Source organism: Streptomyces sp. NPDC002825 (assembly GCF_040295385.1).
Lineage (GTDB): Bacteria > Actinomycetota > Actinomycetes > Streptomycetales > Streptomycetaceae > Streptomyces.
The window spans coordinates 1-57,671 of the sequence record NZ_JBEOVH010000034.1 but is presented as its reverse complement, the minus strand read 5'-3'; the positions used below and the strand labels follow the sequence as shown (position 1 = coordinate 57,671).

Genomic DNA, 57,671 nt, shown 5'->3' with positions numbered 1-57,671 from the left:
CTCGCACGCCACTGGAACTCCTCGTCCCCCACGGGCCACGACACGACCTCCCGAGTGGCACCCCCACCGTTGCGCCACCGGCCGACGGTCAACTCGTCGACATCGAACGGGCGCATGGAGGCTCCTCAACACAAGGGATATTTCCGCATATTACACCGCCCTCTTCGCGATCTTCCGCCGGGAGTCGCGCGGGCTGAAGCCGCCCCACGCATCCGTGCCGGCCGCCTGGACCACCGCGCCACCGCTCTCAGCTCCGCAGGGCGCGGGCTCTGCGGTACTCGGCGCGTGCGAGCAGCGAGAAGACGATCGTGGCGCAGAGAGCGACGCCCACGATCACCCACTCCAGGGCTCCGCTGCCCTGATCGGGTTCGGCCTCGAAGACCCGCTCGATCCAGTCGGGCCAGATCGCGGTCAGGAGGAACAGCAGTCCGCTGAGGCAGGCCGCGATCGTCTCGATCCGGCCCCTCAGGCGTACGTTGCGCATCATCGTGCTCACCTTCACCCTCGCCGGACCGTCAGACCGCGGACAGGTCGATCCGGAACATGCCTCGGCCGTGGGTCACGCAGACGAGGGTCTCGTCCATCCAGAACAGGTCGTCGACCGAGCAGTTGGTCGGGCCCTCGTTCGTCGGTGACCAGGTCGTCCCGGAGTCCTCGCTGGCGAACAGGCCGACCTCGGTGCCGCAGTACAGGAACGCGTGGCGCCGCGGATGCACGGCGAGCGCACGTACGGGAGCGGCGGGGAGGGTGGGCGAGAGGTCGGTCCAGCGGGCGCCGCCGTCCTTCGTCACCCACAGGTTGCCGGGCTCGAACCCGCCGAAGGCGACGTACGCGGTCCGCACGTCCGTCGGATGGGCGGTGATGCTCGTGCAGTACCGGTGCGGACGCAGCGGGTTCGGGCCGACCACCCCGACGCGGTCCCAGGCCGGCGTCGCGGCCGTGCCGTCGGTGGTGCGGAAGACCATGCCGTTGACGTGGCCCACCCACACCACGTCGGAGTCGGTCGGAGCGACGGCGAGGGCGCTGATCAGCGACCCCGCGCTGGGTTTGATCGCCTGCCAACCGGGGCCCGAGGTCGGCGTGTTCGGCGCCTTCGCGTCGTTCGTCCGCCACAGGGAGATGCCGCCGGCGAGCAGCCGCTGCGGGTTGTCCGGATCCATGACGAACGGCGCGATGAACAGCGCCTGCTGGTTCTTGGCGTCGGGGATACGGAACGGCACCGGCTTCCAGTCCCAGCCGGGGATCGCCGGGTTCCAGAACTGCCCGCTGATGTAGCGGTCCGGGTCGTCGGTGGCGCCGCCGTCGTCGTTGCGGTGGATGTTGAGGAAGACGTACTCGCCGTAGAGGACGTCCGGGTCGGTCGGGTCGCAGGCGCACCAGCCGCCGTCACCGCCCTGGAACTCCGTCCATCCCTCCGTCCCGGTCGCCGGGTCGAAGAGGAGCGTGCCGTTGTCCTGCGCACCGCCGATGATCTTTCCGCTGACGGTGTTCCCGGCACCGCCGAAGAACTGCGTGACGCCGTAGTTGTTGTCCAGCTCCGTCCAGCCGTCGACGAACGGCGCCTTCGGCTCCGACCCCACCACCGCGAGGTCCGCCGCCTTGAACACCCCGCCGTCGTTGCCGAAGAACACGGTCCTGTTGTGCACGCCGTCGTAGGAGGGATGCGCCACGATGGCGTGGTGATCGGCGTGCGCCGAGGCCGGGTCCCACCAGGTGCTGATCTCGGCCAGGTGGTCGCCGCCGTCCGTACTGCGCCACAGGTTGACGCCGCCGGTGACGAGCAGGTCCGCGTCCGTCGGGTCCCCTGCCCAGATCGCGTTGCTGTACCAGCCCTGGTCGGCCAGGTAGTCGGCCACCTTGCCGCTCGGGGCCTTGGTCTTCCTGATCCGATAGGTCTCGCCGCCGTCGGTGGACCGCCAGATGCGGCCGGTCTGCGCCTGCACCGAGGCGTACACGATCTGCGGGTCCTTCACCGCGTAGGCGAGTTCGACCCGGCCCGACCAGGGGCCGTGCGCCGCGGCCTGCCAGGTGAGCCCTCCGTCGGTGCTGAACCAGGCCTCGCCCGCGTCGAGCGCGCCGGCGACCGCCCGGCTGTCGTCGCCCGGATCGAACACGACCTGGCCGAGCGGGATGTCCAGGACCTGGGTCCAGGTCGCCCGGGCCGGATCGGAGCTGCGGAACAGTCCGGTGTCGGTGGACGCGAGGACGACGGCGCCCGTCGAGGAGACCGCGATCCGGGTCACGGCGCGGAAGTCCGGGGTCTGCGTCGCGGGCAGGGGTGCCCAGGTCGTGGCGTCGGTGGTGCGGAAGATGCCGCTGCCGCGGAGGGCGTCGATGTTCGAGAAGCCCTCGCCGGTGCCCACGTAGATCGTCGAGGGGTCCGAGGGGTCCATCGCCATGCACGCGCACGCGAGGTTGCCGAGGAAGTCGTCCACGGGCGCCCACGTCGCTCCGCCGTTGCGGGTGATCCACACACCGCCGCCGGCGCTCGCGGCCCACATCTTGTTCGGGTGTCCGGGGTCGACCACGAGGGCGCGGGTACGCCCGCCGATGTTTCCCGGGCCGAGCCACTCCCACCGGGTGAGCGCCATCCCCGCGGTGGGGGCCGGCCGGCCGGCACGGGCACCGCGGTGGTGCCCGGTCGGCACGCCGGCCGTCTGCGGAGCCGGTGCCGTACTCCGTACGAGCGAACGCGTCCGGGCGCGCGCCGCGCCCTGGGCGTTCGGCGGCACCGTACCGTCGTCGCCGCGCTCCTGCTCGTACCGGAAGAGCAGCCGCGCGTTGGGCAGGTCGGGGTAGTCGAGGCGGCGCAGGGCCCGGCGCACGGCCGTGACGGGGAGTCCGTCCAGCGTCTCGTTCGTGGCACCCCGGCTCCTGCGGAGCAGCCGCACCTGCTCGACGGTGATGTCCTTGGCCTGGGCGAGCTGTTCGTCCGAGATGGTCATGATGCACCTCTGGGAGATGTTTCCCGGCAGGGCTACGGGCGGAGCCTGCGGGGCCGGGTCTCCGCCGTCTCGTCGAGTACCACCTCCCAGACGGCCGCGGCGGTACGGGGGTCCACGGCGCGCAGGACGACGGCGTCCTGGCCGCCGGAGCCGGGGCGGACGGTGAGCTCCAGCCGGAGCGCGCCGACCTGCCCGTAGTCCAGCACGTCGGGGGCGAGGCGCGGGGGCGGGCGCTCGGGGACCTCCGCCTCGGCCACGGTCGCCGTCCCGGCCAGCGGTTCCACCGAGGGAGTCGCCACGCCGACCCGCAGGGCGCCGTGTGCCTCGTGGGACCGGTCTCCCGCCACCGCGGGACCCGGTGGCGCGCCGCCCCGGTACAGGGCCCGGGCGGTCCACCGGATCACGAGCGGATCCTGGTACTCCGCCGTGTCCACGGTGAACTCGGGCGAGTCCTGCAGGGTCGGGTGGGCCCACGGCGGCAGCGCGAGGGTGGGCGACGTCCAGAGTTCCGTTCCCTCGCCCGCGTCGAGGAGTTCGACCTCGAGCTCGGGCGAGGTGCCCATGCGCAGCGCCACCACGTTCCCGCCGACGATCGCGCAGGGGCGCAGCGCGCGGCCGTGGCGCCACAACACCGCGCCGGTTTCCAGGTCCAGCGCGATGAGTGCGCCCTGGCGGTCGTGGACGACGGCCCGTCCGCCCGACGCGTCGGCCACGCCACGTGGGATTCTGGGCATCCGGCCCTCGCTCACCAACTCCTGGTGTGGTGGGACAGTTGCTGCGGACACGCCCCGGTCGCGAGACGTCGCTCACTGACCATTCTCACCGGGCGTCTCGGGGGCGGCAACCGGTGCTCCACGACCTCAGGGCCAAGGGGCGTCCGGGCTCCGGGGGATGGGGCGACGATCCCTTGACTCGGCCCGTCAGGGCCGGGGGTTTCTGCTGAACCAGCCGCTGAAGTCCTGCCGTCCGTCTTCTGGCGCGGCGCCCGGTCCGGGGGCGGCGCCCGGTCCGGGGGCGGCGCCCGGTCCGGGGGCGGCGCCCGGTCCGGGGGCGGGGCGCCTCGCCCTTGCCAGGGCTCGCTCCGCTTCGGCGCGCCACGTCGCCGCGTTCGCGCGGGGCGGGGGCAGGAAGGTGCCTCGGGCCGGTGCGTCGGCGGCCGCGCCGAAGAAGTCGCCGCCCTTGCGTTTCGCGTCGTCCGTGCCCCACGGGCGGCCGGCGTCGCGCGCCGGGACCTTCTGCAGGTGCGGAATGTGCTTGGCGCAGTGGATGTACGCCTCCTCCACCGTGATCACCACCCACACCAGTGCCCGTCGCCCCGGCACCGGGTCGACCGCGAGGGTGCCGTGCTCGCGGCGCATCTCCTCGTCGGCCACGATCCCGGCCCGGCCGTTGACGTGGAGTCCGACGCGGTCGTGCAGGAAGTCCACCATCAGAACGCCGACGTGCGGGTTCTCCTCGATGTTGCCCAGGCTGGCGTGCACGCCGTTGCCCCGGTACTCGGGGTAGGCGAGCGTTCCGTCGTCCAGGACGTGGAGGAACCCGGGCGGGCCCGCCCGGAAGGTGTTGTCGCACTCGCCGTGCCGGTCGGCGGTGGCGAGGAAGAACATCTCCTGCCGGGCCACGAACTCCCGCATCCGCGGATTGAGCCGGTCGAGGACCTGTTCACCGTAGAAGCGGTCGGCCCGCTCCGTACTGCCCATCCGCTGCTGGACCAGGTGCTCGCCGCGACTGCCCGGCCGGCTGATCCGCAGAGGCATCGTCTGTTCGAAAGTGCTCACGCCGTTGCTCCGACCAGTCCCTCGATGGAGTCGTGCCGTATGCGACGGGACGGGACACCCATGCCGAGCAGGGTGTCGACGCCGCGTCGGATCATGCCGGGCGGGCCGGACAGGTACACGTCGTGGGTCTGCCACGAGCCGTACTCGCGCACCGCCCCGGGGAGCCCGCCGGACAGCCCGACGGGACCGTCGTCGACGACCGGCCGGACCGACAGCCAGGAGTGCGACTGCTGCAGCCGCAGCAGGGTGTCGAAGTCGTACAGGTCGTCATTGCGCCGGGCACCGTAGAACACGTCGACGGAACGCCGCCGGCCGTGCCGCACCACGTCCTCCACCAGGGCCTTGATGGGCGCGATTCCGGTCCCGCCGCCGAGGCAGAGCAGCCCGCTGTCGGTGGTGTGGTCGACCGTCATGGAACCGGTGGGGGGACCGAGTCGGATGACGTCACCCCGGCGGGCACGGTGGACCAGCGCGTTGGAGACCCATCCCGCCGGCACCGCCTTGACGTGGAAGGAGAGCAGGCCGTCGGAGCGCGGGGCCGAGGCGAAGGAGTAGTGCCGCCACACCCGCGGCCACCAGGGCGTCTCCAGGGCCGTGTACTGCCCGGCGAGGAAGGGGTACGGCTGGTCGGGCCGCACCGTGACGACCGCGACCTCCTTCGTCCGCATCTCATGGGCGACCACCTCCGCCTGCCACGAGGCCGGCGCCCGCAGCTCGTCCGCGGTCGCCGCGTCGATCATGATCTGGGAGATGGTCGTGTACGCGCCGACCCACGCGGCTTCGGCCCTGGGCCCCCAGGTCGACGGCGCATACCGGGCGAGGGCGCCGATCAGGGCCTCGCCGACGGCCGGATAGTGCTCGGGCCGCGTCCCGTACTTCCGGTGGCCCCGGCCGAGCTCGGTCAGGTACGCGGTCAGGGTGACGGGGTCGTCCGCGTGGGTGGCTGCGGTGAGCAGCGCGGTGAAGAGCCGGTCGCGCTGGGTGTCCATCGCCGCCGGGAAGAGCGCCCGCAGGGCGGGGTGGCGGAGGAAGAGCAGTGCGTAGAAGTACGAGACGACGGTGTCGGCGATCGGCTCGATCTCGGCCATGGTCCGGCGCAGGAGGGCGGCGTCGGAGGTGTCCGTTCCTGCGCCCTCGCCCGCACTCGACGTCCCGCCGCCCGGGCTTCGCGCGAACCACCCCCCGCTGCCCGCGCTTTCCTCGGCCCGGTCCTCGCGGGCGGCCGAAGCGGTGGCCGGAACTTCCATCGGTCTGCCTCGCCTCGAACGTCTACGGTCGGTCTTCGCCCTCCTCGTTCACCCCGTCAGGCGAACGCGGCCGACCATACCCCTGTCGTTCGAACACACCACGGTCCCCGCACCACGCCGGGCAGATCCACGTTTCCACAGGTCAGACTGGTGTTACCGGCTAGTCGGATCGGCGGGACGACCCCATCGACCCCACTCCGCGCGCGATTCACCGACGGAAGACTCACGGACTTCCCCGAGCTCCTCCACATCTCGGCAGCAGGTCTTCACGCAGGAGCCGGCGCCCGTCGGCTCAGGCGTCGAGCGCGTGCCCCGTCGTCGAGTCCACGTGGTCCGGGACCTCGCCGTGGCGATCGCCCACGCTCAGCGTCCCGGTGGGCTCGAACATGAGGATCGCGGCGCCGGACGGGGCGTACGGCTTGTGTTCCGTGCCCCGGGGGACGGTGAAGACCGCGCCCCGCGGGAGCAGGACGGTGCGCTCACCAGCAGGCTCACGCAGGGAGATGTGCAGCTCTCCGTCGAGCACCAGGAAGAACTCGTCGGTGTCGTCGTGGACGTGCCAGATGTGCTCGCCCTCGACCTTCGCGACACGGACGTCGTAGTCGTTGACGCGCGTGACGATCCGGGGGCTCCAGAGGGCGTCGAAGGAGGCCAGGGCCTTGCCGAGGGAGACGGGTTCGTTGCTCATGGGCTCATCGTGGACCGGCTCGCGCCAGCGGCGTGAGTGCTAGGAATCGCACATGACGAAAGAATCCTCGCAGGCGGTGCGCGCGACGGGCGCACACCGGGTCGTCGTGATCGTGGACGAGAACTCGAACCCCTTCGAACTCGGCTGCGCGACGGAGGTCTTCGGCCTGCGCAGACCGGAGATCGGTCGTGACCTCTACGACTTCGGGCTCTGCTCTCCCGAGCCCCGCACCCTGATGCGGGACGGGTTCTTCACGCTCACGGGAGTCGCCGGGCTGGAAGCGGCCGACGCGGCGGACACCCTCATCGTCCCCAACCGCCCGGACGTCGAGGTGCCCCGCCGTCCCGCCGTACTCGATGCCGTCCGGCGGGCGCACGCACGCGGTGCGCGCCTGGTCGGCTTCTGCAGCGGTGCCTTCACCCTGGCCGAGGCCGGGGTCCTCGACGGACGTCGGGCCACCGCGCACTGGCAGTGGGCGGACTCCTTCCGCGCCCGCTTCCCCTCGGTCCACCTCGAATCGGACGTGCTGTTCGTGGACGACGGCGACATCCTCACCGCCGCGGGGAGCGCCGCCGCGCTCGACCTCGGGCTGCACCTGGTCCGCCGCGACCACGGCGCGGAGGTCGCCAACTCCGTGAGCCGCCGGCTGGTCTTCGCCGCCCACCGGGACGGCGGGCAGCGCCAGTTCGTGGAGCGCCCCATGCCCGACCTGCCGGACGAGTCCCTGGCTCCCGTCCTGGCGTGGGCCCAGGAGCGGCTGGACTCACCGCTCACGGTCGCCGACCTCGCCGCACGTGCGAGGGTCAGTCCGGCGACGCTGCATCGCCGCTTCCGCGCACAGCTGGGAACGACACCGCTGACGTGGCTCACGGGGGAACGCCTCTCCCTGGCCTGCCGGTTGATCGAGCGGGGCGAGTACCGCTTCGAGGTCGTCGCGCGGAAGAGCGGCCTCGGCACCGCTGCCAACCTGCGGCTGCTGATGCGCCGCGGGACGGGCATCACTCCGTCCGCGTACAAGGACCGGTTCGGCCCGGAGAGGAAGGGACGGGGGGAACTCTGAGCCCGTGCGGTACGGGGGGTGCTGCCTCACTCGAAAACGCACAGTCCGTGCGGGTCCCGCTCAGTACCGCCCAGGTCCCGCTCGGTCCACGCCGGTCCAGCTCCGTCCCGCCCAGGTCCCGCCCAGGTCCCGCTCCGTCCCGCCCAGGCCCGCTCAGTCCTGAGCCCCCTCCCCCGGCAGCGGGATCCGCCACTCCACCACCGTGCCGCCGCGCGGCTCCGCCCTCGCGTGCACCGAGAACGTGCCGCCCAGCCGCTCGGCCCTTTCGGCGAGGTTCCGCAGTCCGCTGCGCGCGCCGTCCTGCCGGATGCCGGTGCCGTCGTCGCTCACCGTCACCGCCAGCAGGCCCTCCTCTGCGACGACCGCCACCTCCGCCCTGTGGGCCCGCGCGTGGCGGGCCACGTTGGTGAGCGCCTCACCGATCACCGCGATCACCTGCTCGGCCGCGTCATGGGGCACGTCCGTGTCGAGCAGGCCCTCCATCCGCAGAGCCGGCGCGAATCCGAGGGTGGTCGCCGCCTGGTCGACCGCCGTGACCACACGGTTCCTGAGCCTCGGGGCCTCGGAGGGCTCGTGCTCCCGGAGACCGAAGATGGTCGACCTGATGATCTTGATGGTGGCGTCCAGGTCGTCGATCGCCCGACTCAGACGGTCCACGGCCTCCGGGTGCTCGACGAAACGGCGGGCGCTCTGCAGTGTCATGCCCGTGGCGAACAGGCGCTGGATCGCGAGGTCGTGCAGGTCTCGGGCGATCCGGTCGCGGTCCTCCAGGAGGCTCACCTGCTCGGCGTCGCGGCGGCGGTCGGCCAGTTCCAGCGCCAGGGCCGCCTGCCCCGCGAATCCGGGGAGAGCCGTGATCTCCAGCCCGGTGAACCGGGGCCGCCCGCGCTTCCGCGCGAGGATCAGCACCCCGCTCAGTCGCTCCTTGGTGCCGACCGTGACGGCCACCGCGGGACCGAATCCCGCCCAGCGTTCGGGCTGCACCCTGATGCGCGGCTCGTTCTCGACGTCGGCGACGGTGAGCAGGCCCTCCTGGGCGAGGGCGGCCTCGGCCAGGGTTCCTTCGCTGCTCGGCAGGACGACGCCCCGGTGTACTTCGGCGCCCTCTCCGTGGGCGCGCGAGCCCCGCAGTTCGCCGCCGGGGCCGACCAGGTAGAACACCCCCATGTCGGCGGCCGCGATGTCCACGGCCTGCTCCAGCATCCCGTCGAGCACCTCGGTCTCCTCCGCGCCGGACAGGAGGGCGCTGGTGAGGTCGGAGCTGGCGGCGAGCCACCGCTGCCTGAGGCGGCCCTCCTCGTAGAGACGGGCGTTCTCGATGGCGATGCCGGCCGCGACGGCCAGCGTCGTCACGACCGCCTCGTCCTCGGCGTCGAAGTCGCCTCCCCGCTTCTCCGTCAGATAGAGGTTGCCGAACACTTCGTCGCGGACCCGGATGGGCACGCCGAGGAAGGTGCGCATCGGCGGGTGGTGCAGCGGGAACCCGTAGGAGGCGGGGTGCTCGGACAGCTCGGAGAGCCGCAGCGGCTTCGGGTTGCGGATCAGCTCACCGAGCAGTCCGTGCCCGGAGGGCAGGTCGCCGATCTGCGCCCGCAGTTCGTCCCCGATGCCGACGGGGAGGAACTCCGAGAGCCTCTGGTCGTCCCCGATGACGCCCAGGGCGCCGTACTCGGCGTCCACCAGGGTGACGGCCGCCTCCACGATGCCGCGCAGCACCTGGGGAAGGTCGAGCTCGCGGCCCACCGACATGACGGCTTGCAGCAGCCCGTCGAGCCGGTCCCTGGTGCCCCGCATCTCCTCGATGCGCGCCTGGAGCTCGTCGAGCAGCTCGTCGAGTCGCAGCTGCGGATGCCTGCTGTCGGGCACCGGATCGTCGTGTCCCATCACCACCTCCCGGCACGCCGGGCACGGTCTGCGCCTGGCGGGCACATGTTCACAGTAGGTTCCCCGTCCGGTCCGGGCGAGCCGTTCGGTCCACGGTCACCCACGGTGTCCACGCGTACGGGACGACCGACCACGAGCCGTTCGGTCCTCGCTCACGTGCCCTGTCCACACGTACGCCACGACCCACCGGCCCCGGGTCAAGGCGCCCCTTCCCGTGTCAGGACGTGCTCCCGTGGCCCAGCCCTTGCCGGGGAAGGAGCTCCACGGGGCAGTGGGCGTGCTGGACGAGGCTGAGCGTGGTCCGCCCGATGGTCGGTCCGAGGTAGCCGGGCGACCGTCGGCCTCCGACGACGACGAGGGCGGCGTCGCGCGTCGCCTCGACGAGGGCTCCGGGCACGCTGTGACTCTTCTGGCCGTCGGCCTGCACCGTGAGTTCCGGGTACTCCTCCCGGATGCGGTCCGCGACCGAGGACAGCGGGCGCACGTGACCGCGGGCGGCCTCCTCGCCGCCGTCGCGCACCCCCGCCCGTGAGCCGGCGGACAGCCCGACACGCCAGATGTGCAGCAGCCGCAGAGGGACCCCGCGCAGCACGGCCTCGCGGGCCGCCGCACGGGCGCAGCCCACGTCGGCCTCGTCCCGCACCGCCGCCAGGACCACACCCGCCGCGGCGGCCTCGGTGGCCCCGCGCACCACGATCACCGGTGTGGTCGCGGCCGCCACGACCCCGATGCCGACCGATCCGAGCAGCAGGGAGGAGAACCCTCCCAGACCCCGGTGTCCGACGACGATCGTGCCGGTCAGGGCGGCGGCTCTCCGCAGCTGGTCGGGGGCGGGGCCCTCGCCGAGTTCCCCGACGACGGTGAGCCCGGGGTGGCGTGCCGTGATCTCGCGGGCGGTCCGGTCGAGCAGGTCCCGCCCCGCCCGGCGGTTGCCGTCGATCTCCGCCGGGGACAGGAGGAGGGCCGGCGCGTCCGTGTCCGCCGCGTGGACGAGGCAGAGCGGGCTGCCCCGCAGGGCCGCCTCCGCGGCCGCCCACATCGCCGCCGTCCGCGCGGACGGTGATCCGTCCACGCCCACCACGACCCTGCCGAGGCCGGGACGGGCAGCGGTGCCGTCCATGGCTCCTCCTCCCACGCTCCGAGGGCTTTCCCCTCCACCGTCGCAGCCGGTCCCGGACGGCCTGAGGGCCGCTGGGGCCCCTGAAGGGACCAAAGGTCCCCCGTCGGGGGGGCCGGCACGCGGACCGGCGGTGACGAGCCCGTTCGGCCCGGACGGTGGACCGTTCGGCCCTCGCAGGCCCCGAGCGGGCGGTGGAGGGTGGATGACGCGGGTATCCCACCGTCCGAAACCTCGCCCGCCCCGAGCGTGCGGGTGGAAGGTGCACGACGCGGGCACCCACCGTCCGAACCCCGCCCTCGCAGAGGAGGCACGGCGATGAAGCAGACCCGCCACGAGCCGACCGTACGCCACCTCCGCCCGGACGCCGGACGACCACTCCGGACGACCTCTCTCGGTGACTCACCCCCGACAGGACGAACCGTGTCTACCATCGCTCTGACCCGATCACTCGTGACATCGCTGATCGAAGACGCCGTCACCGCTCCCTCGATGCACAACGCACAGCCGTGGCATTTCGTCGCCAGGACGGACGCCGGCGTCATCGGGCTGCACGGCGACCCGCTGCGGGGCATGCCGCGCGAGGACCCCGACCACCGTGCACTGCACCTCGGCTGCGGTGCCGCCCTGTTCGGGCTGCGGGTCTCCGCCGCGTACCGGTCCCTGCATCCGGCGGTGACGCTGCTGCCCTCCCCGGACGATCCCTGGCACCTCGCCGACGTACGGTTCGACGGCTCCGGGGACGTCGAGGGCGACCTGGTCTCGCTCCACGGCGCGCTGGCGCGGCGGCACACCAGCCGTTTCCCCTTCACCGACGAGGTGATCCCCTCCGAACTGATGGACGGCCTGCGTGCCGCGGCCCTGCTCGAAGGCTGCCGGCTGGTCGTACCGGGGGCATGGCACACCGACACCGTCATGGACCTCGTCCACGCCTCCGAACTGTTCGAAGCGGCGGACGAAGCCGTGCGCGCGGAGATCGCCGCCTGGACGCGCACGGGCACGGCCGGTGAGGGCCCCGGCACCGAGGGCATCCCGGCGTACGCCTTCGGCCCGCGGCAGTACGACGTGACCTCCCCGGTCAGGGAGTTCGGTTCTCCCCGGCAGGTGCCCGGCCGGGAGTCGGCGCGCTTCGAGAAGAGGCCGCAGATCGCCCTGCTCGGCACGGTCCGGGACACCCCGGAGGACTGGCTGAAGGCCGGCCAGGCGCTGCAGCGCGTCCTCCTGCGGGCCACCCTCGACGGCCTCGCCACCTCCCTCATGTCCCAGCCGCTGGAATGGCCGGAACTCCGCTCCGACGCCCGCGATCCCGGCTCGACGATCGGCTTCGTCCACATGGTGATCCGCCTGGGGTACGGCCCCGGGGGCCGAGCCACGCCGCGCCGGCCCGTCTCGGAGGTGCTCACCTTCGACTGAGACCTTCCGGCTCGGACCCAAGACCTTTCCGGCCCCGACCAGGACTTCCGGCCCCGCTTCCACGCCGGTGAGCCTCACGGCCTCACGGCATGTCGCCTTGCGCCGGCCCGTCCGAGGTCCGAGCGTTTCCTCGCCGCGACCGTGCACCTGATCGGAGAACGCCCTTGGACGCCCCGCCGACGATGCTGTTCGGTCCTGATCGCTCGGCCGAGCGCGTGGTCCGGCCACGACGCGCGCTGCGGGCGGGGTCCGCTCAAGTGGTCGCGGCGGCCGTGGGGCTCGCGCTGGGACTGGTCCTGCCCGGGATCGACGGCGGCTACCAGGTGTCGGCGCTGCGGGCCGTCGACGTCCTGAAGGTCATCGGCGTCGGGGTGCTGAGCGTCACGACGCTGGTCTTCTCCCTGCTGTTCCTGGTCGTGCAGTGGGCGGCCGGGAACTTCAGCCATCGGCTCGTCCTGTTCCGGACCGACCCCGTGGTGTGGCGGGTCTTCGCGCTCGTGGTGGGACTCCTGGTGTTCTCGGCCACGGCGACGCTGGCCGTCGGCTCGCGCCGCACCGTGTCCGTGGCCGTGCCCACGTCGGCCCTGCTGCTCACCGGAGTGGCCCTGGTCCTGGTCCGGCGACTGCAGTTGAACGCCCTGCGCTCCATCCAGCTCGCCCACGTCCTCAACGACGTGCGCGAGCGGGGGCGGAAGGTCCTGCTGGCCCTCTACCCGCCGCCGGAACACGCCGGCGACGCCGGACCCGACGCCGGTGGGACGCGCCGGCTGCCGGAGGTCACGTCGACCGTGGTGTGGGCCGACGACACCGTCCTGGTGTCGCAGGTGGACCTGCTCCGGCTGGTACGGGCGGCGACGCGGACCGACGCCGTGGTGGTCCTGAAGGTCCGGGTGGGAACCACCCTCCATCCGGGGGACGTGGTGGCCGAGGTCCGCGGCGGCCGTGTCCCCGACGCCGAGGTGCTGCGGGCGGTGGTCGGAGAGGTCGAGCGCACGTTCCATCAGGATCCGACCTTCGCCTTCCGGCTCCTGTCCGACATCGGGCTGCGCGCGCTCTCCCCCGCGATCAACGACCCCGCGACCGCCGTGCAGGTCCTGGACTCCGTGGAGGGGCTCCTCCGGCTGATCGCGTCGGCGGACCTGGGCGACCGGTCGATCGCCGACGACGGGGGCGCCGTCCGGGTGGTGATGCGCCTGCCGTCATGGGAGGACTTCCTGCGGGTCGGTCTCGACGACCTGTGCCGTGCCGCGTCGGACGCGCCGATGGTGCTCTCCCACGCGGGAGCGCTGCTCGGCCGGCTGCGCACGAGGGCGCAGCCGGGACGCCGTCCCTCCCTGGACGAGCGACGTGCCTGGGTGGAGCAGGAGTTGGCGGCCCGGCACCCCGCGTTCCTGCGCGGTGCCGCCGAGCACTGACCTTCCGTGGCGTACGAGGGCGAGGGAGAGGGTCACGAGGAGGTTCGAGCAGCGCAGGACGAGGTCGCGGTGGGCGGGATCGGCGGCGAGGATTCCGGAGCGTACGTCGAAGGTCGTCCCGCTCGCGGCCGGCCGTTCACGGGCCGGTAGCGAGTACCCGTCGGGGCGGGGGATCACCGCCCGCTCCTCGTCGGTGACGATCAACGGGATGTTCGGGCGACGCGCCTTGGCCACCTGCCCTTCGAGGTTCTCGTACGGGGCACCAACCCCCGTGTCCAAGAGCGGGCGCGGCCCACGAGCACGCACGGACACGGCCGGTGAGGCTGTCCGGGTGACGGAGCCGGGGCGGCCCCGCGGCCGAGCCCGGGGGGGGACGGCTGATACCGCTCGCGTACCGCCGCCGAACTGCCTCCGTACCTGCCGGTCCTGGCGTCTGCCGCGCGAGACGGTGGTGGCCCACCCCCCGTACAAGGAGATCCCGTGCTCGAAGGCTTCGGCGAGGCGGTCGCGGACCGTGAGTACTACGTGCCGCTGCCCAGCGTGGCCGACCCCGGGCCGCGCTTCGCTCCCCGCGAGGTGCCGCCGGGCCTGCGCGGGTCCGCCCAGGGCATGTGGACGGTCTGGGGCGGTCCGCGGGCCGGGCTCGCCGGGCAGGGCTGGAAGATCCACGTGTCGGCGCGGCTCGACCGGGCACAGCACGTGCTCGACACGGTCGCCGGGATCTGCTTCTCCGAAGGCGTGCCGTTCAAGCACCTGAGCGCCCGGCTCTTCTTCCTGTTCCTTCATCACAAGCACGCCGCACGGGCCCAGTCGGGCAAGTTCTGCGCGGTCTACCCACCGGACACGGCGACCGCGCGCCGACTCCTCGAACGCCTGCGTGACGCGCTCGACGGGGAGGAGGGGCCGTACGTCCTCACCGACCGGCGCTTCCGCGACTCTCGGACGGTCCACTACCGGTACGGCTCCTTCGACGGCGCCCGCAGCCGGCTGCGGGCCGACGGCACCCGGGAGGGACTGGTCCGCGACGGCTCCGGCCGCGAGGTCGTGGACCCGCGGCTGCCCGCCTTCCACCTGCCCTCGGGGATCACGGACCCCTTCGTCGAGCGGGAGGAGGAGCCGCACGCCGGCCCGATCCTGATCCGCGACTACGAGGTGACCCGCGCGGTGCGTCTGAGCAACGCCGGCGGCGCCTATCGGGCCCGCGACCGGAGGACCGGCCGCGCCGTCTTCCTCAAGGAGGCGCGCGCCCACAACGGCCTGGTCTTCGACGGGACCGACGCGCGGCAGCGGCTGCGGCACGAGTACGACGTGCTGCGCGCGCTGCACACGGCCGCCCCCGGGGTGGGCCCGGAGCCGCTGGACCACTTCACGGAGTGGGAGCACGACTTCCTCGTCACCGAGTACGTCGCGGGGCAGCCGTTGGTGGGCTGGCTGAGCCGGTCCTCCCCGCTGGCCCGCGCCGACCGCACGGCGGGGTCCGTCGCCGCGTACTACGCGGCGTGCCGGCGTCTCCTTGCCGCGCTGGACGCCTCGCTGGAGCGGCTGCACGCCGCCGGCTACCGGTTCGGTGACCTCAGCCTGGGCAATGTCCTGGTCACGCCGTCGGGCGGGGTCCGACTCGTGGACTTCGAGGCGGCCTCGGCGCTGTCCGCGGCCCCGTCCGGGATCGGCACTCCGGGGTTCACACCGCCGCCCGGACTGCGGGGGACCGGCACCGATCCGCTGCTGCAGGACCGGTACGGCACGTCGGCGGTCGCGCTCGCCTTCCTGGCGCCGTTCAACGAGGTCGCCGAGCACGCGCCGGCCAACCTCGCCCTGCTGCGCCGCGATCTGGCGGAGGTGGCTCCACCGCAGGACCTGTGGCGGCGGGCGACGGCCTTCCACCTGACGGCGGACCGGGCGCAGGACCGGAACGGTCCCGACCGCCCGCCCTCCCCCGCCGAGCTGGACGCCGATCCGCGCGGCTGCCTCACCCGGCTCGCCGAGAAGGTGGCAACGGGTCTCCTCGAGATGGCTGACGCCGGCCGGCCGGACTGGGCCTTCCCGCCCTCGCCCGAGGCGTTCCGGACGAACAACGTGTGCCTGGCCTACGGCACCGCCGGGGTGGTGCACGCCCTGCACACGGCCGGTGCCGGGGTGCCGGAGGACATCCGCGAACGGCTGCGCCGCGACACGCTGGCGGTGCGCGACGCGCTGCCGCCCGGACTGCTCGTCGGCTCCGCCGGCGTCGCCCGGGTGCTGGCCGGCCTCGGCCGGCTGGACGAGGCCGTCGACCTGCTCAGGGACGCCGACCGGCACCCGCTCACCGCCTCCTGCGGCACTCTGGCCGGCGGACGGGCCGGTGTCGGCCTGGGCTGGCTCGCCCTGCACCGGCTGACCGGGGAGGACGCCCACCTGGAGCGGGCCGCCGCGGCGGGGGAAGGCTTGCTGCGCACCCCCGACGTGCAGGCCACTCTCGGCGAGCACGACGCCCGCGGCCTCCTGCACGGCCGCTCGGGGCTCGCCCTCTTCCTCCACCGGCTGGCCCGCGCCTCGGGCGAGGCGCGCTTCCTGGAGGCGGGCCGTCTGCTGCTCCACCAGGAGCTGGACCGGACGTTTCCGCTGGACGACGGCGCCCTGTCCCTCTCCGACGACGCGCGGCTCACCCGCGCCATGCCGTACCTGGCCACCGGCGCGGCCGGTCTCGCGGCGGTGCTCACCCGGTACGTGGCCACCGCGCCGGACGAGCGCTGCGCCGCGGCACTGCCACGGCTGGTCGCCGGCATCCGGGTCTCCCGCGCCACGAAGGAGGCGGGCCTGTACCGGGGGCTGGCCGGACTGACCTGGTTCCTGACCGGACACGCCGAGCTCACCGGCACGGACGCCGCCCGCGAGGACGCCGTACGCGCCGCGACCGGGCTGCTGAAGTACGCCGTCCCGTACCGGCGCGGTGTCCGCTTCCTCGGAGCGGGTTCACAGCGCTTCACCGCCGACCTGTCGAGCGGCGGGGCCGGTGTCCTGCTGACCCTGCACCGCCTCCTGACCGGCCCGCTCCTGACGGAGCGCCACCACGCGGCGGCCGCCTGCGCCGCCGTACGGGCCCCATGAACCCCTCGGCGTGCCGAGGTATGCAGTGACCGACCGACACAACCCCGACAGGAAAGAGGAGATCACCCATGAGCCAGATCCTCGCGCTCCAGACCCTGGACACCGAGCAGGAGACCGACGCCTTCGCTCCCTGCTTCAGCGTCGCCTGGAGCATCAGCGACATCTTCCCCGACCCGATGTAAGAGCCCGGCACCCCGCCCAGGGCCCCGGAGTACTGGCGGGCGGCGCCCACCCAGTCGGTGGAGGACTTCTCGTCTCCTGCTGTCGCGGCCTCCACGGCCACCTGGTCCTTGATCGTCCTCACAAACGTTCATGGTCACGGTGGCCGTTCCCGTGCCCGCCCCGCCGACCTGTACGAACGCATGTGACTGAACGCCACGGTTCACCAACCTGAGCGCGCTTGCTGGTCAGCGCGCCCGGGGCTGTCCGGGGAGGGTGCCGAGGTCGATGCCGGTCAGGTCACAGCTGGCTTCCCACAACCGCGCCGCTACGGAGGTGTCGGTGAGGTGGTTCCACGCCCGTTCACGTCGGGGCTTGCCGCGCAGGCTGAAGACGCGCGGTCCCCACAGCTGCCCTCCGCGCACGGTGGGGTCCAGCACCGCTCGGACCGCGGGCCATGCGCCGGCGTGCTTGCCCTGGACAAGGAGGGCGGCTGGTGCACCGCACAGCCGCGCACCAGCGGTCCGCACATGGACGGGCGGCCGTGACGGGGTCAGGGAGTCCAGCGCGCCGCCGGGATGGACCACCACGCTTGCCACCGTGCTGTGGACGGCGCGCAGACGGCGGTCGAGTTCGAGGCCGAAGTACATCTGCGCAAGCTTGGAGCGTCCGTAGGCGTGTTTGGGCCGGTAGTCCTTGAGGGACTGCAGGTCGTCGAGGTCGAGCCGCTCGGACTTCGCCGCGAAGCTGCCCATGGTCACGATGCGGGCCGCAGGTGCGGCCGACAGCAGCGGCATCAGCCAGCGGGTCAGCGCGAAGTGCCCGAGGTGGTTCGTGCCGAACATGAGCTCGTGACCGTCCCCGGTCTCCCGGCGCCGCGGGGCGTCGAGCGCGACGCCGGCGTTGTGGACCACCGCGTCGAGGTGTTCCACATCCAGTGCTTCCACCGCTTTTCTGAGCGACGAGAGGTCGGCGAGGTCCAGCCGTACGGCCCGCACCCGCGCGCCAGGGACACGCGAGCGGATCGAGGCCGTGGCGACTTCGGCCTTCGCGGGATTCCGGCTGCCCAGTACGACAGTGGCTCCGGTTGCGGACAACTGCTCGGCTACGAAGTACCCGATGCCGGCGTTGCCGCCGGTGACCAGGAAGACGCTGCCATCGGCACACGGCGGCCGTTGAACATCCCAGGGCGGGGTGGAGGACGTGGACGACATGACGGCGGGGCTCCCCTGCTGTTGAAGGCGGCTGCGGCTGCCCGGCAGGACAGCTCGACACCCACGGTTCCAGCGGCCCCCGACACATCGCCCACAGATCGCCGACAGCCTCGCCGGACAGCCGACAGCCTGCCGACGCGGCGATCGTCATGCCAGGGCTCGCTCAGGTGGGCGGCAGGCCGTCGGCCGGAACGACGCGAGCTGTCTCCCGGTGCCACAATGGGGCGAAGGGGTCTCGTTGGCGGGCGCTTCCGGGAGGCGATCATGGGCCGCGAGTACCAGTTTCATTGCGAGTACGCCGGCTGCTCGGTCACTGCGGACCTGCGGACGGGCGGGACGCGGGAGCTGGAGCTCCTCGTGGACGGGAAGCAGGTGGCCGCCGTCAGCGTCCATGGCCGTCGCGCCCAGACCACGGTGATGACCACGGTTCTGCCCACCGACCCGCCTCGCGACATCGAGGTCGAGGTGGCGCTTCCGGGCGCTTTCGGCGGCGATCCGGCAAGCACCCTGCTCGCGGGCGGCGAACGCAGGCCCATGCCCGCCCGGGAGGTTCCCCGGCGGACGCGGCCGGCGGAGGCGACCTGGTACTCCTGACCAGCTTCGTGTACTCGACGCGGAGTGCATACGTGTCCGCCGGAGACGCACGTCGCGAGGAACGGGCGTGGTGCGGATCCTGACCGGTGGCGCTGGCGTCGGCACGCACCTCGTGCACCACCCGTAGGTCGGCCAGGTCCATATGACGGGCAGCACGGCGACGCACGACGCGATCGTCTTCGGCACGGGCGAGGAGGGGGCGGCCCGGCCTGCGTACTGCCCCTGCAGCGACGGCCGCGTGGAGGGTGCCGTCGCACCCGCGCGCCATCGCGCGACCGGGCCCGTCAACCGACGAAGCGATCACCGAACTCCGTTATGGGACAGTGGCGTTGAATGCCTGGACGGGTGTCGGTCATCTGACAACGACCGCCACGCGGGGCGGCGAGTGCGGCGCCGGTCGGACCCACCCCCAAGTCGTCAGATCTGATGGCCCGGCACCGCCGAACGAGGCGTCCGGTCTCATCGCGGTTCTACGGATTCCCCGCCGCCTCACGTCTGCTTTTCGTGTGCGGCAGCCAGCTCGGCGTTGAGTGCGCGGAGGAAGTCCGCGATCGTGCTGAGTTGGTCCGGGGTGAAGTGGCTGCGCGCGGTCTCGGTGGCTCGTGCGAGAGGCCTGAAGTATTCGCGGGCCAGTGCTCGGGCGTCAGGGTTGTAGACGAGGTGCACGACTCTGCGGTCCGTGGTGTCCCGCACGCGGCTGACGTGTCCCGATCGCTGGAGCCGGTCGAGGCAGGCGGTGATCGCCCCGGAGGTGAGGCCGAGCTCTTCGCGCAGATGCGTGGGGGTCACGGGACCGTCGGCGGCTGCCGAGGAATCCATGATCATGGCGAGCGCGTGGATGTCCGTGGTGTGCAGTCCCTGCTGATGGGCGAAGTCCAGGGTGGCCCGGTTCAGCTCGCGGTTCAGCGCGCGCAGCAGGACGGCGTACGCGAACAGGTCGCTGCCCGGGTCGGGGGTGTCCGGTGAACGTGACGGCATACCTCGATTCTAATGTCACTCAATTATGGAGAAAGTTCATGGTTGAGATATCTCGACTCGCCTGCCCCGATTCGACCGTTCCCACCAAAGACCAGACTGCCTTCCTCCCCCAGGACGCCGACGTCGCCCGAGCGGCTGCTGCCCCGCCAGGGCGAAGCGGCCCGCCGCGGCCGGCGCCGACAGTCCTACGCCTGAGCGGCGCCCGTAACCCCGGGGACGGTCAGTGCGGGCTCCCCGGGGCGTCGGTGAGGGGCGCGAGCAGATGCCGTTCGACCGCCGCCACCGGGTCGGCGCCGGGTGGGAGCCCGGGCGGCTCCCCCGTCACCGCCCGGGCGGTGAACCCGCCCTCCAGGTGGGGCATGCGCACGTCGACGACCCTGACGCCCCGGGCCCGCTGTTCCCTGCCGACCACGCCCAGCCAGGTGGCGAGTGCCGTCTTGGCGGCCGCGTAGTCGGCCATGCCCTGCGGGGGCGCGTCGACGACCGAGCCGGTGACGACGCCGATCGCTCCTCCGGCCTCCAGCAGGAGCAGGGCGCCCCGGACCACGGCCATGGGCGCCAGGGCGTTCACGGTCATGAGGTGCTCGGCGGCGGCCTCGTCGACGCTCTCGGCCCGCCCGAAGCCCGCCACTCCGACGGCCACGACGACGCGGTCCAGGCGTCCGAGGGCACGGGCCGCCCACGGTGCGAGCGCCGCGCAGCCGTCGAGGTCGTAGGCGTCGAAGACGCGGCGGGGGCAGTCGCCCGGCAGCCGCGACCGGTCGGCCAGCCGCTCCGCGTTCCTGCCGGCCAGCGCCACCGAGGCGCCCTGACGGTGCAACGCCCGCGCGGCGAGGCCTCCGACCATCCCCGTCGCTCCCACGACCAGGACCGCGTTCACGACGGGGGCCCTTCGGAAACCGCCGGACCGGCCGTTCCGGGAAGCGTCGGGGGCACGGTGCGCGGGGCCCCGGGCGGGAGCGGGAGGGACGCTGTGGCGAGGCGGCGGCGTGCGAGCGACTCCGCGGCGGCCTCGCGCGGGTGTCGCCTGCGCCAGTAGGGGTTGTCGTGCGACAGCTTGCTGGACACCCGACCGTACATGCCGAACGTCAGGATCAACAGCCCCATGAGGAAGCTGAACATCACGTTGGTCATGCCGAAGTCGAGGAAGTTGGCGGGCCGGTCGAGCACGAACAGGTGGTAGAAGCCGCTGAGCAGGAACGAGCCGCCCACGACCATGTTCACGGTGGAGGCGATGTTCCCGCCCGCGACCGCACCGGCCAGGAGGGCCAGTCCCGTCAGCACCGAGATCCAGCTCAGTGCGGTGTTGGTGGTCATCCCGGCGATCCGCTCGCCGGAGGTGTCGAAGGGGCTGAGCGCGTCGGCGAAGCCGAGGCAGCCGAACACGAGCAGGACACAACCGCAGAGGGCGGCGCCCCAGCGGTACACGGTGGCGAGGTGGTGGTCCACAGGAAGTTCGTCTTTGAGTCGCACAGTTGCTCCCCTGTCCGTCCATCGTTGCGTCCGTTGCGCGAGGCCACCGCCGCACGGGTCGGGCTCCGCGCGAACGGACACGTACCGAGGCACTTTTTGAGGTACTTCAATGCCTTTTGCTTGTCGCGAGCGCGTCTGGATGCGCCTCACCGTCCGGCAGGGAGCCGTTCACCCGTCCGCCCCCGTCGGGGGCCGCTTCGCATCCGCGGACCGGTGGGCGGGAGAAGACCCGGTCGCCGACGTTCTCCTGGCGAGCGCGGCCTGCGCGTCGGGTGCATCCGGTCCGGCCGCCGGGCCGGAAGCTCCGGATGACCGGGGCCGGCGCGCGCACCGGTACGACACGGAGGAGGCCGTACGGTGATCAGTGTGGAGCGGGTGCTCGTGGTGCGGCGGCCCCTGGCGGAGGTCGTGGCCTACCTGGAGGACTTCGCCCGTGCCGAGGAATGGGACCCCGGCACCGTACGCTGCTTGCGGCTCGACGACGGGCCCGTGCGGCAGGGCGCCCGGTGGCGGAACACGTCACGGTTCCGGGGCCGTACGACCGAGCTGCGGTACGAACTCGTCGTCCGGGATCCCGCCCGGCTGGTGTTCCGCGGCGAGAACAAGACCGTGACGGCGCTGGACGACCTGCGGTTCGCCGAGGAAGGGACGGCGACACGCCTGACGTACCGTGCGTCGCTCACCTTCAAGGGCTTCGCGCGGCTGGCCGCGCCGTTCCTGCGCGGGGAATTCGAGCAGCTGGCCGACGGCGTGGCCGACCGCCTTCCGCGGGCGGTCGCGGCGTGGCACTCCTGACCATGCGTCCCCGGTCCGAACGCACCTGCTCGCATCGTTTCCGCACCGTACGGTGGTGACCATGTACGACAGCGATCACGGCATCACCACGGGTGCCGTGGCCCGACGTCTCGGCGTCTCCCCGACCACCGTGCGGTCCTGGGACCGGCGGTACGGGATCGGCCCCGCCGTCCGCGGGGACGGACGCCACCGGCGGTGGAGCCCCGCGGACGTGGCGATGCTGGAGGAGATGTGCCGTCTCACGGCGTCCGGGGTCCCGCCCGCCGAGGCGGCGCGGGCCGCGCGACGGGTGCGCTCCTCGCCCGACGCGCCCGCCGTGAGCGTCGCCGTTCCGGCCCCGGAAGCCGCCACCGCGCCCGTCGAGGAAGCCGCGCCGGAGCCTGCGCCACCCGCCCGGCGGCCGGTGACCGGCAGCGGCCTGCCGCTCGGGGACGTCCGGCAGGAGTGCCGCGGGCTGGCCCGTGCCGCCGTGCGGCTCGACGCGCCCGCCATGGAAGAGCTGCTCCGGGCGGCGCTGGCGGAGTACGGCCTCGTCACCTCCTGGGAGGAGATCATGGCGCCGACGCTGCATGCGGTGGGCAAGAAGTGGGAGTCGTCGGACGACCGCTACGTCGAGGTGGAGCACCTGCTTTCCTGGCACATCTCCACGACGCTGCGGCGGACCGCCGTCTCCGGACCCGCGGCCACCTCGCAGGCTCCGCCGGTCCTGCTGGCGTGCGTCCCTTCGGAACAGCACACGCTGCCCCTGGAGGCGCTCGCCGCAGGCCTGGCCGAGCGCGGACTCCCTACCAGGATGTTCGGCGCGGCCGTGCCCGCCGAGGCCCTCGACGCAGCGGTGCGGCGGTCAGGGCCCGCCGCCGTCGTCCTGTGGTCCCAGGCCCGGTCCACCGCCAACCACGCCCTGGCTCAGCATGTCGCGCGGACGGCGTTCGGGGTGCGGGGCGCGCGCACCGCACCCCTGGTCCTCCTCGCGGGCCCGGGCTGGCTCGGCCGGACGCTCGCGCCCGGCACGGTGCGTCCCGCCGGCCTGCGCGAGGCGCTCGCCGTGATCTCCCGGCTGTACGGGGAGGGCGCGGGCGTCGAGGAACGGGCCGGGCAGGAGGAGGAGGCCGTCGGGGCAGGGGGCTGACCCCGGCCCGGTACGCCTCAGGGACGCGGCGCGTCCGAGGTCCGTCGCCGGGGCGGCCAGGGTACGAAGCCACTCGTCCGGGCGCCGTATTCCGCGTACCCCGGCCGGTCCCGCATGTGGGCCTCCAGAAGCCGTTTGCCGCTGCCCCAGACGAGGAGGCCGCTCATCACGAGCGGGGAGATCACGGTCAGCAGGGCGGCCTGCCAGGTGGCGCAGGCCATCAGGTAAAGGCCCCACCACACGAGGAAGTCACCGAAGTAGTTCGGGTGCCGGGTCCAGCTCCACAGTCCCCGGTCCATGACGCGTCCCCGGTTCGCCGGGTCCGCCTTGAAGCGGGCGAGCTGGTGATCCCCCACCGCCTCACAGCCGAGGCCGGCCGCCCAGACGGCGAGCCCGAGGTACGCGGTCGCCCCTGGCGGCTGGGGCAGCAGGACCGCGAACTGGACGGGCAGGGAGACGAGCCAGACGAGGGCGCCCTGGAGCAGGTACACCTTCCACAAGGCGTAGAGGGTGGGGTTGCCGCGGGCGCGGGCGAGCATCCGCGCGTACCGGGGGTCCTCGCCGTGGCCCCGTCCGCGGCGGGCGATGTGGACGGCGAGCCGCAGTCCCCAGACGACGGTGGCGAGCGCGACGACGGTCCGCCGGACGTCGTCGCCGTGCCCGTCCGCCAGGAACCAGGACACCATCGCGACGCCCGCGAAGGCGAGCCCCCAGGCGACGTCGACGATCCGGTGCAGCCGTCGAGCGGTGCCGACGGCGAAGGCCACCAGCATGACGGCGAGCGCGGTGGCCGCCGAGGCGGCCAGGACGGAACCGAGCGCCGCGGTGTCGAGGGCGCTCACGAGGCCTCCCCGTACCGGTGCCCCGGGGAGGAGGACGTGCCCGTGTCGTCGGCGGTGAGCCGGAGCTGGCGGACGTCGAGGTAGTGAGCGCGGAACCCGGCCTCGGACCAGGCGAGGTAGAACTCCCACATGCGCCGGAAGACGCGGTCGAAACCGAGAGCCGCGACGGCGGCTTCCTCGTGGCGGAAGCGGGCGCGCCACTGGTGGAGGGTCTCGGCGTAGTGGTCGCCGAACCCGGTGTCGTGGGTGATGCGCAGTCCGGCGGCGGCGGACTCGCGGGCGACGGCCTCCGGTGAGGGGATGAGGCCGCCGGGGAAGACGTACTTGCTGATCCAGGTGTGGGTGCGGGCAGTGGCGAGCATCCGTTCGTGCGGCATCGTGATGGCCTGCAGCGCGACGCGGCCGCCGGGGGCGAGCAGGCGGCGGAGCGCGGTGAAGTAGTCGGGCCAGAACTCGGCGCCGACGGCCTCGATCATCTCGACGCTCACGACGGCGTCGTAACGGCCGCGGACGTCGCGGTAGTCGAGGAGTTCGACGGTGACTCGGTCGGCGACGCGGGCCCGGGCGGCGCGGTCGCGCGCGAGGGCGAGCTGTTCCTCGGAGAGGGTGACGGTGCGGACGCGGGCACCGCGGGCCGCGGCCCGGATCGCGAGTTCGCCCCAACCGGTGCCGATCTCCAGGAGCTCGGTGCCCGGGCCCGTCTCCGCCAGGTCGAGGAGGCGGTCGATCTTGCGGTGCTGGGCGGCGGTGAAGGCCGCGGCGGAGAGGACGTCGGGGGTGTCGGGGAGGGGGTCGAAGACGGCCGACGAGTAGCTGAGTCCGGGGTCGAGGAAGAGCGCGAAGAGCTCGTTGGAGAGGTCGTAGTGACGGCGGATGTTCTCGCGGGACCCGTTGGGGGTGTTGAGGTCGGCGCGCGGCCTGCGACGGACCCAGGCTCCCCTGAACCGGTGCAGCGGGGCGGGGACGAGGTCGTCGACGTGGCGGGCGAGGACGGTGAGGACGCCGACCAGGTCGTCGGCCTCCCACTCGCCGGCCATGTACGACTCCCCGAAGCCGATCAGCCCGTCGGCGGCGATCCGTCGGTGGAAGGCCTCGGGATCGTGGAGGGTGAGCGTCGGTACGGCGCTGTCGTCGCCGTTCCGCGGCGCCGAGACGGTGGTGCGGCCGTCCGTCTCTATCCGTAGGGGCAGCCGGTTGAACGCGCGTCCGACGAGGAGTCGGGCCACGGCGGTGCGGACGGCGGAGGCGTGCGGCGCCCGGGCGACGTCCGGCCAGCGGTCGGGGTCGACCTCGACGCGGCCGCCGTGAACGTCGTGGGTGGCGGGCGATGGGGACGAGAGGGTCACGGGGTGCCTTCCTGCGGCGTGGGGGTGGTGCGGGGCCGGACGCGCAGGCCCTTGAGGTAGAGGTGGACGCCGTGGCGGCGGATGCCGAGGGAGACGGAGGCGGTCGACCACGGGTGGCGGAGCGTCGCCGCCAGGAGGGTGCGGGGCCCGGCGGGCCGCCGGGTGCCGCGGACGGTGGCGGTCAGGGGGCGGGTGCCGTCGGTGTGGCGGAGCTGGACGGTCAGGTCAAGGCGGTCGCCGGGGAGCGGCAGCCGCATCCGGTAGGTGCCGGCGACGTCGAGGAACGGCGAGACGTAGAAGTCCTTGGCCGTTTCGGCGCGGCCTTCGGCGTCGGGGTGCAGCAGGTACGTGTGCCGTCCGCCGTAGGTGTTGTGCACCTCGGCGACGACGCAGACGGGACGGTCGGCACGGTCGTGGCACCAGTAGAGGGTGAGCGGGTTGAAGACGTGCCCCAGCACGCGCGCGTGGGCGAGCATCAGGACCCGGCCATCCGCGTCGTGCACGCCGTGCGCGGCCAGGCGGGCGTCGAGCCCGGCCCGGAGGGTGGGGGCGTCGCCGTCGAAGTGGTCGGCCGGGTCGAAGCGGGCGAGCGGCCGGAGCGGACGCGGCAGGACGGGCAGGTCGTCGAGGTCGACCAGCCACATGTACGTGCGGTGCCGGAGCACGTACCGGAGCGGGGTGACGCGGGTGTGCGCGATCTCCGTCTCGTACAGGGCCGGGACCGGGGGCGGTTTCGGGGCGGCGGTCGTCACGTCCTGGCTCCCAGGTGACGGGCGGCCTCGGCACCCGAGCGGCAGCCGTCCTCGTGGAAACCCCAGCCGTGGTAGGCGCCGGCGTAGGTGGTGACGGCGGTGCGGAGGGTGGGCAGGAGGCGCTGGGCGGCCACCGACTCCGGCGTGTAGTCGGGGTGTTCGTACGTCATGCGGGCCAGGACGGTCGAGGGGTCGACACGGTCACCGGGGTTGAGGGTGACGACATGCGGCTCGCCGGTGCGGAGCCGCTGGAGGCGGTTCATGTCGTAGCTGACCTGGACGGAGCCCGGGCGGGCGGTGCAGGACGGCAGGAGGTAGTTCCAGGAGGCGCGGGCGTGGGGCGATCGCGGCAGCAGGCTCGTGTCGCGGTGCAGGACGGTCGGGTTGTGGGAGTAGGTGAACGCGCCCAGGACACGCCGTTCCTGCTCGGTGGGGTCGGCGAGCAGGCGCAGGGCCTGGTCGGGGTGGACCGCGAGCACGACGGCGGCGTGTTCAGCCGACTCGCCGTCCTCGGTGACGACCGTGGCGCGGTCGGCCCCCCGGACCACGGCGCGCACCGCGGTGGCGGTCCGTACGGAGGCGATCGACTTGGCGATGCGTTCGACGTAGGTCGCGGATCCGCCGGTGACGGTCTTCCACTGCGGGGATCCGGTCACGGAGAGGAGTCCGTGATGGTCGAGGAAGCGGAAGAGGTACACGGCGGGGTACCGCAGGGCCGTGTCGGGGGCGCAGGACCAGACGGCCGAGACGAGCGGGACCGCGAAGTGGCTGACGAAGTGGGCGGAGAAGCGGTGGGCGTGGAGGAAGTCGCCGAAGGTGAGCGTCATGTCGTCGTCGGCGAGCAGGCCACGGGCGGCACGGTGGAACCTGGGGACGTCGGCGAGCGTCAGCAGGTGCCTGCCCCGGCGGACGTTGCCACCGCCGAGCAAACCGCGGACGCCGCGCGCGCCCGCGTACTCCAGTCCGCATCCGTCGCAGCGCACGGACATGCTCATCTCGGCGTCCTGGGTGGCGACGCCCAACTCGCGGAAGAGGCGCAGGAGGTGGGGGTAGGTGCGCTCGTTGTGGACGATGAATCCGGTGTCGACGTGGAGCGTGCCGCCCTCAGCGGTGGGCAGTTCGTGGGTGTGCGCGTGGCCGCCGAGCCGGTCGTCCGACTCGTACAGCACCACGTCGTGCGCGCGGGACAGATAGTGGGCGGCGGTGAGACCCGCCACCCCCGCCCCCACCACGGCGACGCTGCGTGCGTTCATCGTTTCCCATCCCCTTGTGCGACGCCCTCGTACAGGGCGACGGCGTGTCGTGTGCTGTGCTCGGTCGGCCTGCCGTGTGACCATTCGGAACCGTCGGCCGGCCGGATGGGTCGGATCCCGAACGGATCCCGAACGGATTCGGGACCGGATCGACGGCGGTATCGACGACCGGATCGACCGGGCCCTCGGGCGGCCGCTCCGGGGGCCGGCCAGCCGTGGCGGGTGGGTCAGCAGCCGGCGTCGGCCCCGGTCGGTTCGAGGTTGTGCCGCATGCGCTGGAGGCCGCGCCGGGCGTGGCTCTTGACCGTGCCGAGCGGCATGCCGGTGCGGGCGGCGATCTGGGTCTGGGTCAGGTCCGCGAAGTAGGAGAGTTCCAGGACGTCCCGCTGGACGTGGGGCAGCCGGGACAGCTCCTCGGAGAGGACCAGCCGGTCGAGGACCCGCTCGGGTTCCTCGTGCGCCCGGCTCTCGTGCTCCAGGGACGCGCCGAGGCTTGCCGCGAGTTCGGTCCGCCGGGTACGGGCGGTCAGGGCGTCGGCGACCTTGCGCCGGGTGATGCCGGTGAGCCAGGCCGGCAGACTGCCCCGTTCGGGACGGAAGTTGGCCCGGCCGCGCCAGGCGGCGACGAACACCTGCTGGGTGATGTCCTCCGCCTCGCGGGGGTCACCCAGGGCGCGGGCCGCGAGGGTGTGGACCAGGCGACCCCAGCGCTGGTAGGCGACGGTCAGGCACTGCTCGTCGCCGCCGACCAGGCCCCGAGCGATCCGGTCGTCGGCGGCGGCAGCGGCGTCCGTGGCGGTGTCCGCCGTGGACGAGGCGGCGGCAAGGGCTCCGGTCGGCCGGTGTGCGGTCATGGCGCTTCCTCCTCCGGGTGGTGGCGCGGGGGTCCACCGGGTGTGCCGTCGCTTCGCGAGCGGCGACTCCGGGACCTCGACGACCCCGTGCCCCTCACGTTCCGCCTGGCACCCTCCCGCCCACAACTCGCATCGTTTTCGCATCGAAACAGACCCACGTATCGATGCACCTCGCGTCCGGTGAGCCGCCAGGGTTCGTGTACCGGTGCGCCGTCGAGGCGACCCTGCTCCGGCACCCAGCGGCGGTCCCGCGACGTCGCCGTCCACCAGCAGGCCGAGGAACTGACGCGCCCACGCCAATCGATGCAGAGCGTCTTCGACCGGACGGAGGCCGTGACCGGCCTGCCTCGATGGGGGGGACGACGGCCCGCGCGGACGACGGTACGGGGCCGGGGCCACAGGCGCAGGGGCCAGGCAAGCCCGGCCCCCTACGCGACGGTGACGAAGACGCTGTGGTGGCCGCTCGCGCCGTCGGGGACGGTCCTGGTGCGCTGTTCCGTCTGGACCTGTCCGGTGCCGTCGGTGGCGCGGACGGTGAGCGTGTGTCCGCCGGGCGTGGCCCGCCACTGGTACGACCACTGGCGCCAGGTGTCGATCGTGTCCTGCGCGGCGAGATCGGCGTCCCGCCAAGGCCCGTCGTCAACGCGGACCTCGACCCGGACGATGCCGCGGCGCTGGGCCCATGCCACGCCGGCGACCACGACCGTGCCGGCGGGGGTGCGGGCGAAGGGTCTGGGGGTGTCGATGCGGGACTGGGTCTTGACGGGCGCCCTGCGGGCCCACGTGCGCTGCACCCAGTACGGGTCATAGGCGTCGAACGTCGTGAGCTCGATGGACTCGATCCACTTGCAGGCCGACACGTAGCCGTAGAGGCCCGGCACGAGCATGCGGACCGGGAAGCCGTGGGTGAAGGGCAGCGGCTCGCCGTTCATGCCGACAGCGAGCATCGCGTCCCGGCCGTCCATCAGGTCCTCCACGGGGCAGCCGAACGTCATCCCGTCCACGGAGCGGGCGACCAGCTGGTCGGCGAGGCCGCCCCTGGACGGCGGCTCGACCCCGCAGTCGGCCAGCAGGCCGCGCAGGGGGACGCCCAGCCAGCGGGCGGTGCCGATGTACGGGCCGCCCACCTCGTTCGACACGCAGGTCAGGGTGATGTCCCGCTCGATCAGCGGACGGGCGAGCAAATCGCCGAGCGTGAACGTCCGCGGCCGGGTCACTCCCCTGCCGTGGACGCGCACCCGCCAGGTGTCCGCGTCGACCTTCGGTACGACGAGGGCGGTGTCGACCCGGTAGAAGTCCCGGTTCGGCGTGGCGAACGCGCTGATCCCCGGCACCGCGAGCTGGGCGCCCCGTGGCGGCGCGGGGGCCGGGGACGCGGGCGGGGGCAGGACGAGTCCGGCGCGGGAGGCCTCGGCGCCCCGCCCCTGGCGAGCGGCCACCCAACGACCCAGGGCGCCCGCACCGGTCGCGGCGACGGCGACGACAGCGGTGGCGGCCAGGAAGCCACGCCGATCGCCGCGTGCGCGGGCCTCCGCGCCCGAGGTGTCCGATTCCGCCGGGATCCGGTCCGTCGTGGCGGCCAGCGCCACCGCGCCCACCGCCGCGCCCGCCAGGGAGGGCAGGGCGTCACCGATTCCGGCCGAGTCGGGTCTGCTCAGCGCGGCGGCGGCGCCCACGATCCCGAACGCCAGGACGCCGAGCGCGCCCGCACGCCGGTACCGCAGCGCGACTGTCCCCAGGCCCGCCGCGAAGAGGGCGAGCAGGAGGAGGATGCCGAACCGGAGGACGGTCTTGTCGTCCTCCCCGAAGGTGCGGATCGCGAAGTCCTTCACCGGCGCCGGGGTCAGGTCGACGACGGCACCGCCGACGACCGTCACGGGTCCGGTGGCGGGGCGTACCAGGGCCGCGACCAGTTCGGCGACCGCCAGGGCCGTGTAGCCGGCCGCCAGGCCGGCGAGCGCACCCCGCACGACGGGGACGAGGGTGTTCCGGAAGCTGCTCACATACGGTCCTTCGGAAGCGACCGCCCGGCGGATGGGTCTGACCACCCGGACCGGAGCCGCCACAGAGGAGGACGCATGGCCACCGACACCGCGACGACATCGTGACCTTCCGGGCCCATCCGCGAGGGCGTCCGCGCCGAAACACACCGGGGAGCTGTCCGCAGGCTCTCCGCCGGCCTGCCGAAAGGGCGGACACCGGCCCGCCGAACCGTGAAGGAACAGCATGCGATGGCTCCCCACTCCGAGGACGACCGCCCGAGGCGGCGGCTCCGTCCGGTCCCGACGTCCGGAGCCGGGCAGGTGACCCGGCCGCTCCCCTCCGGTGGCTCCGGCCCCGACGCGCGGGGCGACCTGGCCGAAGTGATGAGGGAGGTCGCCCGGGGCGACAAGCAGGCGTTCTCCACGCTCTACGACGCCCTCGCCCCGCTGGTCTTCGGTGTCGCCCTCCGTGTGGTGCGCGACCGGGCCCAGTCCGAGGAGGTCACGCAGGAGGTCATGATCGAGCTGTGGCGCCAGGCCGCCCGCTACGAGCCGACGGCCGGAAGCGTGACGACCTGGGCGGCGACGATCGCCCACAGGCGGGCCGTCGACCGCGTACGGTCGGCCCAGGCCGCCTCCGACCGGGAGCACGCCCTGGCGGCACGGGAGCACACCACCGCCTTCGACGAGGTCGCCGAGCAGGCTGAGACCCGGCTGGAGAGCGAGCGGGTACGCCGTTGCCTGCGCGGCCTGACCGAACTCCAGCGCGAGGCCGTGACCCTCGCCTACTACCAGGGCCTGACCTATCGTGAGGTCGCCCAGAGCCTGCAGACCCCGCTTCCCACCATCAAGACACGCATGCGCGACGGACTGATCCGCCTCCGCGACTGCATGGGGGTGACCTCGTGACCCAACAGCACCACTCCGACCTCCACACCCTCACGGCCGCCTATGCGCTGCACGCTCTCGACGCCGTCGAACGGGACGCGTTCGTCGCCCACCTCGAGCACTGCGAGGACTGCCGCAGGGAGGTGAGCGGGTTCGAGGCGACCGCCGCGCGGCTCGCGGCCGCCCTCGGCCAGACGCCTCCGGAGGCCCTCAAGCGCCGGACGCTCGCCGCCGTCGAGGGCGTGCGCCAACTGCCGCCCCGCGTGCCCGCCGCCGGCGCGGCGGCGGGCCTGGCCCGGGTGGTGAGGCGCAGGGCGGTCCCGCTCGCGCTCGCCGCGAGCCTGGTCGCCGCCGTCTCGTTCGCCGGCCTCGCCGCCTGGCAGCACCAGGAGAACGAGGACGCGCGCCGGCAGGCCCGGCAGGCCGAAGAACGGCTGGTGGCCGTGAGCGGGGTGCTGGCCGCACCCGACGCACGGACGGTTCACGGGCGGACCACCAACGGCGCGGTGACCACGGTCGTGTCGTCGGACCGGCAGAACCGGGCCGTGTTCACGGCCACCGGGCTTCCGGTCCCGGCGGAGGGCCACACGTACCAGCTGTGGCTCGACCACGAGGGCACCATGCGGCCCGCCGGGCTCATCCACGCCGACGGCACCGTCCTCCTCGAGGGCGACCCGTCCGACGCGACGGGGGTGGGGCTCACCCTCGAACCGGCGGGTGGTTCGGCGCAGCCCACAACCCAGCCCCTGCTCCTGCTGCCCCTCCCGGCCTGACCCCTCCCGTCGGGCCGGTGTCCGGGCTGCCGCCCCGAGGACGGACGACATGACGCCCCCCGGTCCGGTCAAGCCGAGGGGGAGCGCCGGCTCCCCTGGCGGTCGGAAGCCGCCGGGGGGGGCAGGGACGGCGGGTCAGGGACGGTGGCGGAGGGCGCCCGGCCACCAGACGGCGGGCCCGATGTCCCGGACCAGCGCCGGGACCAGGAGCGACCGGACCACGAGGGTGTCGAGCAGGACGCCGAAGGCCACGATGAAGGCGATCTGGACGAGGAAGGCCAGCGGGATCACGCCGAGGGCCGCGAAGGTGGCGGCGAGGACGACGCCCGCCGAGGTGATGACCCCGCCCGTGGCCACCAGCCCGCGGCGCAGGCCCTCACGGGTGCCGTGCAGCTCCGTCTCCTCGCGGACCCGCGACATGAGGAAGATGTTGTAGTCGACCCCGAGGGCGACCAGGAACACGAAGCCGTACAGGGGCACGGCGGAGTCGGTCCCGGTGAAGCCGAAGACGTGCTCGAAGACGAGGGCGGAGACGCCCAGGGTGGCGAGGAAGTTGAGCGCGACGGTGGCGACCAGGAGCAGGGGCAGCAGCAGCGAGCGCAGCAGGCCGACCAGAATGGCCAGGATGATGGCGAGCACGACGGGGACGATGAGGCTCCTGTCCCGCTCGGCCGTGACCTGGGTGTCGTACTTCTGGGCGGTGGATCCGCCGACGAGGGCGTCGGCTCCGGGGACGGCGTGGAGGGTTCTGCGCAGGGCGACGACGGTATCCCTGGCGGCGTCGCTGTCCGCGGCGTCCGCAAGGGTGACGTCGATCCGGACGCGGCCGTCGGCGAGCGGCCGGCCGGAGCCGGGGGCGGCGGAGACCATCGCGGAGTCGACCCCCTCGACGGCCGCCGCGGCCGTCCGTACCTTCTCCGCGGCGTCGGCGTCGGCGATGACGACGGCGGGGTTGCCCGCGCCGCCTGGGAAGTGCTCGCTCAGGCGCTCCTGGGCAGCGACGGAAGGGGCGTCCTTGACGAAGATCTCGTCGAACGGGACGCCCTTGGAGTCGAGCGAGAAGGAAAAGGCCGCGCAGGCGACGAGAGCGGCCAGGGAGCCTGCCCAGACCTTGCGGGGGGCGCGGTCGACGAGCCGGGCGACCTTGCGCCAGACGGGGTGGTCCGCCTCGTCGTCGGCAGTGGCCTTGGGGCGGGCGGGCCAGTACGCGGCACGGCCGAGCAGCACCAGGACGGCGGGGAGGAAGGTCACCGAGCTCAGCACGGCGCAGACGATGCCGATGGCGCCGACGGGGCCGAGCGCCCGGTTGTTGGTGAGGTCGCTGAACAGCAGGGCGAGCAGGGCGAGCGCGACCGTGGCGGCGCTGGCGACGATCGGGCCGAGGGACTGCCGGAGCGCGGCGCGCATGGCCGGAACGCGGTCGCCGTCGCGTGCGCCGAGCTCCTCCCGGTAGCGGGCGGCGAGCAGCAGGGCGTAGTCGGTGGCCGCGCCGATGACCAGGATGGACAGGATGCCCTGGACCTGCCCGTCGACCCGTACGACGGCGTGGTCGGCGAGCACGTACACGACGGCGCAGGCCAGGCCGAGGGCGAAGACGGCTCCGAGGATGATCAGCAGCGGCAGCAGGACGCTGCGGTAGACCAGGAGAAGGATCACCAGGACCGTCACCAACGCGACGACCAGCAGAAGGCCGTCGATGCCGGAGAACGCGCCGCCGAGGTCTGCCCGGGTCGCGGCGGGACCCGCGAGCCACACCTCTGTCCCCGGTACGGCGGAGACGGCCGCCTCGACCTCGTCCAGGACCACGGGGAGTTCCTCGCCGAGGTCGGGACGGAGTTGGACGATGCCGCGAAGGGCCTCGCCGTCCTCGGAGGGGAAGGCCGGCGACGGTGCTCCGACCACGCCCTCGGCGTCCTTCAGGGAGGCCAGGGCGCGGCTCGCGCTCTCCTGCGCGCCCGGGTCGACGCGCCCGCCGCCGTCCGCGGTCCAGACGACCAGCGCGGGCAAGGTCTCCTCCTGACGGAACGCCTCCTGCGCCTTGAGGACCCGGGTCGACTCGGCGCTGCGGGGCAGGAAGGCGGCCTGGTCGTTGGTGGCGACCTCGCTGAGCTTGCCGGCGTACGGGCCGAGCCCTCCTCCGACGGCGAGCCAGACGACGAGCACCAGCAGCGGCAGCAGTCTGCTCGCCCCGCGCGCGAGTGTGGACATGGAGCACTCCCCCAGGGATGTCTCGACAATCAACTATCTCAACGATCGAGTTATATTCTCACGGAGCCACCGGGTTCCCGGCGCCACCCCTCGTGAAGCGGTACGGACTGCCCCCACCGTCCCTTCCCCTGATCGGCACGCCACGGATGCGGATCGGCTGCGAAGGGGACGGCGACGGGGGGACTTGGCAGCGCCGTTCAGGGAGCCAGGTGCCCGCGGCCGGGGCGGGGCGCTCCCCGGGCCGCGGAGCGATCGATCAGCTTCTCCTCGATGAGGCCGCCCGTGCCCAGCAGACCGGTCTGCTCGAAGGAGTGCTCTCTCTGGAGCCGGGGAAGCTCGCGGCGGGAGAGCAGGTCCACCGCGACGGGGAAGAACGGCCGCCCGGCCTGGGCGAGCAGGAGCCACGGCGGGGCGTAGACCGAGGCGCGGCGCCGCTCGATCCCCCGCACCAGCCAGGACGCGACCCGGTCCACCGGGTACACGCGGCGGGCGGGGGCGGGCATGTGCCCGCGCAGTTCGCGCAGGACCGCGTGGCGGTCGACGTCACGGACCATGTCGGTGTCGGTCCAGTGCAGGTACGCCACGCCCACGCCGACGCGCAGGTGTGCCACCTCGGCCCGCAGGGAGCGGGCGAAGGCTTCGGCGCCCGCCTTGGACGCGCAGTACGCGCTCATCATCGGGGCCGCGCCGAAGGCGGCGGTGGAGGCGACCTGGAGGAAGTAGCCCCGGGTGGCCCGCAGCCCCGGCAGAAAGGCACGCGCGGTGACCGCGCTGCCGACCAGGTTGACCTCCACGACGCGGCGCCAGGTGGTGGGATCGGAGCTCTCGAAGGGGCCGCCCTCCGCGACGCCCGCGTTGGCGATGACGACCGACGGGGCGCCGAGGGTCCGCGTCACCTCCTCGGCGGCCCCGTCCATCGCCGCGTCGTCGGTGACGTCGACCTCCACGACGTGGCTGTCGGTGCCAAGCGTCACGGCGACGGCGGCGAGCGTGGCGTGCTCCCGCCCCAGCAGGGCCACGCGCATGCCGCGTGCGGCCACCAGCCGCGCCAGTTCGGCGCCGAGCCCGCGGGCGGCGCCGGTGACGACCGCGACACGGCCTCCGGGTTCCGGGGAACGGGGCATGAGGGCCTCCGATGAGGAGATGGTGTGACGGGGCCGACGCCTCGCCGCCTGCCGGTGAACTTCTCGGCGCGCGGGTGCTCCGGATGCGGGCGGCGGTCACCTCGCGGACGCGTCGCCCGTTTCGGGTCGCATCCGGCCGAGGCTCCCGGGGCGAACTCCGAGAACAGCGCACGGCAACCGCGCGACCGAGCGGGCCGGCGCCCTGCGAGGCATGAGGACGGGCGGGGTATGACGAACACGCACTGGCTCTTCGGGGACCAACTCGGGCCCTCCTTCCTGGAACCCGGCGACCGCGGTCCGGCCCGCGACGCGCGGGTGGTGATGATCGAGGCCCGGTCCGTCTTCCGGCGCCGCCGCTTCCACCGGGCCAAGGCCCACCTGCTCCTTTCGGCCATGCGGCACCGCGCCGCCGAGCTCGGTGACCGGGTCGCGTACGTACGGGCGGACACGTACGGGGAGGGGCTGCGGAAGGCCGTGGGCGACGGCCGGGTGACGGTGCACCACCCCACCTCCCGGGCCGCGCTGCGTCTCGTCCGGTCACTCGGCAACGTCACCGTGCTGCCGCCGCGCGGCTTCCTGGTCGGCCCCGATGAGTTCGCCGCCTGGGCGGGCGAGCAGCGCGCGCTCCGCATGGAGAACTTCTACCGGCACGTCCGGCGCGACCACGACTTGCTGATGGAGAGCGGCGAACCGGCCGGCGGCGCCTGGAACCTCGACCACGAGAACCGCCGCCCACCACCGCGCGGGGCTCGCACGCTGGGCGCCCCGGCGCCGTACCACCCCCGCGAGGACGCGATCGACGAGGAGGTCCGGCACGACCTGGACCGCTGGGAACGCGACGGGGACGTCTCCTTCGTGGGCCGCGACGGTCCCCGGGTGTTCCCCGCGGACCGCCGGCAGGCGCTCGCCGCCCTGCGGCGCTTCCTGGACCACCGGCTCGCCGGGTTCGGCGCGTACGAGGACGCCGTGCTGGCCGCCGACGGCACCATGAGCCACAGCCTGCTGTCGACGTCCCTCAACCTGGGCCTGCTCGATCCGGCCGAGTGCGTGGAGGGGGCGGAGGCCGTCTGGCGGGCGGGCGGCGCACCGCTGAACTCGGTGGAGGGGTTCGTCCGCCAGATCGCCGGCTGGCGCGAGTACGTGTGGCACCTCTACTGGTACTTCGGGGAGGAGTACCGCACGAGCAACACCCTCGGGCACACTGGCGCTCTCCCCCGCTGGTGGCAGGAGCTCGACGCGGACGCCGTGTCGGCCCGGTGCGTGGCGACGGCTCTGCGCCAGGTGCGGGACACGGGCTGGACCCACCACATCCCGCGCCTGATGGTGCTGGGCAGTTACGCGCTCCAGCGCGGCTGGGACCCGGCCGCCGTCACCGACTGGTTCCACCGCAGCTTCGCCGACGGCTACGACTGGGTGATGCTTCCCAACGTCGTCGGCATGTCGCAGTACGCCGACGGGGGCCGGATGACGACCAAGCCGTACACCTCCGGTGGCGCCTACATCGACCGCATGAGCGACCTCTGCGGCCCCTGCCCCTACCGCCCGGACCGTCGGATCGGCGAGGACGCGTGCCCGTTCACGGCCGGTTACTGGGCCTTCCTCCACCGGCACCGCGACCGGTTCGGCCGCAACCACCGCATGGCGCAGCCCGTACGGGGCCTCGACCGGCTGCGGGACCTGTCCGCCCTCCTGGAGCAGGAACGGGGACGCGGGGCGGGACCGCCCTGACGGGACGGCGCGCCGGCCCACGAGCACGTCTGCGGGACCCGTGGGACGACCGGCGGGCGGGCCGCGGCCTGACGGCACGCGCGCCCGCCCGCGGGGACCTGCTGGAGCAGTCCCCTCCCCGGCGCTCCGCGGACTGTTGCCGCTCAGCGTTCCGGACTACTTGGGCATGAGGACGGTGTCGACGATGTAGACATTGGCGTTGGCGGTCTTCACGTTGCCGCAGACGACCTTGGAGGTGTCGTTGACGGTGTAGTCCTGGCCGGAGCCCTTCGTCGTGATCGTGCTCTTCTGGAGGGTCTCGAAGGAGCCGTTCTCCAGCTGGGCCGGGGCGAGCTTCCGGCCGACGACGTGGTACGTGAGGATCTTCGTGAGCGTGGCCTTGTCGGCGAGGACCTTGTCCAGGTCGGCCTTCGGGATCTTCGCGAAGGCGTCGTCGGTCGGCGCGAAGACCGTGATGTTCTCGGCGTTGTTGAGCGTGTCGACGAGTCCGGCCTTCTGGACGGCGGCCACCAGGGTGGAGAGGGCCGGGTTGTTCGACGCGGCGGTCGCGACCGGGTCCATCGCCATGCCCCCGAAGGAGCCCGCGCCCTCCTTCGGCACGCTCGCACAGGCCGGACCGAACGGCGCGTCCGCGGCCGTCGCGCCCTCCGCCGGGGTCGCGTCGGCAGCGGCGGCCGAGGTCGGGGCCGCGGCCTTGGTGTCACCGTCGGAGTCCGAGCAAGCGGCGAGCGAGAAGGGCAGGACGGCGGCGGCGGTCGCGGCGATGACACCACGGCGAATGGTCAGGGAGTTCATGAGTGTTGCTCCTCGGGGATTCCTGGAAAGGGGGCTGGAGCACCGCCCCCGGCGGACGCGCGACGCGCGGTGCATCGGAGACCAACCGGCTCCGAGTGCCGGATTCGGGCGGCTGCGCCGCCGCGGGAAGTGCTCACAACCGCATTTCGGCGCCGCCCGCCCGACGGATGGGTCCCTCACTCGAACGAGTGAGGGCCGATGTGTCGGAGAGCCCTGCCGGAGCGTGTGGTCCACGGCCTGGTCGCCGAGTACACCTCGCTCGGACCGGACGACGGCTCGCGCGAAGCGCTCACCTCACCGCACGCGCCGTTCGCCACTGCGCGTGAGCGTCGTACCAGCCGGTTCTGGCGCCGCCGCACTCAGGCTCCGAGAAGTCCCTGACCTCCCGAACCGATGTCGAGGACCTGGTCCGCCGGGGGCGCTGACGCGTGCACCGGCTCGTTGAAATGCGAGAACGCGACCCTCATCTCGGCCCCTTGGTCGGAGCCCTCCATGAACCGGATGTAGGGCTCGCCCTGGGCGGCCACGTACATGGTCAGGCCCTCGTCCCCCTCGGGGCCGCGCAGCGGGATGAACGATTCGCCGTTCCGCTGGACGACAGGCTGCTGCTGGACACCGACACCGTTCTGGGGAACCTTTGACAGCGCCTTGTCGAGGTCGCACTGTTCCCTCACGGCAGAATTGATCGAGGGGACCCTGAGGTATTTGCCCCGAGCCTCCGCCGTGCGCTTGTCGGCCTGTGCCGCTGCTTCGGGACCGCGACGGGCGGCCTCCGCACGTATCTCCGCGAGTGCGACGTCGGTGTAGCGAATGTAGGACACGCCTTCGCCGGCGACTCTGATGATGTCCCCCCGCTGAGTACGGCCCATATCGAAAGTGCCGGTGCAGTTGCCGTCCCGGTCTGCGTGCACGGAGATCACAGCACCGCCTTGGGGCGCCCGGACAGCGAACGACAGCTGCATGGAGTTCGCCACCCGCAGCAGGTCGAACGTCCTCTCCGCCGTCCGTTCGCCGGCCGGTCGCTCGCGCGGACTCGAGCCGTTCTGCGGGGACGTGTCCGTGTGCCCCGCCCCTCCGGCACAGCCCGCCAGCAGCGCCAGCGTCAGGCAGAGTCCTGCCGCCCCGCCCCTGCGCACCAGGTGGATTCCCCGCATGCTCCGTTCCCCTCTCATGAGTGCCGTCACCCCACCGGCAGCAGGGCCGGCCACCAGGCGGGTATCCCGTCCGGCGCGCAGGCTCCCCCCGCGGAGTCCGCCACCAGGTGCCAGGCCACCATCGCGGGCCAGATCAGGACCACCACCAGTACCGCGGCTCCGAGGACGGGCGCCACGGGCCGGCGTCCCTCCGTCGTGCGCAGGAGCCCTCCCCAGGTCGCCGCTCCCGCCGCTCCCGCGATCGCACCGGTGATCAGTACGTCGAGCAGGGCGAACCCGGGCTCGTCGGGGCGGCAGTCGCGCCAGGCCTGGCCGAGCAGCAGTCCGTGCGCGTAGAAGGCGCCGGTGAAGACGAGCCACGGTGCCAGGACGGAGGCGGGTCGGCTCCCGTCGAATATTCGGGTGCCCCAGGTATCCGCCATGCAACGGAAGAGATACCACCAGGCGAGCAGGCCGATGGCGGCGAGCACGATCCGCGCCGCGATCGGGATGTCGGCGACGGTCGCCTGCCCCGGCGCCCCCACGGCGACGATGACGGCGAATCCCACCAGCCGCCAATTGATCCAGATACGCCCTTGCAAGAGAACTCCAGAATCACGTGATGGGCCGTCGGCCATGCGCATCTGCGCATGGCCGACGGCCAGCTTACTGACCGGAAATGATCAGTGGGTCACTACATGCGGTCAGGATTGGGTCCAGAAGTCCCAGTCGCCGAGGCGGCGCCAGTCATTGTCCGGACTGCCCCAGTTCTCCCAGAACTTGAGGTTCTGGATTTCCTCGTCGCTCGGGGGATTCACGGCGAAATCGATGCCCGTCGCAACAACTCCGAGCGGCGTGCCGAGAACCTTTCCGAATGCCTTGCCCATGACTTCCTTCGCACCGGTCTTCCCCGCTGCGCCGAGCCCGGACTCCGCTGCGGATTCCGCGAGACCCACGCACCCGTTTCCGGCCTTGGGGTCGCATCCGCCCATGAAGTAGTCCTTGCCCGCTATCACATCGCCGCCGGCGAACGCCGTGCCCGAATTCATCCAGGACCGGAAGCTGAGCCAGCTGATCACCGAGTAGGCCTTGCTGTTGACCACGGCGTCCTGCTTGGCCTGCTGCGCCGACTCGTCGTCGGAACCGCAGACGAGCTGGGCTCCGACCTCGCTGCAGACGGGCATGACGCCGACCGGGGTGTTGCCCTGCGGCTGACGCGGGTCGTTCAGCATGACGAAGTCGTGGTACTTCTCGCCCGCGTCACCGAGACCGTAGACATTGACCTCGTTCATGAACGGATCGTCCCGCGACCAGCGCTTCACCGGAGTCTCCACGGTCCAGCCCCAGCCCTCTTCGTAGAGCTGCCAGTGGCCGTCCACGTCGCAGTCCGCCTCGTTGTCGCACGGGCCGATCGGCCGGTGACCGTCGTACTCGACCCGGGTGGTCGGGTTGCCGCCGGTGAACGCGTAGCGGTTGCCGGTGAAGAGGTCTGCGCCCAGGCCCAGGTCGGCCAGCGCACCCGCGTACATGTCCCGGGTGGTGAAGCGGTTCAGGCCCGGGTTGTAGTCGCGGAAGCCCATGTCGTACGTGCCGGCCTGAGCGTCCCAGCGCTTGGAGTTGAAGCGGTACGGGTTGTACGCCTCCTTCGTCGGGTTGCCGGCCTCGGGCTTGTCGATGCCGGTGAACTCGGACTCGTCGTCCGAACCGTAGGCGGTATAGCCGTAGGTGGCCTTGGTGTCGCCGTTCTTGTCGGTCACGGTCTCGACGTCGGTGTGGCCGTTGTAGCCGTAGAAGCCGTCCTCGGTCGTACCGTCCGTGTTGTGCGTGACCTGGGAAAGCCGCTCACCCCACGGGCTGTACTGGTACGACTTCGTCAGCGCACCGGAGACCTCCTCCGTCAGCACCTCGGTCGAAAGGCCGAGGTACCTGAAGTCGGTGGTCTTGCCGTCCGACGTCTTCGAGGCAGTGCGGTCGAGCGGGTCGAAGGTGTACTTCGTCGACTTCAGCGCACCGGTGGCGTCCATCTTCTGGGACTCCACCACGTGGTCGAAGCCGTCGTACACGCTCCGCTCGACGACCTCGCCGCCGGCGGTTACGGACTCCTGCCGGCCGAAGGGGTCGTAGTTGTACGAGAACGTACTGCCCGATGCGGTGGCCGACAGCAGCCGGTTGCGGTCGTACGCGAACGTCGTGGTGACGTTCTTGACCGTCTGGCTGATGACGTTGGCGTTGGCATCGTGGACGTACGTGTCCGTCCCGGCCCCGGTACCGGTCTTCACCGACTTGGAGAGGCGGTCGACCGGGTCGTAGCTGAAGTCCGTGGTGGAGTCGAGGTACGCCGCGTGGTTGTCGGCGTTCATCTTCTTCGCCGCGTCCTGGGCCTTGTTGCCGTTGGCGTCGTACGTGTAGGTGTGCGACGAGACGAGGGTGCCGTTGGGCTTCTTCTCGCTCGTCGTCCTGATCGCACCGTCGAGGTAATAGGTGTGGTCGACGGTGTTGCCGTTGGCCTTGGTCTCCATCAAGGTCAGGCCGCGGTCGGTGTAGGTGTACGAGGTCACCTTGGGCGAGGCGTCCGTGGAGGTCTTCCCGACCGAGACGGTCTTCACCAGGTCACGCAAGTCGTACGTGTACTTGGAGAACTGGTCGGGGTGGGTGACGGTCTCCGGCTTGCCGTTGACGTCGTAGGTGTACGACGTCGCCTTCTGCTCCTGACCGGCCAGCGACTCGGTCACCTTCTGCGCCTGGTTGAGGCCGGTGTAGGCGATCGTGTAGGCGTCGATCTTCGCCCCGGAGGACGTGTCGTCGATCGACGTCAGGTTGCCGTTGACGTCGTAGCCGTAGGCGAAGGTCTTCTTCTCCGCGTCGGCGGGGTCTCCGCTCGTGCTACGGACGAGCTTCACGCCGTCGGCGACGACCTTGCCCGCGCTGTTCTGGAACAGCTGGAGCTTCGCCTTGTTCCCCTGGGTGAAGGAATACGAGCCGAGTGACACCCACGTACGTGGAGCCGCGTTCTGGTCCTTCACGACGTCCGTCTTCGTGCCGTCGGCCTTGGTGACCGTGTACTTCGCGGTCGTCGCCGCCCCCACGACCTCGGGGTACTTCACATAGGCGGTGTAGGTGCCGTCCTTCGGGATGTTGAGGGTCCACGTGAAGGAGTCCGTGCCGGCGCCGGCGGCGTGGACCTGGTGGTCGTAGCCCTGCTGGCCGGTGAGGGAGCCCTTCGTCCAGGTACCGGTGAACGCGGTGTTCTGGGTGTCGGAGTTGTCGACGAGCACGACCGAGGCGCCGACCGGGACGCCGTCGTCCGACCTCGACCTGAGCTTGCCGTCCGGGTAGTACGACCACGTCATGGTGCGGTTCGAGGAACCGCCGGCCGAGGTCAGGGTCCGGGCCGTCTGCTTGCCCAGCTCGTCGTAGTCGTAGGTGGTGGTGATGTCCCACGGGTCGGTGGACTTCCGCGCCCAGCCGTTGTCGAAGTACTCGTAGACCGTGTCGTTGCGGACCGTCTGGCCCTCCGACGGCGGCAGCGACGTCTTCTCGACCCGGCCGACGGCGTCGTACACCGTCTCCGTGTACACGTTGGGGTCGTTGTAGCGGGCGTCTGCCGGATCGTACGGCTGGAACTGCTTCACCGGACGGTTCAGCGCGTCGTACTCGGTGCGCGCCGTGAAGTCGTCGACGTTCGCCGTCGCGGTGCCCCTCGGCGTGATCACCTTGGTCGTGTTGCCGACCTGGTCGTACTCGTACTTCGTCGTGCGGTACGTGATGTTCGGGCTGGTGCCGGAGTGCGGAACCTTGACCTCGACCTTCTTGCCGCGCTCGTCGTAGACGACCGTCGACGTGTTGTTCTCCGTGTCCGTCGTCGAGACGACCAACGAGTCCTTGTCGTACGTGCGCGACATGGTCTTTCCGGTCGCGTCCGTCACGGACGTGACCCGGTGGTTCAGGTCGTAGGCGGTCCTGGTGGTGTAGTCGGTGGTGTCGGCGGTCGCGCTCTTCCTCGGGTCGATGACCGTGGTGACGTTGCCGACGTTGTCGTACGCGTAGGTCAGCGTGTCGCCGGCCGCGTTGACCACCGAGGTGAGCTGGTTGACGACGTCGTAGTTGTTGGTGGTGACGTAGTCGTTCAGCTCGGCGGTGGTCAAGGTGCCCTTGGGCTCGGTCGTCGTCTTGAGGTTGCCGACCTTGTCGTAGGTGTACGTCGTCCGGCGCTCCGCCGAGGTGGTGGTGTCCTTGGGGGCGGTCGCCGAGGTGATCTGGTCGGCCGCGTCGTAGACCGCGGTCGAGACCGCGCCGTTGGGTGCCGTCGACGTCGTGACGTTGTTGTTGGCGTCGTAGACCGGGGCCGGGGTGGTGATGAGCACGCCCGCGTTCTGGTCCTTCGGCACGGTGGAGACCATCGGACGGCCGAAGGTGTCGTAGGTCTGCGTGGTCTTCTTCCCCAGGACGTCCGTGATGCGGGTGACCTGGCCGCGTTCGTCGTACACGAACGTCAGCGGCCTGTTCAGCGCGTCTGTGATCGTGTCCGGGTAGCCGGTGGGACCGAAGCCGCTGTTCCTGGTCGCGTTGCCGTTGGCGTCGGTCGCCTTGGTGAGCTGGCCGTAGGAGTCGTACTCGTACGACGTGGTGTAGTCACCCGCCGTCGTGGTGGCGACGCCCTTGGGGTCGGTGACCGTCTTCAGGTTGCCGAAGGTGTCGTACACGAACTGCCACTTCCGGCCCTCCGGAGAGGTCTTGCTGACCAGGTCGGACGAGTAGGCGTCGGCCCTGGGCTGGTACTGGAACTTCTCGGCGTTGGCCGGATAGGTGTTCGGTGCGCAGTCGCTCTGCGCGGGGACGCCTGCCTTGTTGTTCTCGGCGTCGCGCTGCCAGAGCGGGTAGCCGGTCTTCTGGTCGTAGCAGTACGCGGTCTTGGCGCCGTTGGCCTCCTCGAGGTAGGTGACGTTGTTGTCCGCGTCCCACGACATCTTCGTGGCCTGGGACTTGGCGTTGGTCGACTGCACCGGACGGCCGAAATCGTCCGTGACGTAGTCCGTCGCGTGGCCCTGGGCGTCGGTGACCTCGGTGTCGGTGAACTTGCTGTTCCCGGCGTCGGCCGCGTAGGCGAACGACGTCGTGCCCTGCAGACGGTCGGTGATCGTCTTGGTCCACCAGTGGTACTTCGGGTCGTCACCGGTCTGCGGGGCGTAGTACGCCATGCTCGTGGCGTTGCCGCGGGGGTCGGTGACCTTGACCAGCTTGACGTTCTTGTTGCCCTGGGTGGCGTCGTACTCGAAGGAGAACACCTTCGGCTGGGACGAACCCGCGCCGTCCGTCAGCTTCGTCAGCAGACCCTTGTCGGAGTACTCGAAGGTCAGCTTGCGCAGCGAGATGTCGGTCATCGACTTGATGTGGTCGATGATCTTCGGGTTGCTGCTGTCGGCCTTCGTGTAGTACTCGACGGTCAGGGTCTGCCGGCCCGCCGGGTCGGTGATGTACTTGAGGAACTTCGTCGGCTTGTTGTTGGACTTGCGCTCCTCGTACGTGTACGTCTGCGTGTTCCCGTTCTTGTCGACGACCGACGTCATGTAGCCGTCGCAGCCGAACAGGAACCGCGTGCCGTCGGGACGGGTGAGCGTCCAGGCGTCCGGGATCGGGTCCTTCAGCGGGGTGCAGTCCAGAGCCGGCTTCGGCTCCAGCTTGTAGTGCACACCCGCCGGCGCCTTCCAGGAGCCGTCCGGCTGCTTGCGGAAGACGTGCGTCGTGCCGTCGCCGTCCGGGAGCTTGATCTCGGTCGGGTTCGGGTTCGGGTGGAAGTCCAGCGGCGCGCCGAGCCGCGTCGGCCCCGATATCTGGGCGGACCAGCCGTGCCCGAGGACCGTGTCGGAGGTGTCCAGGGTGTTGTACGCGAACCGGGCGAAGGTGTTCAGTCCGCGTCCCGGGTTGGTGAACGCGTTGTACGACCAGACGCTGTTGCCCGCCGCCGTGTTGTTCATGACGGTCGAGCCGGCGCCGGTGTTCTTGCCCGCGTACGAGTAGAACTTCTCCAGACCGAGCTGGTTGGAGGTCGGGTCCTCCACCGCCACGTTCTGCATCAGCCCGGGGATGCCGGCCGTGCCGGAGACCCATGTACCCGCGGTCTTGTTGAGGACGTCCCAGGTCAGCACGTAGTCGGTGCGCTTGTTGCCGTTGTCCGAGTTGATCGGCGTCTTCACCTGCGCCTGCAGGCTGACGCTGTCACCCGGGGCGATGTTGGACGGCAGCGCGGTCTGGACCTGGTTGCCGCCGTTGGTGACGTCCGTGCCGTCCGGCAGCGTCCACCGGTACGACAGCACGTGGTCTGCCGCGTTCCAGGTGGCCGTGGTGGTGTTGGTGAGGGCGAAGTCCACCGTGTAGTCGGTGTTCGGGGTCATGCGCGCCGGGGTCTGCGGCGCGTAGTACGTCGACTCGGTGGTCGAGTCGATGTAGGAGACCACGATCTTCGGGTGGAGCTTCGGCTCGGCGCCCTCGGAGGACAGGAACAGGGTCCGCTCCTGCGAGGCCGCCTCGTCGGCCATCTTGACGACCACGCCCTTCTGCGAGGACGGGGTGGTCACCCAGGACTGGGCGAGCGAGGTGATGTTCCAGTCGTGGCGCGCGGGGTCGTTCGTCATCGCCCCGACATCGGCCGTCACGGCACCGAAGTCACCGCCCGGCGTGGTCCAGTTCGTGGCGGCGTCCGCCTTCACCCATGTCGCGGTGGCTTCGTCGAAGTCACGCGTCAGCGGCCGCAGTTCGTAGATCGCGCCCGCGTTCTCCGAGACGGTCTGCGTGCTCCACATGCGCACCTTCGCGTCCAGCACCCGGGCCGTGGTCGGGATGCCGAGCGCCGGGAACTTGAGCAGTGCGCGCGTGTCGCCGAACGTCGGAGAATTGTTGCCGACCGTGATCCAGTTCTTCGGACCGCCGTCGGAAATCGCGTCGTGCGTCGTCGTCGGCTCCCCCGACGAAAGGGTGGTGTCCTGCGACGCGGTCAGTACCTTCGTCGTCCGGCCGGCCTTCGGGAGGCGGACCAGCTGCGTCGGGGCACCGACGACCTGCCCGTCCTTCGTCTTGACCGCGACCATGTAGTAGTACGCGCGGCCGAACGGGTCCGGGTCGTCCGCCTTCGTCGGCACCGCCGTCGTGTCCGTGAACGACGTCACCGTGGACGTCACCGGAGACACCAGCGTCGCCGCCGAGGGCGTGAAGGTCTGGTTGATCGAGCGGTGGACCTGGTACTCGACGATGTCGTCGCCGGTGCCGATCGGGTCCTGGTCCTGGTATGCGGACCAGCTCAGCTCCGCACCCGTGTCGTGGATCGTCGTCGGGGCGGCGAGGTCGACGCCCTGCCTGCCGAAGGTCAGGACGAGACGCGGGTAGTTGGCGGTCTCACCGCCGTACCCGAACTCACTGCCCTCGTACCGCGGACCGCCCTTGGGGCCGTTCGCGGACTCGTCACCGGCCTTGATCACGAAGCCGTTGTTGGCGTACGTCCCGTCGATCCACTGCTGGACCGTCTTGGTGACGGGGAAGCTGTGCCAGGTGTTCAGCTCACCGGGCTGCTTGGTGACCACACCGCCCTTGGTGAAGCGAACGGCATCGGCGATGACCGAGGTCGTCGTCGATGCGGGGCCGTCGCCGAGGACGATCTTGCCGAGCGTGCCCGCCTTGAAAGGGTGCGTGCCCAGCGTCTTCCAGACACCGGCGGTGCCGGCCTGCTGGTTCACCACGTACTGCTTCGTGCCGCCGTTGTACGTGACGGTGTACGGGGCGTTGGTGGCACGGTCGGAGGCCGGGACGTAGTGGGTCTCGACCTGGTAGTCGCCGTCCTCGGGAAGGCTGGGCTGCCAGGTGTACGTGTCGCCCGCGACCGAGTCCTTGTTGTACAGGTAGTCCTGGTTGACCGCGTACTGGGTGTACGCGGTGTTGCCCGAGGCGGGCCAGGCGCCGACGGCGGCGGTGCGGCCGGTGTCGCCGTCGTCGACGACGACCGCGGTGCCGGACAGCTCACCGGTGTAGGTGTTGGCGCTGTTCCAGGTGGCCAGGTCCTCGGTCCACGCCTGGGTGGCGCGGTGCGCCTCCAGCTGGACCTCGCTGTCGCCGGTGGTGTGCGTCTGGTCGAACCAGAGCCTGAGGTCGGCCGAGTCGAGCTTGGTGCCTGCCGGAACACCGGTGATCGGGAACCGGATCAGCGCACGCGACGCACCGGTCGACGTGTTGCCGACCGACAGGCGCCAGTTGTCCTTGTAGTTCGTCGTCGGACCGTCCGACGAGATCATCACGTCCTGCGCCGTCGTCGGCGTCGGAGCGATCGAGATCGTCGGGTCGATGGTGACCGGGTACTGACGCTCAGGGGCGGCCAGCCACTTCGCGTCAGGGGTGACCGTCAGCTTCCAGCCGTTGCCCGCCCTGGCGAGCTTCTGCGTCACGGCCGAGCTGTATCCGGAGCCGTACGGTGAGCGGGCGTCCTTCTTCGCGTCCGTCATGAACGCAGCGGGGATCACCAGTACGGGGTCCGCACCCTCGCCGTAGAGCGAGATCGAGCCGTCCTTACTCGCCTTCGGCGTCAGCCCGCCCGGGTCGAGGGTGAAAGTGAAGGAGACCGGAGCTGTCGGCTTCCGGTCGAGGACGATGTTCTCCTTCACCCGGCCCGGACCGACCTGGTACGACAGGTCCGCACCGGCCACCGCGTCCTTGTAGGTCACGGTGTCGCCCTTGGCCACCGGCGCGAGCTTCCCCGCACCTTCCAGGCCTAAGGTCACCGAGTGACCGTCGGCTTCGAACCGCAGGAACCTGCTCGCGTCTGAGCCGAAGGAACTACGGGCGACGTTGGTGGTGTTCGTGAACGGGAAGCCCTTGGTCTTGCCCGCGGTAACCGTCGGGTCGATGTCCTTCCACGACTTCCCCGACCGGTACGCCGTCGGCACCGCCGACACCACGGCCTGCACCCGCCCGTCGGAAAGCTTCCAGTACCGGGCGTTCGCCGTACGCCTGGCCGTCAACTCCCCGACTCGCTTGGGCTTCGGCGCCGCCTTGCCCTTCGGGAGCTTCTCCCGGCTCGGCAGCACCGGAGTACCGCCCGTCCGCGGTGACTCTGAACCGCTCCCGCTCCCGCTCCCGCTCTCGTCGGAATCCGAGAACCAATCCCCGAGGGCGCTGGTAATACCCTCGTCGTCACTACTCGAAACTGTTGTCGCATAAGCGACTTGTGGCAGCGCGGTTCCGGCCACAGCCGAGACCACGAGGCAGGCTATAGCCCGCCCATATCTCACCTTCACGCCATCCCTTTCCTCTGCGCCCACTGCGCGAACGCAAAAGGGCGCACCGGCACGCCGACGCGGGTTTCCATCGCCGGTCGTGGTGGAACTGGCCCGACCAGGTCACCTCAAGGCACGCCAAAGAAGACCACTTTCCGCATACGGGAATGCGGCCTCCTCGGAGGTACGCCGGTCACGGCGTCGGCTTTCTAACCAAGCTTTCGACGGGCCGTCAACCAAAAGGCCATAGCAGGCATTTGACTCAACGAGGCTGATCACCAACAAGAAGGGTGCTGTCGCTTGAATCCAGGAAATTGGCATGGCGCACCCCGCCAAGGACACCGATTTCGTATCGATCTGGTGCACTTGGGGATGCCGGACCCCTCATGGCGGCGAAGCCGCAGCGCGGGAATCCTCAGAGCTCGTGCTCAAGTTGCTGACGTCAGGCAGTGAAGTGGCCCGCACCGTGTCCGGGATCAGGCATGTCCCAGGCAGGTCGGGATGTGAATGAATGACGGAGGTGAAGATCACGTCCAAGTGCACCGACCCCAGCGTCGTCGCCGAGATGATTGAGCTTCTTCAGCGTTGCCGCTCCAGCGTGAGGATGGCCTTGGCGATTGACGTCATGCGGTGGGGGCTGCACCGGGACCTGCGGAAGATCCGCCAGGACTTCAGGCTCGCGACACCGCGTTCAACGGGCGCTCGTGCTGCGGCCAGTACCCGGTTGAGGGTCTTTTCGGCGGGACTGGGTTCCTGGAGCGGCTCGCGTTTGATGCCGGTCGTCAGCCACGGTCCTGCGCCTTGGTAGGCGAGATCGGCCAGGATGGGAACGCCCTGGCGCTCGCAGATCCGGATGATCCGGTGGGTGCGGGCGGCTATCGGGTCGTGAGTGCGGCCCGGCAGGCGACCGAAGGGGCCCTGTTGGTTCCGTGTCCTGCCACGCTCGACGTCCCGTAAGAGCTCGTCGAGCATGTTGCCTGGCTGCTGTGCGAGCACCGCCGGACCCGCAACACCCGCTGGCGCAAGCTCGGCTGCTTCGACCAGGCACTGCTCACCCTGGTCCACCTGCGTAAGGACGAGACGTTCGCCCAGCTCGGTGCCGGGTTCGCTCTATCGCAGGCCACCGCCTGGCGCTACGTGGACGAAGCCCTGGACGTCCTCGCGGCCTGGGCGCCAGGTCTGCACGCGGCTCTGACCGGGCTGGGCGAGGGCGACTTCGACATCGTCGACGGCACGCTCATCCCCACCGACCGTGTCCACGCCGACGAGCCGTACTACTCGCAGAAACACAAGAATCACGGCATGAACGTGCAGGTCATCGCCCGCCCCGATGGCACACCGCTGTGATTCTCCCGCGCGACACCCGGTCGCACCCGCCTTCGCCCAGTTGAAAGCCTGGCGGCTGCTCCGGCGAGCCAGATGCTCCACCCGCCGCATCGGCACCATCGTCCAAGCTGTCCACACGCTGCCGACCTTCAACTGTTCAGGATGAAAGAGGCCGAAGAAATCAGGCCGGCCTCCTCACCTATGGCTTCACATCGAGACGCACGAGCGCGCCGATCTCCACGAGCTGGTCCGGCAGTGCCAAGTCGGAAACGCCCATGACCGTGCTGGCGGGCCGGTGCTCCCCGAAGTACTCGGCGTGGAGGCGTGCCGTCGTGTCGAAGTTCTCCCGCAGGTTCCTCACCAGAACCGAGGTCTCCACTATCTGGCTACGCTCGGCCCCGAACTGCCTCAGCACCAGGTCCAAATTCGCCAGCGTGGTGCGGACCTGCAGTTCGAAGTCGCCGGCACCCACGAAGTTGCCGTGACGGTCATGAGCCAGCTGCCCCGACACATAAACCGTGTCACCGACCTGAATGGCCTGACTGTACCCGTACAACGACTCCCACGGCATGCCGAACCCGAATGCCTTGCCCTGAGAACTCATGACTCACTCCCTTGATACAGCACGCGGAACCGTCAGTTGCAGACAGGCCCCTTGCGGCAAAAGTTACGGGTCCGCACAAACGATGCTTGTCGGGTAGCGCCTTCCAAGTGTTCTCTGCGCGCACGAAACTGGCTGCAGTGGGCTCTTCCGGGCGCCGGTGTGATGAGTGAGCGTTTTCAGCGTTGCCGATCCAGGGTGAGGATTGCGGCGGCGATGACGGTCATGCGGTTGGGGCTGCAGCGGGCTCTGCGGAAGATGCGCCAGGACTTCAGTCGCGCGATGCTGCGTTCGACCGGTGCTCGTGCCGCTGACAGGGCCCGGTTGATCGTCCGCTGGGTCGCGGTGAGGTCCCGGCCGGGAAGGCGTCTGATGGGTGTGGTGACCCAGGGGCCGGCGCCGATGCAGGCACGGTCGGCGAGGACGGGAACGCCCTGGCGTTCGCAGATCCGGATGATGCGGTGGGTGCGGGCCGCGGTCAGGTCATGGGTGCGGCCGGGCGGCGCGGGCGAGATCCACAGCCGTTTGCCCGAGGGATCGGTGATGACCTGCGCGTTCACGCCGTGGCGGCGGTGCTTCTGGGAGAAGTCGGCCCGGCTGTCGCCGCCGCGGTCGCACTCGGCGAGGGTTCCGTCGAGCAGGACGTGATCGGGATCGGTCTCGCGCAGGACACGCAGGAGGCCGGGCGCCCTTCGGGACAGGTGCTGGACGACGGCCTGGACGCAGGCGTGGGCGGTGCCGACGGACATGCCGAAGCCGGCGGCGATCTGCGCGAGCGTGTCGGGTCGGCGCAGGTAGACCAGGCCGACGAGGGCCCGCTGGTGGGGCGGGAGCTTGCAGCGTCGGTCACCCTCACGGGTGGTGACGATGAGCATGGACACCCACTCGACCAGGGCGTGCGGCAGGTCGGGGGCGGCAGGACGGGGAACCAACGAGGCTCCTGCACCGAAGAGTTGAGACGTCGAACACCTCTCTCAACGGCACAGGAGCCTCGTGCCTTGCGGGACGTCAGCCCGTCACCCGATCAGTGGCCACTCTGAAAACGCTCACTGTCAGCAATGCAGCACAACGGCCGGGATTCCACGTACGGGTGCGCCGGCGTCGGGTGCGCCGTGTGCGACGGCTGGGTGCGGACGGTGCCGCCCCGTCAGACCTTCTCGTCGACGGGAAGGTAGCGTTCGATGCCGCGAGCGGTCATCTCGTCGAGTACGCGCTGCCATTCCTTGACGTACTGCTCCAGCTGTTCCCGTCGCATGACCAGCTCGAGGCAATACCCCGGCGTACTGGCGTCGTACCTGCGCTGCGCCTCTCGCTTCTGCGCGGAGACACCGTCGCGGTCGAGTCCCACCGCCTTCTCCTGCACGCTCTTTCGGATTGCCTCTTCAGACTCGAACATTCTTCTCCTCAATTCAGCAGACGACCTCGCCGGACCGACGCACCCACCGCGGCGGCGCAGCGGCACGGTATGCGACGCGGGAGAACCAGAACAACATCGAATCGAGTCGCCGTCTGGCAGGTTTGCGACGTGAACCATCACGCGACGATTTTTCTGCGCGGACAGTTTCTCGACTTGGCTAAGTCGTCGCGGGCCATGCAGCGCCTCCCGCGCGCCGCGTCATGACCAACGGCCCGCTCCGACACTTGATGTAGCCCGTTGACCTGCGGAAACACCGAAACCGGCGACCCTGTGGTTGCAACCCGATCACTCTCGGCACCCCGAGGGGCAGGTTGTCGGTGTCGGGAACCTGCCAGAAGATGGTGCCCATTCCTGCTGGACTAGAGGTCACGCAACTCTGCATGTGATGCCCAACTCAGGACGGGATTCATGTCCACAGCAACCACCACTTCTGTCCAATCCCCCGCACCGAAGGACCGCTCGCCGTTCATCTCCTGGCTGGCTGTCATTGCGGTAATGCTGGGGATCTTCTCCATCGTCACGACCGAAATTCTTCCGATCGGCCTTCTCACGTCGATCGGATCGAGTTTCACCATTTCGGACGGAATGGCTGGTCTCATGATGACCATGCCGGGATTCCTCGCCGCGGTCTCGGCCCCCGTGGTCACGGTGGCCACAGGCCGTATCGACCGGCGGGTCATGCTGGGCGTGTTCATCCTGCTGCTGGCGCTGGCCAACTTCCTGGCCGCTGTCGCGTCGAGCTACTGGCTGGTTCTGATCTCCCGCGTCATGGTGGGCGTCACCATCGGCGGCTTCTGGTCCATCGGGGCCGGACTGGCCGGTCAGCTGGTTCCCGCGAGGTCCGTGGGCCGCGCGACCTCGGTGATCTTCTCCGCCGTACCGCTCGGCTCCGTACTCGGCGTGCCGCTGGGCACGTTCATCGGCGACATCGCGGGCTGGCGGACGGCGTTCCTCGTCATGGGCGGCTTCACGCTGGCCGTCCTCGTGCTGCTCCTCGTGGTCGTCCCGCCCCTGCCGTCCGACCAGGCGACGCGCCTCGACGTCCTCGGCGGCATGCTCCGAAGCGTCAACACCCGCTTCGCCCTGGTCATGACCTTCCTCGTCGTGCTCGCCCACTTCGGCACGTACACCTATGTCACCCCGTTCCTGGAGCAGGTGACCCACGTCAGTTCGGGTCTCATCACGGTCTACCTGCTCATCTACGGTGCGGCCGGCATCGCCGGCAACTTCCTCGGCGGATCCACGGTGGGTCGCTATCCCCGGTCCGCCTTCGCCGCGGCGGCGGCCCTGATCGCCGCCGCGACCCTGCTCCTGCCGGTCCTGGGGCAGTCGGACGCCGGCGCGGTGGCACTGCTGGTCGTCTGGGGCGTCGCCTACGGCGCCGTCCCGGTCTGCTCCCAGACGTGGTTCTCCAAGGCCGCCCCCGACTCCCCCGAGGCGTCCTCGGTCCTCTTCACCGCCTCCTTCCAGGCCACGATCTCCATTGGCGCCCTGGTCGGAGGGGCCGTCCTCGACCGCTCCTCACCCTCCACAGTCATGGTCCTGGGCGGACTGGCCGCCGTCCTGATGGTCCTCGTGGCCTGGGCCCACCGGGCCGGAAGGTTCACGTGGCCCAAGGCCTCCTAGCCACACCGTGATCGGGGCGGCCGTCCACCCCGGCGCGTGCGCCACCGCTCTCCCCTCGCGCCCGGTCGCGCCCGCACCAGCGGCCGGCCCGGCGAGAGGTGTCTCCACCTCCCTTTCTCGGACCACCTCGATGAGCCAGGTGCTCACGATCGCCTACCTAAGGAGAACGTCGCTTATGTGCGGCATTGCGGGCTGGATAGATTTCGGGCGCGATCTCACCCGGGAGCGCTCCATCGTCGACGCCATGACCCAGACGATGGCGTGCCGCGGTCCCGACGCCGAAGGCGTGTGGATCGATCAGCACGCCGCCATCGGTCACCGGCGTCTCTCCGTCATCGACCTGGAGGGCGGGCGTCAGCCGATGACCGCCGAGCAGGACGGGCGCACCCTGGCGGTGCTGACCTTCAGCGGTGAGATCTACAACTACCGCGAGCTGCGCGCGGATCTGATCTCCCGCGGACACCGCTTCCGTACCGAGAGCGACACCGAGGTGGTCCTCCGGGGGTACCTGGAGTGGGGCGAGGGCGTCGTCGACAAGCTGAACGGCATGTTCGCCTTCGGCATCTGGGACGTCTGGAAGGAGGAGCTGCTCCTCGTCCGTGACCGGATGGGCGTCAAGCCGCTGTACTACTACCCCACGGCGAACGGCGTCCTGTTCGGCTCGGAACCCAAGGCCATCCTCGCCCACCCGGAGATCCCGCGCCGGGTGAACGCCAACGGCCTGCGCGAGCTGCTCGACATGGTGAAGACCCCCGAGCACGCCATCTTCACCGGGATGTACGAGATCCGTCCGGGTCACACGGTCCGCGTCCGTCGCCAGGGGCTCGTCAAGCGCCGCTACTGGGCGCTTGAGGCCAAGGAGCACACGGACTCCCTGGAGACGACGATCGAGACGGTCCGCGGACTCCTCGACGACACCGTCAGCCGGCAGCTGATCTCCGACGTCCCGCTGTGCAGCCTGCTCTCCGGCGGACTGGACTCCTCCGCGGTGACCGCGCTGGCGGCCAAGGCGCTGGCCGCCCAGGGCGGCGGACCGGTGCGGTCGTTCTCCGTCGACTTCGTCGGCGCCGCGGAGAACTTCGTCCCGGACCCCCTGCGGAGCACCCCGGACGCCCCGTTCGTCCGCGATCTGGCCCAGCACGTCGCGGCCGAGCACAAGGAGATCCTGCTCAACAGCGACGACCTGAGCGACCCCGGCGTCCGGGCCGCGGTCCTCGCCGCCACCGACCTGCCGCCCATGTGGTACGGCGACCTGTGGCCCTCCCTGTACCTGCTCTTCAAGGCGGTGCGGGAGCGGTCCACCGTGGCCCTGTCCGGCGAGTCGGCGGACGAACTCTTCGGCGGGTACAGCTGGTTCCACGACCCCGAGGTCCTCACGGCCGAGACGTTCCCCTGGCTCACCTCGACGCCCGGCCCCTTCTACGACGGGACGCCGCTGTTCGACGGCGGGCTGCTGGGCAAGCTCGACATCCCCGGCTACCGGCGGTCGAGCTACGGAGACGCCATCGCCGAAGTGCCGGTCCTTCCGGGCGAGACGGGCCTGGAGAAGCGGATGAGGGAGATCAGTTACCTCAACCTGACCCGCTTCCTCAACACCCTCCTCGACCGCAAGGACCGCATGAGCATGGCCGTCGGGCTGGAGGTCCGCGTCCCGTTCTGCGACCACCGCCTCGTGGAGTACGTGTTCAACGCGCCCTGGGCCATGAAGACGTTCGACGGCCGGGAGAAGAGCCTGCTGCGCGCGGCCACCCGCGACGTGCTGCCCGAGTCGATCGTGAAGCGTGTGAAGGCGCCGTACCCGAGCACGCAGGACTCCGGTTACGAGAAGAAGCTCCGCGACCGGCTCGCCGAGGTGCTCAGCGGCGGTGACGCGCCGATCCTGCCGCTCCTCGACAAGGACCGTGTCCGCGGCCGGCTCGACGGCGGCATCAGCACGGCCAGCACCCAGATCACCCGGATCGACCTCGAGGTTCCGCTCTGGCTCAACGCCTGGCTGGAGTCCTACGACGTCACGATCGACCTGTAGGAACGGTTCCCACACAGCCGTGCGTATCGGCCGTGAACGGCTGGTACGCACGGCCCTCGCTCTCCCGGTGGCCCCCGGAATCCCCCGTCGGGGGCCACCGGGCTTCTTCGCGTCGGCGGGGAAGCGGCACGACGGCACAGGTGAGCCGCGGACGGCCCCGCCGTCCCCGGCTCCGCACGTGATCCAAGGTATCCGGCTCCGATCACCCGGAAGGGAACCATGATGGCCGCTGCGGGACCGTCCCGTCCGACCGTGCGACTCGCTCCGCCACCGGACTTCCGTCCCGGCGACGTGGCCGAACTGGCCGCCCGTCTGGGGCGGCTCTTCGGCCGACTGCGGACCCTGGACCTGACGGGCGTCGCGCCGGCCCCGGTCTTCCGGGCGGCGACCGACCCCTCCCCCGAGACCCCGGGAGCCTTCGATGCAGCCCTTTGAGCTCACCGTCGAAGACGCGGCGGCGGCCATGGCGGCCCGCACCCTGTCCCCCGTGGAACTCGTCGACTCCGTCCTGGACCGGTGCGACGCCGTCGAGGACCGGCTCCACGCCTACGTCACCGTCGTCGCGGACCGTGCGCGGCGGGCCGCGCGGCAGGCGGAGAGGGAGATCCGCGAGGGCGTCCACCGTGGGCCGCTCCACGGCATTCCGTACGGCCTCAAGGACCTCATCGACGTCTCCGGGATACCCACCACGGCCAGTTCGCGCGCGTGGGCGGAACGGATGCCCGGCGGGGACAGCACGGTGGCCGCGCGGCTCACGGACGCCGGCGCGATCCTGATCGGCAAGACCCACACCCACGAGTTCGCCTACGGACTGCTCACCCCGCAGACGGCCAATCCGTGGCACGCGGACGCCGTCGCCGGAGGCTCCAGCGGCGGCTCGGCGGTGGCCGTGGCGGCCGGGACCGCGCTGTTCGCGCTGGGGACGGACACCGGAGGGTCGATCCGCATTCCGGCCGCGCTCAACGGGACGGTCGGTCTGAAGCCCACCTACGGTCTGGTCTCCCGCCACGGGGTGGCGCCCCTGTCGTGGTCCCTGGACCACGTCGGCCCCCTCACCAGGACCGTGCGGGACGCCGCCCTCGTGCTGCGCGCACTGGCCGGCCACGACCCGTCGGACCCCGCCAGCGCCTCCGCTCCGGCGGACCCGCCCGCGTCGTCCCCGGCGGACGTGCGCGGGCTGCGCGTCGGCGTGCCCGGCACCTACTACTTCGACCGCGTCGATCCGGAGGTGGAGGCGGCCGTCCGCGCGACGATCGACCGGCTGCGGGAGCTCGGCGCGACGGTGATGCCCGTGGACCTGCCGTTCGTCGAGTACGTCGAGGCGACGCAGTGGGGCCTGATGGCTCCCGAGGCCTCGGCGGTCCACGAGGAGACCCTGCGTGCGGCACCCGACCTCTACGGCCCGGACATCCGGCTGCTCCTGGAGGCGGGACACCACGTGTCAGCCCTGGACTACCTGCGAGCCCAGCGCACCCGGTCCCTCATCAGCCGCGCGTGGGGCCGGCTCTTCGCCGGCATCGACGTGCTCGTCGCCCCGACCTCCCCCATCACGGCGGCGCGGCGCGGGCAGGAGACCGTGCGCTGGCCGGACGGTGTCACCGAGACGGTCACCGACGCCTACGTCCGGCTCTCCTCCCCCGCCAACATCACCGGATTCCCCGCCCTCTCGCTCCCGGTCGGCAGGGACTCCGCCGGACTCCCCATCGGCGCGCAGCTGATCGCCGCCCCGTTCGCGGAGTCCGTCCTCTTCCGGGCGGGAACCGCCCTCGAGGAGACGCGGCCGGACACGGGCAGACTTGCCGACGTGGCTCAGGCGGACATCATCCACAGCGCCTCAGATCGCTGAGGCAGGACCCGGAGGCATACCCGTGAACCCAGAGCTCGTTCCGTTCCCCGACGCGCTGCCCGCGGCCTTCTACCACGAGCTGGGGGACGGCCGGTACGAGAGCACCCCGGCCACCGCGGGCCCGTGGAGCGCGAAGTCGCAGCACGCCGGTCCGCCGTCCGCCCTGATCGGGCGGGCGCTCGAGCACCACGCCCCCCGGCCGGGCATGAGGATCGCCCGCGTCACCGTGGAGCTGCTGCGCCCGGTCCCGGTCGCGGACCTGCGGGTCGAGGTGCGGACGGTCCGGTCCGGCGGCAGCGTCGAGATCCTGGAGGGGGAGATCACCGCCGACGGCGTCCCGGTGCTGCTGGCCCGGGCCTGGAGGCTCGTCGCCGGCCCCGAGGACACTCCGGCACTGCGGCCCGTCCCGCCCGCCCCCGCCCGGCCCGGGGCGCAGCCGCCGCACACCATGGCGGGCGCTCATCTGGACGGCTACATCGCGGCGATGGAGTGGCGCTTCGAGGACGGTGCGGGCTTCGACACGCTCGGTCCCGGGACCGCCTGGGCCCGGCAGCGCATCCCCTTGGTGGCCGGCTCCCCGGACTCACCGCTGACGCGGGCGCTCACGGTGGCCGACAGCAGCTGGGCGGTCGGCTTCGAGCTCGACCACCACAGGAACCTCGTCATCAACACCGATGTGACCCTCGCCCTGCACCGGGACCCCGTCGGGGAGTGGCTGTGCCTGCGCTCGCACACCGCGGCCAGCCCGAACGGATCGGGGCTCGCCCTCGGGCAGCTCGACGACGCGACAGGGGGCTGCGGGCAGGTCCTGCAGACCTTGCTGGTCACCGAGCGGCGCGGCCGGCCGTGACCGGCCGCGCCGGACCCGCGGGCCCCCGCGGGGCGCGCGGCGCGCCCCGCCCGGGGCCGGCCGGGGCC

General features: G+C 71.5%; 44 protein-coding genes and 2 pseudogenes (1 of these 46 running past the window's edge). 16 read left to right on the top strand and 30 right to left on the bottom strand.

The window, feature by feature from the left end; all coding sequences use genetic code 11:
* The 7 genes from ABT041_RS32450 to ABT041_RS32420 form a co-directional block, all read right to left on the bottom strand.
* Positions 1-116, bottom strand: the beginning of a protein-coding gene (locus ABT041_RS32450; RefSeq protein ID WP_351191225.1) for a HutD/Ves family protein. Its footprint begins 445 nt before the window's first position; 116 of the gene's 561 nt are visible here — the first part of the coding sequence; the start codon lies at positions 114-116; the stop codon falls past the left edge of the window.
* A gap of 131 nt (positions 117-247) precedes the next feature.
* The gene (locus ABT041_RS32445; RefSeq protein WP_351191223.1) at positions 248-487 is read right to left on the bottom strand and encodes an ABC transporter permease; all 240 of its coding nucleotides are present in this window, start codon (positions 485-487) and stop codon (positions 248-250) included.
* Between the two features lie 28 nt (positions 488-515).
* The gene (locus ABT041_RS32440) at positions 516-2,945 is read right to left on the bottom strand and encodes a WD40/YVTN/BNR-like repeat-containing protein (RefSeq protein ID WP_351191221.1); all 2,430 of its coding nucleotides are present in this window, start codon (positions 2,943-2,945) and stop codon (positions 516-518) included.
* A 32-nt stretch (positions 2,946-2,977) separates the two neighbouring features.
* On the bottom strand, positions 2,978-3,658 hold the full coding sequence (locus tag ABT041_RS32435) for an outer membrane protein assembly factor BamB family protein (RefSeq protein ID WP_351191219.1): 681 nt from the start codon (positions 3,656-3,658) through the stop codon (positions 2,978-2,980).
* A 207-nt stretch (positions 3,659-3,865) separates the two neighbouring features.
* Positions 3,866-4,702: a pyridoxamine 5'-phosphate oxidase family protein gene (locus ABT041_RS32430; protein ID WP_351191303.1), complete on the bottom strand. Its 837-nt coding sequence runs from the start codon at positions 4,700-4,702 to the stop codon at positions 3,866-3,868.
* A 17-nt stretch (positions 4,703-4,719) separates the two neighbouring features.
* Complete coding sequence (locus tag ABT041_RS32425) at positions 4,720-5,970, bottom strand: globin domain-containing protein (RefSeq protein WP_351191217.1); 1,251 nt, start codon at positions 5,968-5,970, stop codon at positions 4,720-4,722.
* 292 nt (positions 5,971-6,262) lie between these two features.
* Positions 6,263-6,658 carry a cupin domain-containing protein gene (locus tag ABT041_RS32420; RefSeq protein WP_351191215.1) on the bottom strand — a complete coding sequence of 132 codons (396 nt, stop codon included), beginning with the start codon at positions 6,656-6,658 and terminating at the stop codon, positions 6,263-6,265.
* 52 nt (positions 6,659-6,710) lie between these two features.
* Between ABT041_RS32420 and ABT041_RS32415 the strand changes: the two genes are divergently transcribed.
* Positions 6,711-7,718: a GlxA family transcriptional regulator gene (locus ABT041_RS32415; protein ID WP_351191213.1), complete on the top strand. Its 1,008-nt coding sequence runs from the start codon at positions 6,711-6,713 to the stop codon at positions 7,716-7,718.
* A 153-nt stretch (positions 7,719-7,871) separates the two neighbouring features.
* Here ABT041_RS32415 and ABT041_RS32410 read toward each other — a convergent pair whose 3' ends face one another.
* Together ABT041_RS32410 and ABT041_RS32405 are read right to left on the bottom strand one after the other, a co-directional pair.
* Positions 7,872-9,602 (bottom strand): GAF domain-containing sensor histidine kinase, encoded by a 1,731-nt coding sequence (locus ABT041_RS32410; protein ID WP_351191211.1) that lies wholly within the window; start codon positions 9,600-9,602, stop codon positions 7,872-7,874.
* Between the two features lie 217 nt (positions 9,603-9,819).
* On the bottom strand, positions 9,820-10,722 hold the full coding sequence (locus tag ABT041_RS32405) for a universal stress protein (protein WP_351191209.1): 903 nt from the start codon (positions 10,720-10,722) through the stop codon (positions 9,820-9,822).
* Between the two features lie 420 nt (positions 10,723-11,142).
* Between ABT041_RS32405 and ABT041_RS32400 the strand changes: the two genes are divergently transcribed.
* The 3 genes from ABT041_RS32400 to lanKC all read left to right on the top strand — a co-directional run bounded on the left by ABT041_RS32400 (position 11,143) and on the right by lanKC (position 16,634).
* Positions 11,143-12,132, top strand: a complete 990-nt coding sequence (locus ABT041_RS32400; protein WP_351191207.1) for an Acg family FMN-binding oxidoreductase — start codon at positions 11,143-11,145, stop codon at positions 12,130-12,132.
* 164 nt (positions 12,133-12,296) lie between these two features.
* Entirely contained in the window at positions 12,297-13,547 is a 1,251-nt protein-coding gene (locus tag ABT041_RS32395) for a DUF2254 family protein (protein WP_351191205.1), read from the top strand.
* 480 nt (positions 13,548-14,027) lie between these two features.
* Positions 14,028-16,634, top strand: a complete 2,607-nt coding sequence (gene lanKC / locus ABT041_RS32390) for a class III lanthionine synthetase LanKC (RefSeq protein ID WP_351191203.1) — start codon at positions 14,028-14,030, stop codon at positions 16,632-16,634.
* 407 nt (positions 16,635-17,041) lie between these two features.
* Here the strand turns inward: lanKC and ABT041_RS32385 are convergent, their stop codons facing one another.
* Positions 17,042-18,007, bottom strand: a complete 966-nt coding sequence (locus tag ABT041_RS32385; protein ID WP_351191201.1) for an SDR family NAD(P)-dependent oxidoreductase — start codon at positions 18,005-18,007, stop codon at positions 17,042-17,044.
* A gap of 264 nt (positions 18,008-18,271) precedes the next feature.
* On the opposite strand from ABT041_RS32385, the gene ABT041_RS32380 reads away from it, so the two are divergent.
* Positions 18,272-18,601 (top strand): hypothetical protein, encoded by a 330-nt coding sequence (locus ABT041_RS32380; RefSeq protein ID WP_351191199.1) that lies wholly within the window; start codon positions 18,272-18,274, stop codon positions 18,599-18,601.
* A 489-nt stretch (positions 18,602-19,090) separates the two neighbouring features.
* Here ABT041_RS32380 and ABT041_RS32375 read toward each other — a convergent pair whose 3' ends face one another.
* From ABT041_RS32375 to ABT041_RS32365, 3 genes are all read right to left on the bottom strand, one after another.
* Positions 19,091-19,579 carry a MarR family winged helix-turn-helix transcriptional regulator gene (locus ABT041_RS32375; RefSeq protein ID WP_351191197.1) on the bottom strand — a complete coding sequence of 163 codons (489 nt, stop codon included), beginning with the start codon at positions 19,577-19,579 and terminating at the stop codon, positions 19,091-19,093.
* A 220-nt stretch (positions 19,580-19,799) separates the two neighbouring features.
* On the bottom strand, positions 19,800-20,459 hold the full coding sequence (locus tag ABT041_RS32370; RefSeq protein WP_351191195.1) for an SDR family NAD(P)-dependent oxidoreductase: 660 nt from the start codon (positions 20,457-20,459) through the stop codon (positions 19,800-19,802).
* Complete coding sequence (locus ABT041_RS32365; RefSeq protein ID WP_351191193.1) at positions 20,456-21,052, bottom strand: DUF4383 domain-containing protein; 597 nt, start codon at positions 21,050-21,052, stop codon at positions 20,456-20,458. Before ABT041_RS32365 ends, ABT041_RS32370 begins: the two co-directional genes overlap by 4 nt.
* Positions 21,053-21,409: 357 nt before the next feature.
* On the opposite strand from ABT041_RS32365, the gene ABT041_RS32360 reads away from it, so the two are divergent.
* Positions 21,410-21,847 (top strand): SRPBCC family protein, encoded by a 438-nt coding sequence (locus ABT041_RS32360; protein WP_351191191.1) that lies wholly within the window; start codon positions 21,410-21,412, stop codon positions 21,845-21,847.
* Positions 21,848-21,908: 61 nt separating this feature from the next.
* Entirely contained in the window at positions 21,909-22,976 is a 1,068-nt protein-coding gene (locus ABT041_RS32355; protein ID WP_351191189.1) for a MerR family transcriptional regulator, read from the top strand.
* A 17-nt stretch (positions 22,977-22,993) separates the two neighbouring features.
* On the opposite strand, the gene ABT041_RS32350 is transcribed toward ABT041_RS32355, so the two are convergent.
* The 6 genes from ABT041_RS32350 to ABT041_RS32325 form a co-directional block, all read right to left on the bottom strand.
* Positions 22,994-23,818, bottom strand: coding sequence for a DUF1295 domain-containing protein (locus ABT041_RS32350; RefSeq protein ID WP_351191186.1), 825 nt, complete (start codon positions 23,816-23,818; stop codon positions 22,994-22,996).
* A complete protein-coding gene (locus tag ABT041_RS32345; RefSeq protein ID WP_351191184.1) occupies positions 23,815-25,164 on the bottom strand; it encodes a class I SAM-dependent methyltransferase in 1,350 nt (449 codons plus the stop codon). The genes ABT041_RS32350 and ABT041_RS32345 overlap by 4 nt, the downstream gene beginning before the upstream one ends.
* A complete protein-coding gene (locus ABT041_RS32340; protein WP_351191182.1) occupies positions 25,161-25,916 on the bottom strand; it encodes a DUF1365 domain-containing protein in 756 nt (251 codons plus the stop codon). Before ABT041_RS32340 ends, ABT041_RS32345 begins: the two co-directional genes overlap by 4 nt.
* Positions 25,913-27,169 carry an NAD(P)/FAD-dependent oxidoreductase gene (locus ABT041_RS32335; RefSeq protein ID WP_351191180.1) on the bottom strand — a complete coding sequence of 419 codons (1,257 nt, stop codon included), beginning with the start codon at positions 27,167-27,169 and terminating at the stop codon, positions 25,913-25,915. The genes ABT041_RS32340 and ABT041_RS32335 overlap by 4 nt, the downstream gene beginning before the upstream one ends.
* A 227-nt stretch (positions 27,170-27,396) precedes the next feature.
* Entirely contained in the window at positions 27,397-28,023 is a 627-nt protein-coding gene (locus ABT041_RS32330) for a sigma-70 family RNA polymerase sigma factor (RefSeq protein ID WP_351191178.1), read from the bottom strand.
* A gap of 428 nt (positions 28,024-28,451) precedes the next feature.
* Positions 28,452-30,026: a molybdopterin-dependent oxidoreductase gene (locus ABT041_RS32325; protein WP_351191176.1), complete on the bottom strand. Its 1,575-nt coding sequence runs from the start codon at positions 30,024-30,026 to the stop codon at positions 28,452-28,454.
* Between the two features lie 363 nt (positions 30,027-30,389).
* Here ABT041_RS32325 and sigK point away from each other — a divergent pair, with 363 nt between their 5' ends.
* Complete coding sequence (sigK, locus tag ABT041_RS32320; protein ID WP_351191301.1) at positions 30,390-30,914, top strand: ECF RNA polymerase sigma factor SigK; 525 nt, start codon at positions 30,390-30,392, stop codon at positions 30,912-30,914.
* On the top strand, positions 30,911-31,666 hold the full coding sequence (locus tag ABT041_RS32315) for an anti-sigma factor (protein WP_351191174.1): 756 nt from the start codon (positions 30,911-30,913) through the stop codon (positions 31,664-31,666). The genes sigK and ABT041_RS32315 overlap by 4 nt, the downstream gene beginning before the upstream one ends.
* Positions 31,667-31,801: 135 nt before the next feature.
* On the opposite strand, the gene ABT041_RS32310 is transcribed toward ABT041_RS32315, so the two are convergent.
* On the bottom strand, positions 31,802-33,874 hold the full coding sequence (locus ABT041_RS32310) for an MMPL family transporter (protein WP_351191172.1): 2,073 nt from the start codon (positions 33,872-33,874) through the stop codon (positions 31,802-31,804).
* A gap of 197 nt (positions 33,875-34,071) precedes the next feature.
* The gene (locus ABT041_RS32305; RefSeq protein ID WP_351191170.1) at positions 34,072-34,998 is read right to left on the bottom strand and encodes an SDR family oxidoreductase; all 927 of its coding nucleotides are present in this window, start codon (positions 34,996-34,998) and stop codon (positions 34,072-34,074) included.
* Between the two features lie 228 nt (positions 34,999-35,226).
* Between ABT041_RS32305 and ABT041_RS32300 the strand changes: the two genes are divergently transcribed.
* Positions 35,227-36,726 carry a cryptochrome/photolyase family protein gene (locus ABT041_RS32300; protein ID WP_351191168.1) on the top strand — a complete coding sequence of 500 codons (1,500 nt, stop codon included), beginning with the start codon at positions 35,227-35,229 and terminating at the stop codon, positions 36,724-36,726.
* Positions 36,727-36,882: 156 nt separating this feature from the next.
* Here ABT041_RS32300 and ABT041_RS32295 read toward each other — a convergent pair whose 3' ends face one another.
* The 5 genes and pseudogenes from ABT041_RS32295 to ABT041_RS32275 all read right to left on the bottom strand — a co-directional run.
* Entirely contained in the window at positions 36,883-37,521 is a 639-nt protein-coding gene (locus tag ABT041_RS32295; RefSeq protein ID WP_351191166.1) for a fasciclin domain-containing protein, read from the bottom strand.
* Positions 37,522-37,880: 359 nt separating this feature from the next.
* The gene (locus ABT041_RS32290; protein WP_351191165.1) at positions 37,881-38,675 is read right to left on the bottom strand and encodes a hypothetical protein; all 795 of its coding nucleotides are present in this window, start codon (positions 38,673-38,675) and stop codon (positions 37,881-37,883) included.
* A 26-nt stretch (positions 38,676-38,701) separates the two neighbouring features.
* The gene (locus ABT041_RS32285; protein ID WP_351191163.1) at positions 38,702-39,223 is read right to left on the bottom strand and encodes a hypothetical protein; all 522 of its coding nucleotides are present in this window, start codon (positions 39,221-39,223) and stop codon (positions 38,702-38,704) included.
* Positions 39,224-39,358: 135 nt separating this feature from the next.
* Positions 39,359-46,933, bottom strand: coding sequence for a golvesin C-terminal-like domain-containing protein (locus tag ABT041_RS32280; protein WP_351191299.1), 7,575 nt, complete (start codon positions 46,931-46,933; stop codon positions 39,359-39,361).
* Between the two features lie 1,557 nt (positions 46,934-48,490).
* Positions 48,491-48,814: pseudogene (locus ABT041_RS32275) on the bottom strand (transposase family protein); the annotation flags it as partial.
* On the opposite strand from ABT041_RS32275, the pseudogene ABT041_RS32270 reads away from it, so the two are divergent.
* Positions 48,773-49,403: pseudogene (locus tag ABT041_RS32270) on the top strand (transposase family protein). The pseudogenes ABT041_RS32275 and ABT041_RS32270 overlap by 42 nt on opposite strands.
* 33 nt (positions 49,404-49,436) lie before the next feature.
* On the opposite strand, the gene ABT041_RS32265 reads toward ABT041_RS32270, so the two are convergent.
* The 4 genes from ABT041_RS32265 to ABT041_RS32250 form a co-directional block, all read right to left on the bottom strand.
* Positions 49,437-49,841 carry a RidA family protein gene (locus ABT041_RS32265; RefSeq protein WP_351191161.1) on the bottom strand — a complete coding sequence of 135 codons (405 nt, stop codon included), beginning with the start codon at positions 49,839-49,841 and terminating at the stop codon, positions 49,437-49,439.
* A gap of 176 nt (positions 49,842-50,017) precedes the next feature.
* Positions 50,018-50,770 carry a transposase family protein gene (locus ABT041_RS32260; protein ID WP_351191159.1) on the bottom strand — a complete coding sequence of 251 codons (753 nt, stop codon included), beginning with the start codon at positions 50,768-50,770 and terminating at the stop codon, positions 50,018-50,020.
* A 215-nt stretch (positions 50,771-50,985) separates the two neighbouring features.
* Positions 50,986-51,234 (bottom strand): hypothetical protein, encoded by a 249-nt coding sequence (locus ABT041_RS32255; RefSeq protein ID WP_351191157.1) that lies wholly within the window; start codon positions 51,232-51,234, stop codon positions 50,986-50,988.
* Between the two features lie 380 nt (positions 51,235-51,614).
* A complete protein-coding gene (locus ABT041_RS32250) occupies positions 51,615-51,863 on the bottom strand; it encodes a hypothetical protein (RefSeq protein WP_351191309.1) in 249 nt (82 codons plus the stop codon).
* Between ABT041_RS32250 and ABT041_RS32245 the strand changes: the two genes are divergently transcribed.
* The 5 genes from ABT041_RS32245 (at position 51,751) to ABT041_RS32225 (ending at position 57,603) form a co-directional block, all read left to right on the top strand.
* Positions 51,751-52,881, top strand: a complete 1,131-nt coding sequence (locus ABT041_RS32245) for an MFS transporter (protein ID WP_351191155.1) — start codon at positions 51,751-51,753, stop codon at positions 52,879-52,881. The genes ABT041_RS32250 and ABT041_RS32245 overlap by 113 nt on opposite strands.
* Before the next feature lie 175 nt (positions 52,882-53,056).
* The gene (gene asnB / locus ABT041_RS32240) at positions 53,057-54,907 is read left to right on the top strand and encodes an asparagine synthase (glutamine-hydrolyzing) (RefSeq protein WP_351191153.1); all 1,851 of its coding nucleotides are present in this window, start codon (positions 53,057-53,059) and stop codon (positions 54,905-54,907) included.
* 252 nt (positions 54,908-55,159) lie between these two features.
* Positions 55,160-55,342, top strand: a complete 183-nt coding sequence (locus ABT041_RS32235) for a hypothetical protein (RefSeq protein WP_351191151.1) — start codon at positions 55,160-55,162, stop codon at positions 55,340-55,342.
* Positions 55,329-56,753: an amidase gene (locus tag ABT041_RS32230; protein WP_351191149.1), complete on the top strand. Its 1,425-nt coding sequence runs from the start codon at positions 55,329-55,331 to the stop codon at positions 56,751-56,753. Before ABT041_RS32235 ends, ABT041_RS32230 begins: the two co-directional genes overlap by 14 nt.
* A gap of 22 nt (positions 56,754-56,775) precedes the next feature.
* On the top strand, positions 56,776-57,603 hold the full coding sequence (locus tag ABT041_RS32225) for a thioesterase family protein (RefSeq protein WP_351191147.1): 828 nt from the start codon (positions 56,776-56,778) through the stop codon (positions 57,601-57,603).
* The last annotated feature ends 68 nt before the right edge of the window (positions 57,604-57,671 follow it).

Bases quoted from the DNA above. Each gene is read 5' to 3' on its own strand.
- ABT041_RS32445 (WP_351191223.1), bottom strand. From the start codon at position 487: ATGATGCGCAACGTACGCCTGAGGGGCCGGATCGAGACGATCGCGGCC.
- ABT041_RS32440 (WP_351191221.1), bottom strand. From the start codon at position 2,945: ATGACCATCTCGGACGAACAGCTCGCCCAGGCCAAGGACATCACCGTC.
- ABT041_RS32430 (WP_351191303.1), bottom strand. From the start codon at position 4,702: ATGCCTCTGCGGATCAGCCGGCCGGGCAGTCGCGGCGAGCACCTGGTC.
- ABT041_RS32425 (WP_351191217.1), bottom strand. From the start codon at position 5,970: ATGGAAGTTCCGGCCACCGCTTCGGCCGCCCGCGAGGACCGGGCCGAG.
- ABT041_RS32420 (WP_351191215.1), bottom strand. From the start codon at position 6,658: ATGAGCAACGAACCCGTCTCCCTCGGCAAGGCCCTGGCCTCCTTCGAC.
- ABT041_RS32415 (WP_351191213.1), top strand. From the start codon at position 6,711: ATGACGAAAGAATCCTCGCAGGCGGTGCGCGCGACGGGCGCACACCGG.
- ABT041_RS32410 (WP_351191211.1), bottom strand. From the start codon at position 9,602: ATGGGACACGACGATCCGGTGCCCGACAGCAGGCATCCGCAGCTGCGA.
- ABT041_RS32405 (WP_351191209.1), bottom strand. From the start codon at position 10,722: ATGGACGGCACCGCTGCCCGTCCCGGCCTCGGCAGGGTCGTGGTGGGC.
- ABT041_RS32385 (WP_351191201.1), bottom strand. From the start codon at position 18,007: ATGTCGTCCACGTCCTCCACCCCGCCCTGGGATGTTCAACGGCCGCCG.
- ABT041_RS32380 (WP_351191199.1), top strand. From the start codon at position 18,272: ATGGGCCGCGAGTACCAGTTTCATTGCGAGTACGCCGGCTGCTCGGTC.
- ABT041_RS32375 (WP_351191197.1), bottom strand. From the start codon at position 19,579: ATGCCGTCACGTTCACCGGACACCCCCGACCCGGGCAGCGACCTGTTC.
- ABT041_RS32355 (WP_351191189.1), top strand. From the start codon at position 21,909: ATGTACGACAGCGATCACGGCATCACCACGGGTGCCGTGGCCCGACGT.
- ABT041_RS32335 (WP_351191180.1), bottom strand. From the start codon at position 27,169: ATGAACGCACGCAGCGTCGCCGTGGTGGGGGCGGGGGTGGCGGGTCTC.
- ABT041_RS32330 (WP_351191178.1), bottom strand. From the start codon at position 28,023: ATGACCGCACACCGGCCGACCGGAGCCCTTGCCGCCGCCTCGTCCACG.
- sigK (WP_351191301.1), top strand. From the start codon at position 30,390: ATGAGGGAGGTCGCCCGGGGCGACAAGCAGGCGTTCTCCACGCTCTAC.
- ABT041_RS32310 (WP_351191172.1), bottom strand. From the start codon at position 33,874: ATGTCCACACTCGCGCGCGGGGCGAGCAGACTGCTGCCGCTGCTGGTG.
- ABT041_RS32305 (WP_351191170.1), bottom strand. From the start codon at position 34,998: ATGCCCCGTTCCCCGGAACCCGGAGGCCGTGTCGCGGTCGTCACCGGC.
- ABT041_RS32300 (WP_351191168.1), top strand. From the start codon at position 35,227: ATGACGAACACGCACTGGCTCTTCGGGGACCAACTCGGGCCCTCCTTC.
- ABT041_RS32295 (WP_351191166.1), bottom strand. From the start codon at position 37,521: ATGAACTCCCTGACCATTCGCCGTGGTGTCATCGCCGCGACCGCCGCC.
- ABT041_RS32290 (WP_351191165.1), bottom strand. From the start codon at position 38,675: ATGCGGGGAATCCACCTGGTGCGCAGGGGCGGGGCGGCAGGACTCTGC.
- ABT041_RS32280 (WP_351191299.1), bottom strand. From the start codon at position 46,933: ATGATCTCGTCGGACGGTCCGACGACGAACTACAAGGACAACTGGCGC.
- ABT041_RS32265 (WP_351191161.1), bottom strand. From the start codon at position 49,841: ATGAGTTCTCAGGGCAAGGCATTCGGGTTCGGCATGCCGTGGGAGTCG.
- ABT041_RS32255 (WP_351191157.1), bottom strand. From the start codon at position 51,234: ATGTTCGAGTCTGAAGAGGCAATCCGAAAGAGCGTGCAGGAGAAGGCG.
- ABT041_RS32245 (WP_351191155.1), top strand. From the start codon at position 51,751: ATGCTGGGGATCTTCTCCATCGTCACGACCGAAATTCTTCCGATCGGC.
- ABT041_RS32250 (WP_351191309.1), bottom strand. From the start codon at position 51,863: ATGGTCATCATGAGACCAGCCATTCCGTCCGAAATGGTGAAACTCGAT.
- asnB (WP_351191153.1), top strand. From the start codon at position 53,057: ATGTGCGGCATTGCGGGCTGGATAGATTTCGGGCGCGATCTCACCCGG.
- ABT041_RS32230 (WP_351191149.1), top strand. From the start codon at position 55,329: ATGCAGCCCTTTGAGCTCACCGTCGAAGACGCGGCGGCGGCCATGGCG.